The sequence below is a fragment of the Candidatus Thiodiazotropha sp. AKAK3 genome (assembly GCF_058244645.1).
In genome coordinates this window covers 57672-115342 of record NZ_JBSYOQ010000042.1, presented here as the reverse complement: position 1 = coordinate 115342, position 57671 = coordinate 57672, and the positions used below count along the sequence as shown (strand labels likewise).

The following is a 57671-nucleotide window of genomic DNA, read 5'->3' as shown; positions in this document are numbered from 1 at the left end:
TGTTTTGGATTGGTTTGGTTCCTCTTTCGGTGGCTGAAAAGGTAAAGCTGGATCCAAGTAATTGGGGACTGGAAGAGGGTAAAGAGTGTGTCTCCTGCCATAAAAAAGCTTCTGCAGGTTTAACTCATGAATGGCAGAACAGTGCCCATGCTGAGGCAGGGGTTAACTGTCTCGACTGTCATTTGGCTGACCAGGTCGATAATGATGCCATAGAACATGAAGGCGCAATTATCGCCACCATTGTTTCTCCCAAGGACTGCGGTCGCTGTCATACCAGGGAGTTTAAAGAGACAGAGGGATCTGTCCATGCAAAAGCGCTGAGCCTTATAAAAAACCGCCTGCCTGCACTTGCAGATAATTTGAGTGGTAAGGAGATGGTTGCTGCAGGCTGTGCGCAATGTCATGGCTCCAAAGTGAAGGTGCGTGGAGATGGCACACTTACTCCGGAAACCTGGCCCAATACAGGTATTGGGCGTATCAATCCGGATGGTTCTCTGGGTTCCTGTTCTGCCTGTCATGGACGTCATAGCTTTTCCAAGGCGCAGGCGAGGGATCCTAGTGCCTGTACCTGGTGCCATACCGGCCCGGAATCTCCAGATGATGAAGTCTATCGAAGCTCAAAGCATGGCATGCTCTATGAGGCCAACAGATCCAGAATGAACCTGGAGAGTGATCAGTGGGTGCTTGGCAAAGACTACAGTGCCGCACCGACCTGCGTTACCTGTCATATGGGTGCCACGCCTGGCGTCAAGGCAAGTCACGATGTAGGTATGCGTGATGCCTGGAGTCTGAATCGTCCGGTATCTGAACAACAATATCTGATTATCTTTGAGGATGGAGACAGAAGGGAACTGCCAAAATCCCAACCTGCACCGCGACGGGGTACGGAACTGAATAAGCTTGATGGCAGCATGGCAAAAGTCAAAGCTGTGGCGACACCCGAGCGGCGCAGGCAGATCATGAATAAAGTTTGTCTTGAGTGTCACAGTAAGGGCTTTGTTAAAAGCGCGATGAAGCAGTTCGATGATGTGGTGAAACTCTATAATGACAAATTCGGAAAACCCGCTCAGGCAATCATGTCTGCACTCTACGAAATGAAACTGCTGACACCGGCACCCTTTGATGAGCCGATCGAGTTCAGCTTTTGGCGACTCTGGCATGACGAAGGTACTGCAGCGCGTCATGGTGCAGCAATGATGAGTCCCAACTACGCTTCATGGGAGGGGATGCATAAGGTAGGGCAGAACTTTTATGGCGAGTTTCTGCCCCAACTACGTCAGCTCGCTGGTGAAGAGAAGGCTAATGATCTGATCAAGACTCATGTCACCAGCCTTGATCAACACAGCTGGCTGAATAATCCATCAAAACCGAATCCGATCCTCGGTTACGGTATTGGGAAGGAGAGCCATGAGTAAGCTTAAACTTCCCCTGTTCATTACTCGTCATGTCCTTTTTGCGCTATTGATTGGTGGAGTGGCAGGTATTGGTTTTATGCTGTTTTTAACCGAGTTCGATCACCTGACCAGCAGTGAGGCCTTCTGTACAACCTGTCATTCAATGGAGTTGGTTGCAGAACCCTATCGGCAATCACCGCACTACAAACCGACCTCTGGTGTACGTGCCAGTTGTGGTGACTGTCATGTTTCTGAAGGTGTGTTCGCCGCAACATGGGATCACTTTATTGGCGGCAAGGATCTCTTCAAACAGATATTCGGCCCGGAATATGATGATCCTGTGATCAATGCACTGCATCTGCCAGAAGCGGCATTTGCTGCAAGGGAGTGGTTTAAGAAGCGTGACTCCGCCACCTGTAAACGTTGCCATGTTAAAGAGGCAATATTTGGAAGTCGACCGGATACGCTCCTGATTCACCGTGAGGATGCCAAAGACAAAACCTGTATCGAGTGTCACTACAACCTGGTGCATAGAGTTGTACCTGCCAAATCAGTTTTCAAAAGAGACAAATGGAACCGGATGATTGAGCAGGAGTATGGATTACAGCCGGGTGAGGCTGACAAGTTACTCGGTGACCATTGATCTTGAGTGGACTGGAGAAAAAATGAGGGTACCCAATGGGACTACTGAAAATCGGTTGTAAGACAATGCGGGAGGGAGTATTGGTCTCCTCTATTTTTTTTATTGCGGGTATCCTGATGATTCTGGCCGGCACTAACGTTGTACCTGATCTGTTCTATATGCAGCAGGTGGTTATGTTTGCCGGACTGCTGTTGTTGCTGTTTGCACCATTGATTCTTATCGCCACTTTTTTACTCTCGGTATTGCCAGGTGCAAAAGAGAATCTGGATAAATGTGAACACTGATCTGAAATGGTTAAAAGGTAAACCTGAATCCACTGGCCAGGTTAAAGTTACACCGTTAATCTTCTACATGACTGAAGTAAGCGTAAAAAACTCTCGCCCTTAACGTGGGGTATCGCAAAAGTCATAGGCTGCGGCCCTGTCGTAACTCTCATGCCCTGCATTCACAATTCATTGTGTTTTTATTGTTTATCTTCGTACAAAAACAAACTCCCATGCACAAGGCTAACTTGCTTTTTTATATAACAAGTTATGAGTGATTAAGCGCTAATTTTTCTGAAAATATTTTTCGATAGACTTGGTCACCCTCTGTGTAACGTTGTCCGACTAGACAATCTAGGCCTATCAATAAATTACACAGCGAGTCCTTCTGGAATCACCGTGGTGCTTCAATTAACAACATTCTAATAATCAGACGAAGTGGTTTTTTATGCCGTTCCAGCACACTATGGTGGGGCAGGGCCCCACCCTACCTGTCAGGTCAAGGTGTAGGGTGGGGCCATGCCCCACCAAGTCTGCTTAAAAAGAAAAGCAACGCTATACAAATCAGCGATATCAAGCACTAAAGGCTATATGATTTAGAGAGTACAGGGAAAGTAAATATGACGAAAAACACTGAAATTCCAGTTTAATAAATCTCTCCAAATATAGGGTTTATATGACGCACCACACTAGGAGGATGGTTTCAGCCGATCTAAATGAATTCAATCTCTGAAAACTGAATACAACCGGTAAGTTGATTGCCACTCTATCTTCTATTGCGGTATCCAAACATACACATACTGGAGACAGGGCTCGACTCAAATCAATTTATCTCATTGAATATAAAGAAAGATATTAATATGGCATAACTGTTGCTCACTCAAGGAAAGTGCGGAAAAAAGATAAAGCCGCATATCTGAATAGATCGACCTGGAGGAGTAGGGTGATGACCGAGACCTTTTACCAAGTCATGCGGCGGCAGGGGATTACACGTCGTAGTTTTTTGAAATTCTGCAGTTTGACTGCCTCTGCCCTGGGGTTGGGACCCGCAGTGGTGCCACGCATTGCCGAAGCAATGGAGACCAAGCCCCGAATCCCGGTGATCTGGTTGCACGGTCTTGAGTGCACCTGTTGCTCCGAGTCGTTTATCCGTTCTGCCCATCCGCTGGCGAAGGATGTGGTGCTGTCGATGATCTCTCTCGATTATGATGACACCATCATGGCTGCGGCAGGACATGAAGCCGAAGCGATCATTGAAGAGACCATCGAAAAGTACGACGGCAACTTCATCCTGGCTGTAGAAGGCAATCCGCCTCTTGATGAAGATGGCATGTACTGCATCATTGGTGGCAAGCCTTTTGTCGAACAGCTCAAAATGGCGGCAGAGCACTGTAAAGCAATCATCTCCTGGGGCTCTTGTGCCTCCTGGGGCTGTGTTCAGGCAGCCCGTCCGAATCCTACTCGTGCAACACCGGTACATAAGGTGCCTGGTCTAGCCAATAAGCCGATTATCAAAGTGCCGGGTTGTCCACCGATTGCTGAGGTGATGACCGCCGTGGTCACCTACATTCTTACCTTCGAAAAGTTTCCGGAACTGGATCGTCAGGGACGCCCGAAAATGTTCTACAGCCAGCGTATCCATGACAAATGTTATCGACGTCCTCATTTCGACGCGGGCCAGTTTGTTGAGGCCTGGGATGACGACTCTGCTCGCAAAGGTTACTGCCTCTACAAGATGGGGTGTAAAGGTCCAACCACCTATAACGCCTGTTCAACCATCCGTTGGAATGGAGGGCTCTCATTTCCGATCCAGGCGGGTCATGGCTGTATCGGCTGCTCTGAGGATGGATTTTGGGACAAGGGCTCTTTCTACCAGCATGTGACCGACACCCATCAGTTCGGTGTCGAGGCCAATGCAGATAAGGTTGGTTTGGCTGCTGCCGGAATTGTCGGTGCAACAGCTGCTGCCCATGCTGCTGTAACTGCTATTAAAAACGCGCAAAAGAAAGGAGACCGTGATCAATGAGCACCAAGACCACGCCAAACGGTTATAACCTTGATGATTCAGGTCAGCGCGTCGTTGTCGACCCGGTAACCCGAATCGAAGGCCACATGCGTTGTGAAGTGAATGTGGATGAGGAAAATATCATCCGCAATGCAGTTTCCACCGGCACCATGTGGCGCGGACTGGAAGTGATTCTCAAGGGCCGTGATCCACGTGATGCCTGGGCCTTTACCCAGCGGATCTGTGGTGTCTGTACTGGCACCCATGCATTGACCTCGGTGCGTGCAGTGGAAGATGCACTGAAAATAGAGATACCTGAGAACGCCAACTCCATTCGCAACATCATGCAGTTGACGCTGCAGGCTCATGATCATCTGGTTCACTTCTACCATCTGCATGCTCTCGACTGGGTCAATCCAGTAAATGCACTCAAGGCAGATCCAAAGGCAACCTCAGAACTGCAACAAAAGGTTTCGCCTAAGCATGCCAAATCCTCACCAGGATATTTTCGTGATATCCAGAACCGACTGAAAAAGTTTGTTGAGAGTGGCCAGCTTGGTCCTTTCAAAAACGGCTATTGGGATAACCCGGCCTATCTGCTTCCACCTGAAGCTGATCTGATGGCCGTCACCCACTATCTCGAAGCGCTCGATTTTCAGAAGGAGATAATGAAAATACGAACCATCTTCGGAGGCAAGGATCCTCATCCCAATTGGTTGGTGGGCGGCGTACCTTGTCCAATCAATCTGGATGGTGTCGGATCGGTTGGTGCTCTGAATATGGTCAACCTGAACCAGATCTCTTCGATCATCGACAGTACCAGAGAGTTTATCAAAAACGTCTACATTCCAGATATTCTTGCTGTGGGTCAGTTTTACAAGGGTTGGCTCTACGGTGGTGGTCTGTCGAGTACGAATGTGCTTAGTTATGGTGATATCCCTGATCGCGCTAACGACTACTCTGCAGCCAACCTGATGATGCCCAGAGGTGCAATCCTCAATGGCAATCTCAAGGAGGTGCACGAAGTCGATCTGCGTAATCCGGATGAGATCCAGGAGTATGTCCCTCACTCCTGGTACAACTATCCCGATGGGGTCAAAGGTTTGCATCCCTGGGATGGTATTACCGAACCAAATTTCCAGCTGGGCCCGAATTCCAAGGGAACAAAAACCAATATCGAGCAGATTGACGAAGACGCCAAGTACTCCTGGATTAAAGCGCCGCGTTGGCGTGGCCATGCCATGGAAGTTGGTCCACTGGCACGATATATCATCGGTTATGCCAAGGGCCATGAAGAGATTACCGAACAGATTAACTTTGTACTGAAAACGCTAGATGTGCCGGTCACTGCACTATTCTCAACCCTTGGTCGGACAGCCGCACGTGGACTGGAAGCCGATTGGGCGGCAGACAAGATGCGCTACTTCATGGATAAGTTGATGGCCAATATCAAGGCGGGGGATTCATCAACCGCCAACGTCGACAATTGGGATCCTGAAACCTGGCCGAAAGAGGCAAAAGGTGTCGGTTTCAGTGAAGCGCCAAGAGGCGCCCTGGGGCATTGGATCAAGATCAAGGATACCCGCATCGACAACTATCAATGCGTGGTGCCCACCACATGGAATGGTTCACCGAGAGACAGCGAAGGCAATATCGGTGCTTTCGAAGCCTCATTGATGAACACTAAGGTGGAACGTGCAGATCAGCCGGTAGAAATACTGCGCACGCTGCATAGTTTCGACCCCTGTCTCGCCTGTTCCACCCACGTGATGAGTGAAGAGGGTAAGGAGCTGGCAAAGGTTAAGGTGCGGTAGTTACTAATCAGGCCATAGATATTAATACACTCAGCTGTCGTGTGTTTGCTCACGGCAAGGCATCAAAACGCCGCTGTAGCACTCCTACAGCAAGTTTTAGATAACGCAGTCCGTGAGCAAACACACGACGGCCTGTCATTAAATATCTATGACCTGGTTAGTATTCCGGATCTGAATTCACCATTCGTTTCAAGTTGTATTAGGAGTAGAGATGAAAAAGGCAATGATTGGTTTAAGTGGTTTGCTGGTAAGCGGGCCACTGTTGGCTCATGTTGGAGAGCACAGTGATGCAGAGTTTTTATCTGTAATTCTGCATCTGATGTCAGAACATCCACTGCCACTGTTGTTGGTTGGCGCTGTACTGGGTGGTTTGACCGTCACCAGGTTGCTCAGAAGTTGAAAAAGTACTGAAGCCAAGTTCGGTGCGGCAGGGCCGCACCCTACCTATATAAAAAAGACGTAGGGTACCGCCCAGCCGCACCAAACTGAATATCCGGCTCTTAGGGTCGGTTCGATTAGTGTTAACAGGCCCTAACATAAGATCGTTAATATCGATTCAGGAGAGACTCCAATGCAGACGACCATAAAACGCACTGCTGTCTATGTCTACGAAGCCCCCGTCAGATTATGGCATTGGGTTAATGCACTGGCGATTCTGGTTCTTGCTGTTACCGGTTATTTTATTGCTAATCCTCTGCCAACCATGCCAGGTGAAGCAAGCGACCACTTTCTTATGGGCTATATGCGTTTTGCCCATTTTGCTGCGGCCTATATATTTACGGTCGGATTTATCGGCAGAATCTATTGGGCCTTTGTCGGTAATGAACATTCGCGGGAGCTCTTTCATCTGCCATTCTATCGCCTCTCTTTCTGGAAAGAGTTAATGCACGAGATACGCTGGTACTCCTTTCTGGAAAAAGAGCCGAAGAAATATGAGGGCCATAACCCATTGGCCCATATCACTATGATTGTCATCATTACAGTGGGTGGCATTGCAATGGTCTTAACCGGCTTCTCACTCTATGCTGAACAGACCGGTCTGGGTAGTTGGCAGGATCAACTTTTTGGATGGTTGATCCCACTGGTCGGACAGAGTCAGGATGTTCGTATGTGGCACCACTGGGGAATGTGGGTCATTGTGGTTTTCGTGATCATCCATGTCTATGTCGCGATCCGTGAGGATATTGTCTCCCGTCAAAGCCTGATAAGTACCATGATCAGTGGATGGCGCATGTTCAAAGATGATCGTTCCTGAACGCATTAATTGAAACCCTCTGGCGTATTCATGGATGAAATTGATATGCCACATGATAAAGCGCGGTATCCGCGCTTTTTTTATCTCAGTTAATTTATGATGTGGTTGCTCAACTCTTTTATTGAACGTGGCTTAAGTAGATCTCTGTACAGACGAATTAGAGTTATTGAGGAGTCTTGATGCAATTATTTTGTCTCAACAATGTCTGTTATTAATATGGAAATTGATGTTGGGACTGTATGATGAGCGCATATATACCTCTAATAATCTGGCTTGTTAGTGCTGCTATTTGCATCTACATCGCAAGAAGGCGTCGTGTGAAACCCTCTTTTTTTCGTAATTTTATTGTTGTTCTGTTGGGGCCGTTTGCAATACCACTAGTGTTGCTTGCAGAATCAGAGACAACACAGCAGAACAGTAGCTGAATTGCGCAGAGAAAATCTGGGGCAGGGCGCGTACACGCTTCGGGTTACGCAGAGGGCATAAGCAATTAATAGAGGTGCCCTCAAAAGAAACAACTACTCTCCCTATTGCCGCCACTCAGAAGAACGATAGGAAAAAGTAACTATTCCCTCAGCTGACAAACTGATGACGATTGATCCCCAGTCGCTTGATGCGTGATGAGAGTGTTGTTGGTTTTAGCTGTAGTATTTCCGCAGCACCCTGCTGACCAAAAACTCTACCGTTGCTTTGCTTCAATGCAGCAATAATATTGTCGATCTCGTGCTGCCGTAGCTCCTCCTGAGTATAAATCGCAGAACTCTTTAAATTGGCAGGTCTTGGTGGGTTATTACTCTCCTTGTTGATGCTGAAGTCGAGGTGAATCCGGTGGTGTTGTGAAAGGATTACAGCGCGCTCGATAACGTTGATCAGTTCACGGATGTTACCGGGCCATGGATAGGAGAGCATGCGATCCATATCGCCTTGGGTAAACTGCAGTTCGCTCTTGCCGAACTTTGAGCAGGCGAGCTTGAGGAAGTGGCTGGCGAGGATAGGGATGTCCTCTTGTCGCTGACGCAGTGGTATAGAGACGATGGGAAAGACATTGAGTCGGAAGTAGAGATCCTCACGGAAGCGGTGTGCCTCGACTTCATCACGCAGTTCCCGGTTGGTGGCGGCGATGATGCGTACATCAACATGGCGGGTGACTGATTCACCCACCCGTTCGAACTGCTGCTCCTGCAGTACCCGCAACAGCTTGCCCTGCAGCTCCAGCGGTATCTCTCCAATCTCGTCCAGGAACAGGGTGCCGCCGTCGGCCAACTCAAAGCGGCCGGCGCGGTCGCTGATGGCACCGGAGAATGCGCCCTTGATGTGGCCGAAGAATTCACTCTCAAACAACTCATGGGGAATCGAGGCGCAATTGACCCGGATCATGGGACGGTCGTGGCGGCTGCTGTATTCGTGGATGGCGCGGGCTATCAGTTCCTTGCCGGTGCCGGACTCGCCGGTGATGAGTACTGCTGCACCGGTCGGTGCCACCAGATCGATCTGTTGGATTACCTGCTTGATGGTAGCACTTCGGCCAACGATCTCTTTATAGTTGTGCTCAATCAGATACTCCTCCTGAAGGTAGGCGTTCTCCTTCTCCAGTTTCAGTTTTAGCGCCTGCACTTGGTCGAGCGCTGCGCGCAGCTTCTCTTCCGCCTGTCTACGTTCGCTGATGTCACGAAAGATAATCACTGCGCCAACCAAGCGTCCCTCTTCAAGGATCGGGGTGCTGGTGTACTCCACCGGTATAGCTTTGCCCTCTTTGCTCCAGAAAACCTCGTTGTCCACATGACGTACCTCTCCGTCGCGAAAGGCGGCGAAGATGTGACACTCCTGTTCAGGATAGTGATCACCCCCGGGGTGACTGTAGTGAATCAGATTGTGCATGTTTCTGCCGGTCAGTTCATCGGCTTTCCAGCCAAGAATGCGCTCAGCAGCGGGGTTGATGAAACTGGTCTTACCCTCGGTATCCACACCGTAAATGCCCTCACCGGCGGCATTAAGAATCAATTGATTCTGCCGTTCGAACTCACTGAAAACAGATTCGATGCTTTTCCACCGTTCAAGTCCTTCGCGATGCAGGGAGTTAACCTCAGTTGTATGACGTAATTTTTCCAGCCGTTCGTAGTTGCGCAGGGTAAAGATCATCAGCTTGGTCTCCTCCTGCTGCTGCACACTGGCGGAGATCTCCAGCCGCAATAGCTCCCCCTCTGCTGTTTGTGCGCAGAGATCGTTGTTCCAGCTGTTTCCCTGGTGCAGAACCGCCTGAGTAAAGGAGATCATCTTTGCCAGATCGGAGAGAAATAGCTGACTGGGACGCAGTCTGAGTAAAGCCTCTTGCGGATAACCCAGCAACTGCCCGGCTGCTGGATTGGCCTGGACGATCTGATCGCTGAAGGGGTCGATCAGCACTACTGCTTCGCTAAGGTGAAAATAGATACTTTCTATCTGGGACTGCACGTGACTTACCTCGGATCTCAATACCTTTGATTTACCTACAAGAAAGATGCCAAGACTACGAAGTTTCGTAAACCAAGCTACGAAAATTCGTTAAATTACGAATATTCGTTGCATTGCGACTTACCATGATTAATCTGAAAATATCATAAAAACAATTACTTATATTTGTTGTGGCGCTATGGCACGGGGTTTGCAATTTCTCTTGTAGCAGTGCCTGTCAGTCTCTTCGCTGAAGGCGGTTGTAAAACAAATGCACCAGTCCGGTGCATACCCACCTGGTCATGCGCCGTGGGGAAACTGAGGAGTGATTATCCATGAGCTATAAGAGTCTTAACGATCCTTTCAATCCGGATGCGAGCCTGACCCACGAAAAGGGTTGCGAGTGCCAACAGTGTCAAGGTGCAACCTCGGCCGGGGCGGATCATCCTGCCCAAGAAGTCAAGGTGGCACTCGACTCGTTAGCACCGAAACAGACTCTCACCACGGATACGGCATCTGACGAAGCATCCTTCACCTCCACCGAAGAGATGATGGATCGTGCTATCGAAAGCGCAGTGGTGCGCTCCGTATTCGGTCACGACGAGATGAGCCGACGCTCTTTCCTTGGACTGATTGGTGCGGGTACCGCCAGCGCCCTGCTTGGCTCGATTTTTCCGATGGACGAAGCCAAGGCTGCGCTGAAAGAGAGTATGGGCACGGGCAAGCTGGAGAAGACCAAGCTTAATGTTGGTTTCGTGCCAATAACCTGCGCTACACCGATCATTATGGCCCATCCGATGGGCTTCTACAGCAAGTACGGTCTCGACGTGAATGTGATCAAGACCGCCGGTTGGGCTGTGGCACGGGACAAATCATTGGCCAATGAATATGACGCTGCTCATATGTTAACCCCCATGCCCCTGGCGATGAGTATGGGTGCCGGCTCCGTTGCAAAGCCCTTCATTATGCCAGCGGTTGAGAATATCAATGGTCAGGCCATCGTGCTGCATGTGGACCACAAAGATAAACGCGACCCGAAACAGTGGAAGGGCTTCAAGTTCGGTGTACCCTTCGAGTACTCGATGCATAATTTTCTGTTGCGCTACTATGTGGCGGAGCATGGTCTTGACCCTGATAAGGACATCCAGATCCGTGTCGTACCACCACCGGAAATGGTGGCCAATCTGCGCGCAGGTAACCTGGATGGATACCTCTCCCCAGATCCATTCAACCAGCGAGCGGTATGGGAGAAGGTGGGCTTTATTCATACCCTGACCAAGGATATCTGGGAGGGTCATCCCTGTTGCGCCTTTGCCTGCTCTCAGGAGTTCGCCGACACCCACCCCAATACCTACGGTGCCTTACTGCGTTCCATTATCGATGCCACCCACTACTCAGCCAATCAGGAGAATCGCAAGGAGATCGCTGCCGCCATCGCACCGAAAAACTACCTCAACCAGCCTGTGCCGGTTATCGAGCAGGTGCTAACTGGCCGTTATGCCGACGGAATGGGCGGGGTACAGAACGTACCCGATCGCATCGATTTCGACCCCTTCCCCTGGCACTCAATGGGGGTCTGGATCCTGACCCAGATGAAGCGTTGGGGTTACATTGATGGTGAGGTCAACTATAAGCAGATTGCCGAGCAGGTCTATCTTGCGGCCGACACCGCCAAGATCATGAAAGAGCTGGGTTATGAGCCGCCGACCAAAACCTATGAGAACTACACCATCATGGGCAAGGAGTTCGACTATACCCAGCCGGAAGCTTACGTCAAAAGCTTTGCCATCAGGAGGGGTGATGCATAAATCCCTGCGAATCAGGGCGGCTATCGTATCGTTGGTGCTGCTTGCGCTTTTTCTGGGTATCTGGGAGGGGCTCAATATCGCTCCCAGTGATAGCAAGCCATTGACCGAATACGAAATCCTCATGGGGGGCGCCTCGCAAGAGGCGCGGGTACCCCCGCCATCGGCTGTGATTGAGTTGGCCGTCAAGGAGCTGAGTAACCCCTTCTATGATGCGGGGCCTAACGATAAGGGGATCGGTATCCAGTTGGGGTACTCCCTCTACCGGGTATTGACCGGCTTCCTGCTGGCTGCTCTGGTGGCACTGCCAATCGGTTTTCTGGTGGGCATGTCACCGCTGATGCAGCGAGCGCTTAACCCCTTTATTCAGGTGCTGAAGCCTATCTCGCCTTTGGCCTGGATGCCATTGGCACTTTTTATAATTAAAGACTCAGAGACCTCGGCCATATTCGTTATCTTTATCTGTTCCATCTGGCCGATGCTGATCAACACCGCTTTCGGTGTTGCCAATGTGCGTCAGGATTGGATCAACGTTGCACGCACCCATGAGTTGGGCCACCTGAAGACCGCTTTCCAGGTAATACTACCGGCTGCTGCGCCGACCATCCTTACAGGCATGCGCATCTCTATCGGCATCGCTTGGTTGGTGATCGTTGCCGCCGAGATGCTGGTGGGTGGAACAGGCATCGGTTATTACGTCTGGAATGAGTGGAACAACCTTGATCTCACCAGTGTGATCTTCTCCATTTTGATGATCGGTCTGGTGGGCATGTTGCTCGATACCGCACTGGCCACTATCAACCGTCTGGTCGAGTACGAGGAGTAGTTATGAGTAACCATTTCGTTGAAGTTGAGGGACTTGCTAAACGCTATCCCTCGCCGGGAGGGGACGAAGATCTGACGGTATTCGAAAACGCCAACTTCGGTATCGATAGGGGTGAATTCGTCTGCATCATTGGACACTCCGGCTGTGGCAAATCGACCATCCTCAACATCCTGGCTGGCCTTGACGAGGCAAGTGAGGGTGGCGTGATCATGAACAGCAGGGAGGTCTCCGGCCCGAGCCTGGAGCGGGGTGTGGTGTTTCAGAACTACAGTCTGCTGCCTTGGCGTAGCACACTCAAAAACATTACTTTTGCAGTACAGGCGCGCTGGCCCAAATGGAGCAAGGAGCAAGTGATGGAGCAGAGCATGCGCTTTCTCGAACTGGTTGGGCTGAAGGGGGTGGAGCAGCGCAAGCCTTCGCAACTCTCCGGCGGCATGCGGCAACGGGTGAGTATAGCCCGTGCCTTTGCTACTCAACCGCAGTTGCTACTGATGGACGAGCCTTTTGGTGCCCTGGATGCACTGACACGCGGCATGATCCAGGAGGAGTTGATAAAAATCTGGGAAGAGACCCAGCAGACCGTTTTTATGATCACCCACGATGTGGATGAGGCGATTCTCCTATCCGACCGCATCCTGCTGATGACAAACGGTCCGAAGGCGAGAGTTGCAGAGTCAGTGAAGGTTTCGGTTCCGCGTCCACGCAATCGCACCGACATCATTCACCATCCCGCTTACTACAAGATCCGCAACCACCTGGTGGACTTCCTGGTTAATCGTTCCAAGGAGCTTTCAGGTTCCGCCGACAGAGCGGAAGTTGCCGATAGCAAACATCCTCTGGTGGTCGACCCGGCTGTAGAAGAGGCGGATCTCAGCAGCACTGAAAGATTGAAACAGGCGGCTGTTTAACAGCTGTCACAAAGAGACAATACTAAACGAGGTAAGAGAAGATGAATAAATTGGAAATGACCGAAGTGATCATGGCTGCCAAGAAGAGCTCTGGTCTGAGTTGGGAAGCCATCGCAGAGAAGGTGGGTCTGGCTCCGGTGTTTTTGACCTCTGCTTGTCTGGGTATGAATAGCTTGAAGGCGGAATTTGCAGACAAACTTTGCGATTCTTTGGGTCTGTCGCCTGAGGTCTCTGGTGTGTTGCAGGAGTTTCCTCATAAGAGCTGGGACAAAGCAATACCTACCGATCCGGTGATCTACCGTTTTTACGAGGCTATTGGTGTCTATGGAGAGACCATCAAGGAACTGATCCACGAAAAGTTTGGTGACGGTATCATGAGCGCAATCGATTTCTCCATGCATATCGACAAGGAGGAGAATCCTGTTGGTGATCGAGTGGTCATCACCATGAATGGTAAGTTTTTGCCCTATAAAAGTTGGTGAGCCGTTCGCGCCTTTGCTCTGATTAAGATTGCCACCGTTGGATGAATAGGAAAAATAGCATTTAGATAAATCCATATTGCGAGATGGGAAGGTATTGTCTCCCGTCAAAGCGTGATTAGTGCCTTGATTCAAGGATGATCGATCCTGAACAGACAAATTTAACCCTCTGGCGTATTCATGGATGAAATTGATATGCCACTTGATAAAGCGCGGTATCCGCGCTTTTTTTATATATCAGCTATTGATTAAGATGGGGGTAGGTGTGGCTGTATATTGTCTCTTTCTGGCTATTCAGTCGCACCATCTGTCTATTGATGTTTTTTCTGCCCCCCCTGATTAACAATAAAACCATTTGTAGTGTAAGTGATTATCAACTGATCACTTTTTTCCAGAATCAGCTAAAGAACCTGACAAAAGTAATACTTATGTATATGCAGTGGTAAGTAAGTGATCATAATGTCCCAAACTTGCAACACAACTATCCATTCGATTCTCTTAATGGTTTGTGATCTTCATAAAAAACCTCATAAAAACAAACATTAAGACTTAATTCGCTAGGTTGGCGCGTGGCTTGCAAACCATGCTTGATAACTTAACTCTCAACACAGAGTCTGCCAATGAGTGACCAACCTTCAGTATTGATTCTCGGTATCGGTAATCTGCTTTGGGCTGACGAGGGGTTTGGTGTGCGTGCCCTGGAGAGCCTGCAGCGTACCTTTTCATTCCCTTCCAATGTGCGGCTGTTGGATGGGGGAACCCAGGGCATCTACCTGGTGCAGCATATTCGCGAGGCAGATGTACTGGTGGTGTTCGATGCGGTGGATTACGGCCTGCCCGGCGGTACTTTAAAGCGGGTGGAAGGTGACCAGGTGCCGAAGTTTCTCGGTGCAAAAAAGGTCAGCTTGCATCAGACCGGTTTTCAAGAGGTTTTGGCGATGGCTGAGATGTTGGGTGACTATCCTCAGCAGCTGTTGCTGGTTGGTGTGCAGCCCGCTCTACTGGAGGACTTCGGTGGCAGTCTGCAGCCTGAGGTGAAAGCGCAAATCGAGCCGGCTATCGAGGTGGCGTTAGAGTACCTTGAAGGCTTTGGTGTTCATGCAACGCGCCGGGAAGTCCCTATCACTCCCGACCCTCTTTTACAGGGGGCAATATCCGATATTCAACTCTATGAAGCTGAGCGTCCCTCGGAAGTTGATGCCTGCCGGGCAGGGGATGCCAGGGTATTGGAATCGGAAGCATTTCGTCTCGCCTATCGACCAGCTGCTTTGGATGGTGAGGCGGTCAGTGTTGGAGTGGATGCCCATCTGGATAAATACAGAGAGGGTGGTTCTCAATAGTGTGTATCGGTATTCCCATGCAGGTGGTCTCTTGCGAAGGTAGTTATGCCCTCTGTGAAGGTATGGGCGAAAGCCGAAGGGTGGATACCCTGCTTGTAGGTGACCAACAGCCAGGCAGTTGGTTACTGGTGTTTCTGGATAGCGCCAGAGAAGTTTTGAGTGAGCAGCGTGCGGATCAGATACGTCAGGCCTTGCTGGCGCTTGATATGGCGTTACAGGGTGAAACAGAGGTTGGGCATATGTTTGCTGACCTGGTGGATAGGGAACCCCAACTGCCTGAACATCTCAGGTCAAAACAGTAGTGGTGCCAGGTTCGTTAAATTGAAGATGGAATGGAGTTAGCTTAACCATCGAGACCTGGTGGGGCGTGGCCCCACCCAACGTTAGAAAGTGTAGGTAGGGTGGGGCCATGCCCCACCAGAAAGAGTGAGTCATCCTCAGAAAGTGTAGGTAGGGTTGGGCCATGCCCCACCAAAATGAGTGAGTCATCCTCACACATTCATGATTTTGAATTAATTCTCGAATACCAGTGATATTCGTAACAGGTCCTAATTACAGGAGATCATCATGGCTTCAGCCTTGATCAATCAACTCATAGATCAGAGAGGTATTGCTGTTGTCGATGAGCAATCCCTTTATAGCTTCACGCAAAATCATAGGAATACGCTGTTGTTCTTTACAGAGAACCCTGTGCAATTTCCTGAGAGTAACGATGTGGCTGTTGTGTTGCCCCTGTTGATGGATGCTTTTGTTGATCGATTTCAAGTTGGCCTGGTCGATCGGTCATCTGAACATCAGCTGCATGCCCGTTATCCCTTCGATGGTTGGCCAGCCCTTGTAATGCTGCAGGATGGAGACTATGTCGGCGCTATTTCCCGGATGCAGGACTGGGATGTCTACCTATCTGAAATTGAGCGTCTTCTGAGTGCGGAACCTTCTGGGGTAAAACCTATCAGCATCCCTGTCGTGAGCGCAGATTCCTGTAGCCAATAAATCGGTACAACCATCATGAATGAAATCAATATCCCGATCACCGTCAGTGGCCCCGGTTCTCAACCGGAGGAAGAGGATGGTTCAAGCCTCGATATTCTTCAGCTGCCATCTGAGATGACCACCTTCAGCATGCCCGAGATACCTGAAGCAGATGATTTGGAAGGTTTGCAAGAGGGTATTTCCTTTCTCAAAAAACTCGATGAAGTACTGAAACTTCAAGCCAGATCCAGGAGTGTGCAAGCAGAAGTTCTGGATATTACTCATCTGGATTCTGCGAATAGTGAACTGGTCGATCAGGTGCTTGGAGAAGGTGAAGTGAGCATGCTCTTCAGTTCCCCAGATTGCACTGCACGGATCCAGGAATCGGTTATGGCAGGTCTATGGCGGGTCAGGTATTTCGACAAATCAGGTGAAGTGACGACAGACACCATCGAAGTCGCTTATGTACCCAAGCTATGTCAGCGCTATGTATTCAAAAATGCTTCACATCGTGTTGAGACTCAGCGTGATGCAATTCCCAAAGGGGTGATCAATGCACCACCACTGGTTGCAGAGATCAATGACAAGGTTGCTGAGTATCGGCCTGGCCGGGAGAGTCACGTCATCAATCTGACCCTGCTGCCACAAACCGAAGAAGATCTGCTGTTCTTGATGAACAGTCTGGGCGAAGGGCCCTTGACCATACTCTCCAGAGGTTATGGGAATTGCCGAATCAGCAGTACCAAGGTTGAAAATGTCTGGTGGGTGCAGTACTTCAACTCTCAGGATAAAAATATCCTTAATACGATTGAGATCGGCGCAACCCCCGCCGTAGCCGCAGCGGCTCATGAAGATATTCAAGACAGTGCCGAGCGTCTGGGCGAGATTCTTGAGGCCTACTTGTGAATCCTGATTTTTTCGGCGGCTCCTATGGCGGCGATGACAGCAAGCTGGATGATGCATGCCGCCTTGAGTGTAAGATCTGCTGGCATATCTATGATCCAGCTGAGGGAGATGAGTATTGGCAAATTCCGCCTGGCACACCATTTTCTCAACTGCCTGATCATTGGAGCTGTCCCAATTGTGACGGTAAGAAGCAGGAGTTTATGGTATTGAGGGAGGAAGCATGATCTGTCCCGACTATCTGATGGAAGGGTTGGAGCTGCAGTTCCGCACCATTGAAAAACAGCGTATGCAAGGGCTACCTCTACTGAATCCGGCGTTGAAGGTGAAAGCTGTAGGTTTCCGTGAATGGAACAACCATTGCCTGGGGGTAATGATCACACCCTGGTTTATGAATCTGATGCTGATACCCCATGAGGGGGATAGCTGGAAAGAGCGCCAAATCGGTGAAAAAGAGCTACATCAACTCCCTTCTGGTCCCTATGAATTTATTCTCGGTGAAGAGGAGGGCATCGGCCGATATCAAATGTGCTCACTCTTTTCCCCGGTGTTTGAATTTGCCGATCAGGTGACTGCTGTGGAGACCGCTGAGCAGGTGATGCTCGCTCTAATGGATGATAAAAATCAAGATGGCCTCTCCACTCGAGAAAGTGAGATCACACGGCGTTGGCAGGGAGAGACAGAAGAAGAGGTAGAGAAGAACCCTGAAATCGAGAGTGAGGAAGAATCACCGGGGATCAGTAAACGGTTGCAGCAACCGCTAACTCGTCGTGAGCTGTTGCGTGGTGCTATTGATCAGGATTGTGAGCAGTGAGTATCGAAGGGGAATTAAGGATAACCCTGCAGTGTCATGGTGAGCAGGTACGTCAAGTTGATATTATTTCAACCCGCCCCCTGCAACTGACTCGGATGTTTAATGGAAAGTCAGTTGATGAACTACTCACTATGATTCCAATGCTCTACAGCGTTTGTGGTACCGCACAATCTGCTGCTGCAGTTAAGGCTTGCCGTATGGCGAGCGGTCAGAGTAGCGATCCCCAAACCGATCTGCTTGAACAGATATTGGTTAATGTTGAGATGGCACGAGAACATCTTTGGCGCATCCTCAGCGACTGGTCCACTTCAGATGTAGGCAGACTGAATCATGATCTTACATCATCTCTTGCGACCTTGATGAACGATGCGAAGCTGGCCTGTTTTCCTGAAGGGGACAGCTTTAGGATAAAACCGGTTGTTGCATTTGATTCAGCAAAGATTGAATCGATTATCAGACGAATCACGACTATCTCCTCTGAGAATGTTTTTAGCCTTAATGCCACTGAGTGGTATGGAATAGAAGATATAGAGACATTTAATCACTGGCTCGATAAAACAGAGACCGATGCTGCACTACTACTTAGAAGATTGCGTGATGGAACAGTTGCCAGGTTAGGCGAAGGTGAAGCACTGCCACTGCCACAAATTGATCACCATGAGATGTCAAAACGACTTTCACAAGCTGATGCTGAAGCCTTTATAGCGGCGCCAGAGTGGGGCGGTCATGTTTATGAGACTGGCCCTTTGACACGACAGAGTGCCCATCCAATGCTACAGCAGCTGATGCAGGAGTATGGTAACGGGGTATATGCCCGCATGGTTGCCAAGCTGGTTGAACTGGCCTCTCTACCGAGTCATCTTGCACAGCAGCTGAATCTATTGGAAACAGAGAGTGACTCAGTTCAACAAAAGCATGATGTTGTGATGTCACAGCAGGGCATTGGTGAAATTGAAGCGGCGAGAGGACGTCTTTTTCATCGCGCTGTGGTGCGAGATGGCATCGTCTCAAGTTATCAGATCCTTGCTCCCACTGAGTGGAATTTTCATCCATTAGGCGTTGTGGCTCGCGGTTTGAAACGTCTTTCGATAGGGCGTGAATCTTTAATGAAACAACAAGCAGAACTGCTGATTAATGCAGTTGATCCTTGTGTCGGTTTTAGTCTGGAAATTTGCTGATGCATGAGATGTCTCTATGTGAAGGTGTGTTACAGATCGTTGAAGAGAGTGCTACGAATCAGGGTTTCAGCAAAGTGAAAACAGTCTGTCTGGAGATTGGTGCACTATCCGGTGTTGAAATTGAAGCGATGCGGTTTGGTTTTGATGTGGTGATGAAAGGCTCTCTGGCTGATGGCGCGACGTTGGAGATAATTAATATCCCAGGTGAAGCCTGGTGTATGCCTTGCGCAAAGCGGGTTGAAGTCTCAGCTCGATTCGATGCCTGTCCTGAATGTGGCAGTTTTCAACTTCAGGTTACAGGGGGTGATGAGATGCGGGTTAAGGAACTTGAGGTTGAGTAGGGCAGAGCCCAAAAAATCAGTTAAAGAATTTTCGTTAATGCAGATTAACAATTGAGGTAAACAGCGATGTGTACTGTCTGTGGATGCAGTGAAGGTGAAACAACAATTCATGAACATAAGCATGATCATAATCATGACCATCAACAGAAGCATGATCATGAACATACCCACGACTATGGTCAGGGTCCAGCCCATGCTCATGCACCGGGTATGACACAATCGCGTATGGTTCAGATCGAGCAGGATATTCTGGGTAAGAACAATCAATACGCTGCTGAGAATCGTCGTTATTTCAGTAAACATGGGATTCATACCTTAAACCTGGTATCCAGTCCTGGTTCGGGAAAAACCACTTTGCTGGCCCGTACAATTGAAGATATGAAGGCTGAGCACGCCATCTCTGTGATCGAAGGTGATCAACAGACCACCAATGATGCAGAACGTATTCGCGCTACCGGAGTCAAGGCGATACAGATCAACACTGGTAAAGGTTGCCATCTGGATGGTCACATGGTTGGACATGCGATGCAGAGTTTACAGCCGGAAGATGAAAGTCTGTTGTTTATAGAGAACGTTGGTAATCTGGTTTGTCCTGCAGCTTTTGATCTTGGTGAGGCGCACAAGGTGGCGATACTTTCAGTGACTGAAGGGGAAGACAAGCCGATCAAGTATCCCGACATGTTTCATGCTGCAGATCTGATGTTGCTTAACAAAATCGATCTGTTACCCCATCTGAACTTTGATGTTGAGCGCTGTATCGCCTATGCCCAGCAGGTCAATCCCCGTATTCGTGTGCTGCAGCTTTCTGCAACGACAGGTGAAGGGATGGAGGCATGGTATCAGTGGATTGTCGCTACACGGCAGACGGCTTTGATTGGATATCGCTCGAAAACGGCCTAGAGGTGCTGGTGCGGCAGGGCCGCACCCTACCTATAAAAAAAGACGTGGGCTGCGGCCCTGCCGCACCAACAACTGCTGGAGTAAACGAAAATGTGTCTGGCCATACCGGCAAAAGTTGTCGCCATCAATGAGCTTGGGGATAACGCAACCGTAGCGCTGGGTGAAGTCAAGAAGGAGGTCTCCCTGGCGTTGGTTGATGATGTAAGAGTGGATGATTTTTTACTCATCCATGTAGGTTATGCACTCAATAAAGTCAGCGAGGAAGAGGCGCAGAGAACTCTGGAACTCTTTGCCCAGGCCGGGGTGACACCATGAAATATGTAGATGAGTTTCGACAGCACAAACTGGCAAAACAGTTGGCGGCAGCGATCAGACAAGAGGTTGATGTTGACAGAAACTACAATTTGATGGAGTTCTGTGGTGGTCATACCCATGCGATTTTCCGTTATGGGGTAGAGGATCTGATGCCGGACAATGTGCGCTTTGTGCATGGGCCAGGCTGTCCTGTCTGTGTGCTTCCGGTGGGACGTATTGATAGTGCGATTCATCTGGTTGAAGCTGAGGATGTCATTCTTTGCACTTACGGCGACCTGCTGCGTGTACCGGCAAGCGGACGTAACAGTCTGATCAAAGTCAAAGCCGCAGGCGGTGATGTAAGAATGGTCTATTCAACCCAGGATGCGTTGAAGATCGCTCGGGAAAATCCCCATCGGGAAGTGGTTTTTCTGGCGATCGGTTTTGAGACTACCACCCCTCCCAGTGCTGTCGCACTGCAGCAGGCGAAACAGCAGGGGCTGAAAAATTTCAGTCTGTTTTGTAATCATGTGCTGACCCCGGCAGCAATACAAAATATTCTTGAGTCGCCTGAAGTACGAGAGATTGGTTCTGTCTCTATTCACGGTTTCTTTGGTCCCTCTCATGTCAGTTCAGTCATCGGCAGTCGTCCCTATGAGTTTTTTGCCGAAGAGTTTCAACGGCCGGTTGTGATTGCCGGATTCGAACCCCTGGATGTTATGCAGTCTGCATTGATGTTGATTCGTCAACTGAATGAGGGGCGTTTTGAAGTAGAGAATGAATATACCCGGGTAGTGACCCGTGACGGTAATCGAAAGGCACAAAAGCTGGTTGCCGATGTATTCGAACTTCGTCGCAGTTTTGAGTGGCGTGGTTTGGGCATGGTGCCCTACAGTGCCTTACGCATTAAATCGGACTACCAGGAGTTTGATGCTGAGCAACGTTTTAAGATTCCGGTGAGCCAGGCCAAAGAGGTCAAAGGGTGTGAATGTCCCGCCATCCTGCGTGGCGCTAAACGACCTACCGACTGCAAGCTGTTTGGTGTGGTCTGTACACCGGATAACCCTATGGGGTCCTGTATGGTCTCATCTGAAGGGGCTTGCGCGGCTTATTGGAGTTATGGGCGTTTTCGTCTACCGGAGACAAAAAGCGCATGAACAGATCATTGACTGAGGTGATCCTATGAACGCGGTTGTAAAACCTTTTCCGCTACGACTCGATACCCGTAATGCTAAGGTCGACATGACCCATGGCAGTGGTGGACGAGCAATGGCGCAGTTGATAGAAGAGCTGTTTTTAAAACACTTCGACAACGAACTACTGCGGCAGGCCAATGATCAGGCCAGTTTTGAAGTGGACGCCGGACGAATGGTGATGAGTGTGGATGGACATGTTATCTCGCCACTCTTTTTCCCCGGCGGCGATATCGGCTCCCTTGCGGTTCATGGCACCATCAATGATGTGGCTATGTCCGGTGCCCGACCCAGTTATCTCTCTGCAGGCTTTATTCTGGAGGAGGGGTTTCCTCTTGCAGATCTGGAGCGCATCGTAATCAGTATGGCCCAGGCTGCCAGTGATGCGGGTGTGCCGATAGTAACCGGTGATACCAAGGTGGTGGAAAAAGGTAAGGGGGATGGTGTCTTCATCACAACCACAGGTATCGGAGTTGTGCCGAAAGGGGTCGCTATTTCCGGCGACCGCGCTCAGGTTGGTGATGTGATCCTGGTTAACGGCACTATGGGTGACCATGGTGTGACCATCATGTCGAGCCGGGAGAACCTGACCTTTGAGACAACGTTAACCTCTGACTCAGCTGCCTTGCACCACTTGGTAGAGAAGATGGTGGATAGAGCGCCCGACATTCACTGTCTGCGTGATCCCACCCGGGGTGGTCTGGCGACGACATTGAATGAATTGGCTCGTCAATCTCAAGTCGGTATGCATCTGCTTGAAGCGGATATTCCAGTCAAACCGGCAGTGGCTTCCGCCTGTGAGCTGCTTGGTCTGGATCCGCTTTATGTGGCCAATGAGGGTAAGTTGATCTGTATCTGTTCCGCAGAAGATGCAGAGCAGTTATTGCCGGTTATGCGACAGCATCCATTGGGACGAGAGAGCGCCATCATTGGGCGGGTAACCGAAGATCCTCACCACTTTGTGCAGATGGAGACGCTGTTTGGTGGCAGCCGGGTGGTTGACTGGCTCTCCGGTGAACAGCTGCCAAGAATCTGCTGATCAGGTCATATCAATGCGTATACTGTTTTTGACACACGCTTTTAACAGCCTCACCCAGAGGTTGTTTATAGAGCTTGAAGCTCAAGGCCATCAGCTGTCGGTCGAATTTGATATCAACGATACAGTTGCGCAAGAGGCAGTTTCTCTTTTTACACCCGATTTGATTATTGCCCCTTTCCTGAAGCGGGCCATAGCGGAATCGATCTGGCGTAACCAGACCTGTCTTGTGGTGCATCCCGGTATACCCGGTGATCGGGGGCCATCATCCCTGGATTGGGCGATTCTTCAAGGGCAATCCCGTTGGGGGGTGACTGTTTTACAGGCCAATGGCGAAATGGATGGTGGTGATATCTGGGCCAGTTGTGAGTTTGAAATGCGCCAGGCCAGCAAGGGCAGTCTCTACAGAAATGAAGTAACAGAAGCCGCGGTGCAAGCTGTGCTGCTTGCGGTTGATCGTTTTCAGGGCGGTGAATATAAACCGCAGTCCCAGAAGCATCTTGACCCTTTAACCAGTGGAGATTGGCAGCCGCTCATGCCTCAGGCAGAACGCGCTATCGACTGGAACTCGGATACTACCGATCAGGTTATCAAAAAGATCCACTCCGCTGATGGTATGCCAGGGGTTAAACAGGAACTCTTTGGCCAGACATTCTATCTCTACGATGTCAGGGCAGAGTCCAGACTATCCGGCAAACCTGGTGAGCTCATTGCCAGATGCGGTGCAGGGATCTGTATTGCCACACTTGATGGCGCTGTCTGGATTGGTCATCTCAAAGCCTGTGACGGCGAGCATCACTTTAAACTGCCTGCCAGCCTCTTGCTGGCTGATGAGGTGAGCAATCTGCCTGAAATCGAAGCGGATGAAGAGAGTGGCTACCGTGAAATCTGGTATCAAGAGGCTGACCGGGTCGGCTATCTACACTTTCCATTTTATAACGGTGCTATGAGTACCAAGCAGTGTCAGGATTTACTCGATGCATACCGTCTTGCAAAGCAGTGTGATACCCAGGCGATTGTACTTTTAGGAGGCCCCGATTACTGGTCGAACGGCATGCACCTCAACTGCATTGAAGCGGCTGACAGTCCCGCTGATGCCTCTTGGGAAAACATCAATGCCATTGATGATCTTGCGCTGGAAATCGTTACCACTGAAAGCCATCTGACAATTGCCGCTCTGCAAGGCAATGCAGGCGCCGGAGGTGTTTTTCTGGCCAGGGCTGCGGATGAGGTATGGGCCAGAAAAGGCGTGATCCTGAATCCCCATTACAAGGATATGGGAAACCTCTATGGCTCAGAGTATTGGAGTTATCTGCTACCCCGCTATGTCGGGGAAGAGCATGCTGTAACCATCGTCAACAATCGTCTGCCGTTGGGTGTACCCCAGGCTGCTGAATTGCAGTTGGTCGATCGGGTCGTTGATAGCAGCAGTCAGTTATTCATTTCTCAGGTCAAACGTCTTGCGGTATCGATGATAGGTGCACCAGCGTTTGCAAAGCGTCTACATTATAAGAATGTTCGCCGCAGTGCGGATGAGCGTCAAAAACCCCTGTCTAGTTACAGGGAAGAGGAACTGGAACAGATGAAACGCAATTTCTACGGCTTTGATCCAAGCTACCATATTGCCCGGTACAACTTTGTACACAAGGTTGCCAAGTCCCGCACACCACTGACGATCGCTCGACATCGTCGTAGTGACACAATCTGGAAATATGCATCATGAGCCCACGTCCTACTGTTTTGATAGTTGATGATGAAGTCCGCAGTTTGGAGACGCTTGAGAGAATCTTAGAGGATGACTTCGATATTCAGACTGCTCAGAATGTCGAACAGGCCAGACTCATTCTGCAGAGCAAATGGGTGCAGCTTATCCTCTGCGATCAGCGTATGCCCGATATGACTGGTGTGGAGTTTCTAAAACAGGTTCGTGAACAGTGGCCCGATGTGATTCGGATGATCATCTCAGGTTATACCGATTCTGAAGATATCATCAGCGCAGTAAATGAAGCGGGTATCTACCAGTTCATTACCAAACCCTGGCATCCGGACAGTCTGATTCTACTGTTGAAGAATGCAGCTGAACTATTCGAGTTACAGCGCAAGAATGAGGTTCTCAGTGTCGAGTTGAAGATGTCCCCCAGTCGTCTGCAATCGTTGATGGATAAAAAAAGCAAGCGACTGCGTGAGGATTACAGTTGCGATGATCAGATTGTACGCAGCCCCCAAAGCTGCATGAATCAGGTCTGCGAAAAGATACGAAGAGTCTCACCCTATGACATCTCTGTGTTACTGACCGGTGAATCCGGAACAGGTAAAGAGTTGGCAGCCCGGGCGCTGCACTACAACAGTAATCGTTGGCAACAACCCTTCGTGGTTGAGAATTGCGGCGCACTGCCCGACGAACTGCTGGAGAGTGAGTTGTTTGGATATAAACGAGGCGCCTTTACCGGAGCGGTGGAAGATCGTGCCGGACTGTTTGAACGAGCCAATGGTGGCACGGTGTTTCTTGACGAAGTGGGGGAAGTTTCACCCGCATTTCAAGTGAAGTTACTTCGAGTGTTGCAAGAGGGTGAGATACGCCCGCTGGGCAGCAGTCAGACCCGGCAGGTTGATGTACGCATCATTGCTGCCACCAACCGGGACTTGGAACAAGAGGTGAGAGAGGGACGATTTCGTGAGGATCTCTACTACCGACTGGCCTCAGTAACGATACAGTTGCCGGCACTGCGCGAACGCAAGATAGATATTCCATTGATCGCCAACACTATCCTTGAGGCCTCAATCAAACAGTTGGGCAAAGAAGTTGAGGGCTTTACTACTGAAACCCTGGCCTGTATGCAGGCCTACCATTGGCCCGGTAATGTACGGGAACTGCAGAACGAAATCCGCCATATGTTAGTGATGGGGGAGAGTGATTTACTTGGCGCTGATCTACTCTCGCCAAGGGTTTTGAGAGCCGCGCCTGAAGAGTATGAAGCCGATATGCTGATGATGGGTGAGCTGCAAGGGTCACTCAAGGAGCGTGTTGAATCACTAGAGGCTCGTATTCTCAAAGAGTGTCTGATTCGTAATCGTTGGAATAAGAGCCAGGCAGCGAAAGAGATGGGGCTCTCACGTGTCGGTCTGCGCAGCAAACTGGAGCGTTATGGTTTGGAGAAGATCGAACAGCTTAGAGATGATGAAGATATGGTGGTCTGAGCCATTAGAGAAATAATTGGTTCGACAGGTACATTACCAATATGACGTAGGGTGCGGCCCTGCCGCACCAAACCCATAACATCGACAGTAAAACCATAAGATGCATACCTTATCAATACACTCAAATGACCCGGAATCAATGACCCATTAACATGGAGCAGTTATGACAGAGACCAAGCTATCTCAAACTACTAGCCTGATCGACAAGGTGGGTATGGAAACACCAATGGAATTCACCGAATCCACTGAGCATGCCTGGATCGATGTGATTCAGAAGATGGATAAGGTCTATGCCGATCTGGTGCATTATCAAGTGGAGCTGGAACAGAAGAACGCGGAGCTGGAAGAGACACAACAGTTTATCCGCAGCGTACTTGAGTCGATGACAGAGGTACTGATTGTTTGTGATGTGCAGGGTCGTATCCTGCAAGTGAATCAGGCATTGGAGGATCTGACCGGTAAACCTGAAAGCGAATGGTTGCATCGATCTTTTGTCGAACTTTTCGGTTCTGAGTCGCAATCACTGGTAGGTGGGTTCGCAGAAAAATTAGGCAGTGATGCGATTGTCGATTGTGAAGTGAGTCTGCAAACCCTCGAAGGGGGCACCATGCCTCTGGCGATGAACTGCTCCTCCCGTTACGACGTTAAAGGACGCCTAATGGGTATGGTATTGATAGGCCGGCCCGTTGGAGAACTGAGACGAGCCTATGAGAAACTCAACAAGGCGCATGGCGATCTGAAACAGACCCAGGAGCAGTTGGTTCATTCTGAGAAGATGGCTTCACTCGGTCGCCTGGTGGCTGGTGTTGCTCATGAGTTGAACAATCCAATCAGTGTTGTGTTCGGAAATATGCATGCTTTGAAACGCTACGCTGAAAGGATCAACGGCTATCTGACTGAAGTAGGGGGTCACCTGCAACCTGAACTTCATCAACAACTTCGTGAAAATCATCGTATCGATCGCATTGAATCGGATATGGGGCCATTGATCGAAGGCACCATGGAGGGGGCTGAACGCATCAGTAACATTGTACTTGATCTGCGACGCTACTCCGGAGTGCAAAAAGAGAGTGAGGAATCCTTCGACCTGCATCAAGTGATTAAAACAGCCATCCACTGGGTTGTGAAAGCGGCGCGGGAGCAGTTGGAAGTCATATTTGATTTAAGGGGAGAATTTCTGATTACCGGACGTCAGGGGCAGGTTCACCAGATTCTCATCAACCTTTTGCAGAATGCTATCGATGTCATGGAGGGACAACAAAAACCAAGACTGACCATCCACTGTGTTAAAGAAAATGAGAACGTCCTGGTCAGTGTTAAAGATGAAGGCGCAGGTATTCCAAAGCAGGATCTGAAAAAGATATTCGACCCATTCTTTACCACTAAAGAGGTAGGCAAGGGAACCGGTCTTGGACTCTACATCAGCTACGGCTTGGCAAGAGATATGGGGGGGGACCTGAAGGCAGGTAATCACCCTGAGGGTGGCGCCATCTTTACCCTTCAACTTCCACGCAACGGAGCTGGCGATGGCTGAAACTGAGCACCAGCCTCTGAATCTGCTATGGCTGCAATCCGGCGGCTGTGGCGGTTGCACACTCTCTCTGCTCTGTGCCGAGGCTCCGGATATTTTTACCACACTGCAGAGTGCGGGAATCAATCTGCTCTGGCACCCTTCAATCAGTGAAGCTTCAGGCAGTGAACTGATAGAGCTGTTGCAGAATATTCTGCATGGAGAGGTGCCTCTTGATCTGCTCTGTCTCGAGGGTTCGGTGGTGTGTGGACCTAATGGTAGCGGTAAATTTCATCGACTGGCCGGTACTGGTCAACCGATGATGCAATGGATTGAAAAACTTGCCAAGGTGGCGCGGCATGTGGTCGCTGTTGGTAGTTGTGCCGCCTATGGGGGCATCACCGCAGCAGGCGGTAATCCCAGTGAATCCTGCGGTCTCCAGTATGATGAGAGTATTGAAGGGGGCTTGTTGGGTAAGCAGTTCGCTGACCAGGAGGGGCTGCCTGTTATCAATATTGCTGGTTGTCCAGTACACCCCAACTGGGTCAGCGAAACTCTGCTACAGATCGCCTGTGGTGAGCTGAAGCATGAGCACCTTGATCGCTATGGTCGTCCTCGAAGCTATGCAGATCATCTGGTTCATCATGGTTGCCCACGCAATGAGTACTATGAATATAAGGCCAGTGCCGAAAAGTCCTCTGACCTGGGTTGTATGATGGAGCACATGGGGTGCTTGGGCACTCAGGCCCATGCCGACTGCAATACCCGTCTGTGGAATGGAGAAGGGTCCTGCTTAAGGGGAGGATACGCCTGCATCAACTGTACTGCGCCAGGCTTTGAAGAGCCGGGACACCCCTTCACAGAGACACCAAAGATTGCCGGTATACCGGTTGGCTTGCCTACCGATATGCCCAAGGCCTGGTTCGTTGCTCTGGCCTCATTAGCCAAGGCCGCTACGCCTAAACGCCTCAAAGAGAATGCAGTGGCAGACCATATTCGAGTACCTCCAAGCCGTAAATTGAGTGATAAATCATGAGTCGACGCATTGTTGGTCCCTTCAATCGGGTGGAAGGGGATCTGGAGGTCAAGTTGGAGATAGAAAACGAGCAGGTCACCTCTGCTCAAGTCTCCTCATCCCTCTATCGAGGCTTCGAGCAGATCTTACAAGGTAAAGACCCAGGTGATGCACTGGTCTATACACCAAGGATCTGCGGTATCTGCTCCGTATCCCAATCGGTTGCAGCTGCCCGTGCCCTGTCTGAGTTGTCAGGTGTTGCCATGCCATCAAACGGCGACCTATCAATCAACCTGATTCTGGCGAATGAGAATGTGGCGGATCATCTGACCCATTTCTATCTCTTTTTCATGCCCGATTTTGCCCGTGAGACCTACAGTAACGAAGCCTGGTATCCCGGAATCGCAGAACGGTTCCGCGCACAAACCGGTACAGCAGCCCCTGAGATGCTGGCAGCCCGCGCTCAGTTTATGCACCTGATGGGATTGATGGCTGGCAAGTGGCCCCATAGTCTGGCGATACAGCCCGGTGGTGTCAGCCGCTCGATTGAGATGCAAGAGAAAGCCAGGCTGCAGGCGATACTGTTCGGTTTTCGCCGTTTCCTGGAGAGCCGGCTTTTTGGTGATACTCTGGAGAGAATCGACGCCCTGGCTTCTGCCGAGGCGCTTCAGGAATGGATAGCTGATCACCCCCTTGACCACAGCGATTTCAGATCTTTTCTTGAAGTGGCAGCGCAACTCAAACTGGATCAACTTGGAAGAGGCAGCGACCGCTTTATGAGTTACGGGGCCTACCAGTTGCTGGGTCAGTATAGCTTTCGCCAAGGTGTCTGGGATCAGGGAGCGGCTGCTCTGGATACTTCACTGATTACCGAGGATATCAGCCACAGCTGGATGAAATACCAGGCTGCCCCCAAGCATCCCTTCGAGGGTATTACACTACCCGATGCGGATGTTGCAGAGGCCTATAGCTGGTGTAAGGCGCCTCGTCTGGATGGCAAAGTTATAGAGGTCGGTGCCTTGGCCCGACAGCAGATTGATGGCCATCCACTGATTCGGGATCTGGTATCTCAAAGCGGTGGAAATGTAAGAAACCGAGTAATCGCCAGGCTGTTGGAGATTGCACGGGCGGTGATGTTAATGGAGTCCTGGGTCAGGGAGATCCACCCCAAGGAGCCCTTCTGTAATCACGCCTCAATGCCCAAGGAAGCGCAAGGGGCTGGCTTGGTGGAGGCAGCCCGAGGGAGTCTGGGGCACTGGATAAAGATCAGACACGGACGCATTCTCAACTATCAGATAGTTGCGCCAACCACCTGGAATTTTTCACCTCGTGATGCCGCTGGGCAACCCGGCGCCCTCGAATTGGCTCTACAAGGTGCTCCTCTCAGAGCAGGGGAGAAAGATCCAGTCTCAGTACAACATATTGTCCGCTCCTTCGATCCCTGCATGGTTTGTACAGTCCATTAAAGATATCTTTGTCGAAACATATCGACTATTCTCAACCCGACATATTGAATTGCCGGGTTAATGGTTAACTTCCAATAGCTTTTGGTGGGCCCTACCCAATTCAGGGTATAAAGCTGTTATTAAACATCGCCTTTAAATAGAGCTATTCGTGGTTCTAACTCTATTAACTCTTAGGGAGTTCTGAGCAAGCTTTGTAGCGACACCTTGCCGATAAAATATGCTCTCTTCGTTTCTGAGCTTAATGGACTATAGACAAGGCATTAACTAGAATTGGAAATATAGGGATCATTAGCTTGTTTTATTCATTTGATCAGGTACCGGTTTATACCATTCTTTGCTAACGCGACCATGGAAATTACCTGAAAGTTTAAATCTGCTAGATTACTCGCAGATCTATTTAATCTGTATTTAAGGGATTACCTTCATGGCCGGTAGCAATAAACCCAAAAGTGGCACTCAGGCCGCTTCCCGCAAAAAAAAGCAGCCGAAAAGATCAGCTAGTAAAAAAACAACTGAAAAACATATAGATACACCTATTGTTGGAATCGCTGCTTCAGCTGGTGGGCTGAAGGCTTTCAAATCTCTGCTCTCCAAGCTGCCTGGCGATTCAGGAATAAGTTTTGTACTGATTCAGCATCTCTCTCCCAACCATAAATCGATACTGTCAGAACTGCTTAGCAAGGATTGTCATCTACCCGTTGTAGAGATTACCGATGGTATGACCATTGCCCCTGATCATGTCTATGTCATACCGCCAAATGAGCAATTGACTCTGTTACATAACACTCTGATTTTCCTGCCTAATGTCGATAATAAACGACACTATAATCCCGCTGATGTTTTTTTTCAGAGTCTGGCCGAGGATCGAGGTGCAGCAGCCGTTGGGGTTGTGCTTTCAGGAACAGCCTCAGATGGCACTCTGGGTTGCCGCGCCATCAAGGAGGTCGGTGGCATAACCTTCGCTCAGGATAACGAGAGTGCAGAGTATGACGGCATGCCGGCAAATGCAGTAGCAGCCGGCTGTATCGATTTTGTTTTAGCACCGGCAGAGATTGCCAAGGAGTTGGTTCGGATTGCTAAACACGCTTCACTGCGCCCCAGTGTAGCTGTAGACCATGATGAGGAGGTTCTCACCGCCACGCCTGAACAGCTGAATAAAATTTTCATACTACTACGGGCACGTACCGGTAACGATTTTTCCTACTACAAGGCGACAACCATTAAACGGCGTATAAATCGTCGCATGCTGCTACACAAAATCGATCGGATCTCCCAATATATTGTCTTGCTGCAGAAAGAGCCGCAAGAGATAGATGCTCTGTTCCAGGATATCCTGATTAATGTGACAGCCTTTTTTCGCGACCCTGAAAGTTTTGAGGGTTTACAAGCTAGCGTCTTTCCAAAGCTGCTGGACAAGCGGCCAAAAGATGCATCAATCCGGATCTGGGTGCCAGGATGCTCGACAGGTCAGGAAGTCTACTCAATTGCGATTTCACTGATTGAATATCTTGGTGGTCGGGTCACTAGTTTTCCGATCCAGATATTCGGCAGCGATATCGACCAAAGCGCCATCGAGAAAGCACGTAGTGGAATCTACCCCGAAAATATAGAGGATGAGATCTCCCGTGTGCGCCTGAACCGCTACTTTCACAAGGTCTCAGGAGGTTATCAAGTCAACAAACAGTTACGGGATATGTGTGTGTTTGCGGTGCATAATGTGATTAAGGATCCACCTTTTTCACGTCTCGACCTGATCAGTTGTCGGAATCTTCTGATCTATCTAGGTAGCACACTGCAGAAGAAGGTGTTGCAGGTGTTTCACTATGCTTTGCAACCCAATGGATTCTTACTGCTTGGCTCTTCTGAAACCATAGGCAGTCTGGCTGACCTGTATGCCCTGAAAGATAAAAAAGCCAAGATATACCAGAAGAAATCAGTTGCTGCACATCTCAAAAACGATATGGTTTTTCGATCGAATCATAATCCTGTGACTATTGAGATCCCTCAGATCACCCACGATAGTGGACAGGTCTACGATCTTGAGAGAGAGGCTGACCGTCTACTGCTGGATAAATATGTTCCTCCCGGGATTATTGTCAATCCTGACCAAATGGTTGTCAGATTTCTCGGACGTACCTGGCCCTATATCGAACCCTCAAATGGGGCAGCCTCCCTTAATCTATATAAGATTGCCCATCCGGATCTGGTTGTCGAATTGCGTGCTGCTATCCACAATATCACCAAAGAGGGCGGCAGAGTGCGTAAGGAAAATGTTCGATTAAAGGTCGATGGTGAACCGCTGCGCGTGGATATTCAGGTGTTGTCGCTGGGCGGGGCGATCCAGGGTGAGGATAATCTGCTGGTGATGTTCGAACCACACCCGGCACCAACGATAGAGCAGTCAGTCGCTGGAGAATTAACACCTGGAGATAGTGAAAACTTCGAAGCTCTGTCAGCACGTAACGCCGAGTTGGAACGAGAAGTAACGACTACTCGTGAATACATGCAGTCAATTGTTGAAGAACAAGAGGGTACCAATGAGGAGTTGCGTTCTGCAAATGAAGAGATCCAGTCCACCAATGAGGAGTTGCAGAGCACAAACGAGGAGATGGAGACCGCTAAAGAGGAGTTGCAATCCGCCAACGAGGAGTTGTCCACCGTCAACGAGGAGTTGGAGACTCGCAATCAGGAGCTGGCCCGCTCCAATGATGACCTGACCAATCTGTTATCGAGTGTCAATCTACCGATCCTGATGCTTGGGCCAGATCTACGCATACGCCAGTTTACCCAAGCGGCGGAGAAACTGCTTAACCTTATCGATACCGATGTGGGCAGGCCTATCGGTAATATCAAACCAAATATTGAGATTGGCGATTTAGAGTCGGAAGTCTTGCACGTGATCGATACGATGGTCACAAAGTCAATAGAGATAGAAGATGATCAGGGCCACTGGTACTCGGTCCGCATACGCCCATATAGGACACTGGACAATCATATTGATGGCGCAGTGATCACTTTTATCGATATCGATGCGATAAAGGATATCGACCGCATCAAAAAATCGCTGCAAGAGGAGATGCGTTTGGCCGCAGTTGTAAGGGATTCGAGTGACGCCATAACTGTGCAGGATCTGGATGGCAATATTCAAGCCTGGAATCCTGCAGCCGAGCGTCTCTACGGCTACACTGAACAGGAAGCTCTAAGCTTGAATGTAAAACAGATCGTCCCGAATAGTGGTCAGGCAGATCTGGCGAAGCTGCTGCAAGCCATTCAAGAGGGAAAAAATATAGATCCAATAGAGCTGGAACGAGTAACGAAAGCTGGCGATATATTGAAGGTCTGGCTGGTAGCCAGTGCCCTGCTGGATGGACATGGGAAACCCTTTGCCCTCTCTACAGCAGAACGTGTGATGGCTAACTGAACTAAGGAGAGTATCATGAGCCGATACAGCAGCCTCAGTCGCATAGAGCTTGAAAAAATGCTCAGTCAATCTGAGGATCTGCTGCATCTGGAAAAGGATACAGACTCTGAACATCTGCTGCATGATCTACAACTCCATAAAATTGAACTTGAGATCCAAAATCGGGATTTGATCGAATCGCAGCAGGAGTTGGAAATCATACGTGATCAATATGCTGAACTCTATGATTTCGCTCCTGTGGGTTATTTGACCCTTGATAACCACGGGATTATAAAAAATCTTAATTTAACAGCTGCTGCGATGTTGGGTGCTGAACGTTCACGATTGTTGAATAGACCCCTCTCAACACAAATGGCTGCGGGAATGAGTCGTCTGCTGTTTGATCATATACGTGATGCATTCGCTGAAGATCGTCTGATTTCAAATGACTTTACACTGAAAATCTCAAAAGAGAGTAATAACCGCTATGTCAGAGCGGATAGTATCATCCATACAAGTTTAGACGGTGAAATCTGTTGCCTGATGAATCTGACAGATACCACAGAGCGCCGCAAGACAGAAATGGCGGTAATTGATGAGCGTACATTTCTGCAGCATGTTATTGATGGTGTCGATGATCCCATCATGGTGATCGGTCTCGACTATAAAGTGTTAAGAATGAATCTTGCGGCAAAACAAGTTGCCAGTACATTGAAACTCGATTCGCAGAATCTCTGCTGTTATCAGCTTTCCCACAACAATGAGAAACCTTGTTCGGGTAATGATTACCCTTGTCCGCTACAGATTGTACTGCAAACCCGATCACCCAGTAAGGTTGTTCACAGTCATGTTTCAGAAATGGGGGTAAATCGAAGATTTGAGATCTCGATCAGTCCACTGTTTGATGATAATGGTGAGATTATTGGGGTTATTGAATCATCTCATGACATAACAGAACACCTGGAATTACTCGATGAGCTGAAGAAACGAGAACTGAGTTATGCGCATCTGGCACAACATGATCCACTGACAGGACTGCCCAATCGTCTGCTGTTCGCAGACCGTCTGAGTCAGGCGATCCACGTTGCTCACCGAAGCAAAACAACAATTGCAATACTGTTTGTCGATCTGGATCGATTCAAAGAGGTCAATGACAGCTTCGATCACGCCTGTGGAGATGAAGTACTGAAAGAGGTTGCAAAACGGTTTCAGGCTCTGTTTCGGGAAGATGATACCATTGCAAGAATGGGGGGGGATGAATTTACTGTAATACTCACACACATCAAAAATGAATCAAATGGCGCGCTGGTCGCGAAAAAGTTGCTCAATACTTTCAGAAAACCATTTACTATAAATGGTCATAAACTGTTTCTCGGCGCAAGTATTGGTATCAGCCTCTATCCTGAACATGGGGATAGCGTCGATGATCTGGTTCGTAATGCAGATTCTGCGATGTACCGGGCTAAGGAAGAGGGCAGAAATACCTTCCAGTACTATTCGGAAGAGTTGACCAGCAAAGCATTTGAACGTGTTTTTCTGGCATCCAGCCTTCATGGTGCTATGAAAAATAACGAGTTGATACTCTATTATCAGCCCCAGTTTGAGCTGGTATCCAAGAAAATTTGTGGTATTGAAGCACTCATAAGATGGCAAAACCCAGAACTTGGATTAGTAACACCCAATAAATTCATTCCTTTGGCAGAGGAGTCGGGAATTATTAATAAAATGGGTAAATGGATATTGAGAGAAGCCTGCCAACAAATGAAAGCCTGGCAGGATTCAGGCTTGATGGATAGTGAGGTGACGATCAGTGTCAACTTGTCAGGGAAGCAGTTCGATCATAACAACCTGGTTCTTGATGTCGAGCATATCCTGAATGACACAGCTCTCGCGCCTGGTTGTTTAGAGGTGGAGATTACAGAGACCATCATGATGCGCTCCACCGAGGTCACCAGCCAAACCCTGTCCAGTCTTCGAGCGCTTGGAGTCAAGGTTGCAATCGATGATTTCGGTACTGGCTATTCGTCGTTAAATTATCTTAAACGACTACCAATCACACGACTTAAAATCGATAAAACGTTTGTTTCTGAAATTCCGGGTGATTTGAATGATGTCGCAATTTCCAAAGCGATCATTTCTATGGGGAGGAATTTATTACTTGATGTACTGGCTGAAGGTGTGGAAACCGAGGAGCAACATCAATTCCTGATTGAGCAGGGTTGTCGTGTTGGGCAGGGCTTTCTTTTCGCACGACCAATGCCTTCAGATGACCTGGAAAAATACCTGAAGAATATAGCTCAGTCCGCTGCAGGCTCATAAAATCAACTTAAGTTAATCCTTGGGCTATTATTTTTAAACGCAAACATTCCCGTTCAATTAACCACGACCACTATTGCGATAGTTGATTAATCTCACTTGATTACACATATCGAGTAAGTGTTGAGAGATACAAAGCACTATACAGCTGAGGATGAGGGGCAGAGGAAAACAGAAATCATCAGTGTGGTAAGTAAAAGCAGGGTGAGTAGCTCTCCTCTCTCCTTAGCTGGAGTGGGCCGGAGAAGGGGGCTCATCAATGCCATCATCGACATCAATAATCAGCATAACAAAGATTGTTTGGCGCACACCCTCTCCCCAACCCCTCTCCCATCAAGGGAGAGGGGCTCTTACACCTCTTCTTCTGGAATAAAGGCGCGATCGTGAAGCATACACCATCACACCCGAAGAAAGAGAGCAGTTGCAGAGAGGGAATATGCCTCCACTACCCAATAGCTGTGACGCTTTGCAGGATCAGAGGTTTCTATTCGGAAGTTTTTACAGCGCCAGCAGGAGATCCCTTGATGTGATTAAAAAGAGAAGATGTGGCTGATCATGTTCCTTTGCTGCAACCCTCTGCCAGTGGATGAAGTTTGCTGCACGGATACCGGATCTCTGAAAAAAACTTCTTTATGCGCCGCCAGGCTCACCAGTAAATTCTACCAGCAGGTCTTCATCAGTAACCACAGTCTGGCAGGCGAGACGAAAGGTTGGGGGTATGTCTTTTACATTCGCACGCTCTTCCTCATGCTTTGGTAGCTTGCCGATTGACTTCAGAACTGTTCTCTCTTTATCTGTCAGCATTGCCCCTTTGATGTGATCTCCATCAAGATGGGTAATCTTTACCAGGCATGAGCCACACTCTCCATCCTGACACTCGAATGGAATTTTAATGTTGTTTTCCTTTGCTACTGCGAGCAAGGTATCGCGTTTACCTGCAATAGCAGAGACTTTCTTGTTTTTTCCCATAATGGGAGAGGAGAAATATATTGTGGCCATTGTGTGCTCCACCTGTGTTGATGACTTAAAAAAAGGATAGTTACTTTGTCCATAGTCAGACATTCAGTCTGCTAGCGGCATACGCTAACTGTTTGGACATGGCGCATCATACGTAAAATAAATGCCTCATGGATAGCACTATTTTTTTTGCACCAAGATAAAGCTTAAGCGGTGTTGAGTTATAGTAATTATAAATATTTCATGCACCAGTAAGATGCGTTTTATCTATATAAATAGTCTGTAAAATAATATTTGCACCATTATGAGGCTTGTGTCCTTTTTTTGATTCAATAGCTTTAATCTTTGCGCACTAATTTGTATCTTATCTGGAAAGCGTGTCACTCTGTTTTTACAATAAAATAGCTTTGGAGTCATCAATGGCCTGGTTATGGTTGTTAGCTGCGGGATTATTTGAAATATTTTTCGCCGTTTTTTTAAAACTGTCGGATGGCTTTACCAAGCCTGGCTATACGATATTGTTTGCTCTGTCTGCATTGCTCTCTTTTTATGCTTTAACAAAGGCAATGCAAATCATTCCAATTGGGACAGCTTACGCGGTGTGGACAGGAATTGGTGCTGTTGGGGTGGTTGTGCTTGGAGCCATACTTTTTTCTGAGCCACTGACGGGGATGAGGCTCTTTTTTATATCAACATTGATCGGTTCGATTATTGGCTTAAAGTTTGTCTCTTGAGGGTGTCGGGAGGATGATTGAATCAGGACTATCAATAACTGCACTTCAACCTTTTCCCATTGATAGGTATAAGCGAATTTCCTGCAAAGTCATTAAAACCAGTGCTCGTGCCCATCGGGCTCGTATTGTAGGGTGGGGTCCAGCCCCACCAATAGCAGTTAAGTGAGCGCCATGGGTCTTAGATTCACAAAATGTTGGAATATCTTGATTCACCTTCTGATTCAGCGCTCTGTTTGATTTCATCGAGTTTTCTGAAAACTTCCATGCTGTTCTCTTCCATCGTTTTAAGCGCGTTCATCAGTGCGCTGTAATCTCGTTCACTCTGAAGGAGTTTGAAAATATCATGTGTCGTTTTATGAACAATCTCATGGGGTTGTTCCAGCGCTTTGTAATAGGGTGAGGATGAGAAAAACTCATCACCTTCGCCTTCGTAGTACCACTTACCGAGTCTGCAGTTGTGGTGATCGACAAATTCAAATGCAGCTTCGCCGTGATTGATTGAGAGATAGGTGTTTACCTTCCACAACATATGGTCCAGCTTTGCCAGCCCCATAAAAACACTGTCAGTTGTTGCCGATATATCACCAAAGTAGCCTTTAACCTCTTCATTGATGTTTTTGAGGTTCTCTTCGAACCCTTTTACCTTGCCCTGGACATCGTCAATACACTCGATCAGTCGGGTTGAGTCACCACCAACAGATTCCACGTTTTGTTGCATGGATTGGATTACATCGTTGGTGTCACTGATTGCTGATTGTGTCTTGTCTGCAAGACCTCGTACTTCATCAGCAACTACGGCAAAACCTCGTCCCTGCTCTCCAGCTCGCGCTGCTTCAATAGCTGCATTCAAAGCGAGGAGATTGGTCTGCTCTGCAATGCCCCTTATAAATGCCAGAATTGAGCTGATTTCAGTGGCGCGGGAAGACATGTTTTTTACAGAGCCTTCTGCATGAGTAGAGAGTCTGGAGAGGTCATCCAATGCCTCTGTGATATGAGATATATCAGTTGTCAGACCTGTAAAATGTGAGCGCACATTCGTAGCACAGCTTAAGGTGTGTTTTGCTGATACGACTGAATCGGCCAGGTCGGATTGAATAATACCCAAGCCAGCTTTCATCTGCGAGTTTTCGAAGGTCATCAACTCATTGAGTTGAGACTCCCCGGATGAGTGCTGTTGAAGTGAGGTTAGGGTTTCAGACTGCCTGTCCAGTTGTTCCTCAAGTGCTGCAGCTTTCTCCCTCAGTTTATTATTTTCCGACTCAAGCTCTACAATGTGAGCCTTATCCTTCCTATTGAACCATCCCATACTGGTATCTCCATGCCGATCCATTTAGAGTTAGATATAGATAGCGTCAGTTTTCTTGATAGCTTTAGCAGGGATATTTGGCTGCGCCTGGCCAGATCTTCAGACTACGATGGCCAGACCCAGTTTAGAATATTCGGTTCAGCCCGTTCAGGGCAGCCACACGATAAGCTTCTGCCATAGTTGGGTAGTTGAATGTGGTTTCTGCGAAATAGAGCAGACTGTTGGCTTCCCCGGGTTGAGCCATGATGGCCTGCCCTATGTGAACAATCTCGGAAGCCTGTTCGCCAAAACAGTGGATGCCAAGGATTTCCAGGGTTTCACGATGAAACAACAGCTTCAGCATACCCACATCATGACCGGTAATCTGCGCCCGCGCGATGGTGCGGAAACTGGCCTGGCCTACCTCATAAGGGATCTTGCTGGCAGTGAGTTCCCGTTCGGTCCGGCCAAGAGAACTGATCTCAGGCAGGGTATAGATTCCAGTTGGAAAGTCATCGATGAGTTGCCAGTCTGCGCTACCGGTAGCTATCTGGGCACCAACAAAACGACCCTGATCGTAACTGGCACTGGCCAGGGCAGGGGGGCCCACCACATCACCCACAGCATAGATATGGGGTAGTGAGGTGGCATAGGTTTTATCGATTTCGATCTGGCCACGATGGTTTACAGTGACTCCTATCTCTTCCAGTCCCATCTGTTCAGTATTACCACTGCGTCCGTTGGCCCAGAGTAGAACATCGGTCTTGAATTTTTTACCCGACTTACAGTGCAGAACGACCCCGTCATCCATTGGTTCAACCTGCTCGTACTCCTCGTCGTGGCGAATCACGGTTCCCTGGTTACGCAGGTGGTAACTCAGTGCATCGGTGATTTCATCATCCAGAAAAGATAGTAGGCGGTCGCGGGTGTTGACCAGATTAACTTTGACATCGAGATTGCAGAAGATCGAAGCGTATTCACAACCGATCACACCAGCACCATAGATGGTGATGGAGTCGGGTGTACTGTCGAGACGTAGTACCGAATCACTATCCAATACTCTGGGATGGTTGAAATCGATATCCTTGGGATGGTAAGGGCGCGACCCGGTTGCAATCACAAAGTGATCCCCTGTGACCTCTTCACTCACCCCCCGATCCTGCATGATCTCCAGTCGGTGAGTATCGATGAATCTTGCTCTGCCATGAATGACATCGATTCTATTTCGGGCATAGTGTCGCAGGCGACTGCGCACCTGTTCGCTGATCACCTTGCCGGTAGCTTGAAGCAGATCGGAATATTCGACCTGAATCTGATCCTGAGTATGTTGGAAGAGGGGATTCTTCCGATAGTCGCGCAGCAACTGAATGTTGTGTCGAAGTGCCTTGGAAGGGATCGTGCCCCAATGGGTGCATCCTCCGCCCACTTTGTCATGTGCTTCGATTACCGCTACCCGCTTGCCGCTCTTTACCAGCTTCATGGCAGCCCCTTCACCACCGGGACCACTGCCAATCACTACTACATCAAAATGCTTTGCACTCATTGCTACTCCGCCATTGGTTCAGCTTGTCTAGGCAACAGTCTATCAGTAATTTCGCGGTGCAGCATTCACTGCGAAATCAAATCAACCAGAGACATTGATGCCAGAACCCCATAAGTCAGTGGACATTCGATCTCTCTGTTATCTGACCCTAGTGAGATTTGAGAGATGTAAAAGCATTACTCAGTAGAGAATAAAAAGCAGAACAATTACAAATCATCAGAGTGGTAAGGGGAGGGTGAGTATGCAACTGGGATCTTACTCCCCTCTCCCCATGCGGGAGAGGGGGGATCATAAACACCGTCATCTGCCTAATTGATGCTGATCGTTAATCTGCTTTGATTCACGGCAAAATTCCATAAATCCATCAAGTTCCATTGCAGGTGCGATCAGATCACCTTGGACAATATTGCATTCATAGTTTTTAAGACGATCTAATGTCTGCTGCTCCTCAATACCCTCAGCAACAATTTTGATGCCCAGTTTTCTTGCCATGCTGATCGTTCCTTCAACGATGATTGCATCAGTCTCCTGAGTGGTGATGTCTTTGATCAGCATTCGGTCAATCTTAATTACATCAATAGGCAGATTCTTAATATACGCAAGAGATGATTGGCCTGTACCGAAATCATCGATGGCCAGGGTGAAGCCCGCCTGGCGCAACTGATCCAGCTTATTTACCGTTTCATCGAGATCCTGCATCAGCGCATGCTCCGTTACTTCAAAAGTCAGGCGTTTGGCATCAATGGCATGATTATTAATAGTTGACATGATATTCGCCACGAACTCTCGCTCAGTAAACTGAAGCGGGCTGACATTTATGGAAACCTTAAACGCATCATCCACCAATCCTGACTCTTCCAGGGCATTGATATGCTGGCAGACCAGTTCCACTACCTGTTTGCCTAGCTCGATAATTAGCCCACTCTGTTCGGCATATTCTATGAAATTGTCTGGTGCGACCAGGCCGTCCTGTGGATGGTGCCAGCGAACCAGCGCCTCTGCGCCAATCATATTACCATCCATCGTGACCATTGGCTGATAGTGGAGAACCAGGTCGTTATTTTTAAGGGCAGTGCGTAGCCCCTGTTCAAGACTCATTAACAGATTTGCCTTCTCTTGCATCTCCGGACTGTAGAGACTGATGCTGTTGCGGCCAACATACTTTGCCTGATACATGGCAAAATCAGCACGCTTTAACAGGTCATTTGGATTGTCAGCATGAATAGGAAAAAGCGCGATACCGATACTCGCTGACATATGAATCTCTTTACCACCAAGCTGGAATGGATGTCTGAGGGCCTGTTGGATTGTTTGGGCTTTCTCTTCGGCTAGATTGATAGCCCCAGGTTCTTGGTCTGCAACCTCGGGCATCAGCAATACAAATTCATCACCACCAAGACGTGTTGCTGTGTCCTCTTCACTAAGGCAGTGATTGAGTCTGCCAGCGAACTGTTTTAGCAGTTCATCACCTTGTTGGTGTCCCATTGAATCATTTAGGGTTTTGAAGTTATCAAGATCGAGAAAAATCAGCGCACCGATATGAGAGTGATGGACTGAACGGGCGATATCTTTGGTCAATCGTTCGATCAGCAGGCGTCGATTGGGTAGGTCGGTCAAGGCATCATGATAGGCTAAGTGTTCTATTATCTTACGTGAATGCTGTTGCCTGATGCCCATTGCAAGCGCTTCATATAAATTCCGATGAATACGAATTGCCCCAACACTCATTACGATCAGGTAGACGCAAGTCATAATGCCCAGGCCGATATTTGCTGGTCCACCAAATGAGAGCAAGCGAGCCAGTAGAGGGACGATAACCAGAAGAATATAACCCAGTGAAGCAGGAAGTAGCGTGGCTTGTGAGACAACGCCACCAGCAGCCATACCAATCAAGGCAGCAATTATTATGGTTTGGTGAAACTGCTGATCCATTGGTACCAGCAGAAATGCAGCTGATCCCCAGATAACACCTGAGGCCAGGGTGCCCGATATGGCACGCTGTCGCCAGATCTTCAACGAACCATCTTCAGGTTTTTGAGCGTGATAGATGCGGTAAGTGTAGTAGCGATAGAGAGTGAGAATCAGCATCGCGAGATACCAGGTAACCAGTATCTCGGAACGGATCACAGACCACTGGGCGATCAAGATTATGGTGGCATTAATCATGATTGCGATCAGTGCGGAAGGCAGGCCAGTGTAAGACAACTCAACCTGCCTTTGACTGATACGGGCTTTAAAGTCGGGTGGATCGCCGGGTGATGATTCTGTGTATTGCATGGGTTTGATTGGCGGTATAAACCAGATTACGTTTCTATTTTTTTTAGATACTACGATAATGTCAGAAATCAACAGATTAAGGAACCTCTAAACGCTCAGTCCCTATTCAAAGGTCTTTGAATAGGGACTGAGAATCTGACTTTGCAGCTCCATGGAATAGATATAACTATATACTCTTTTCAATTATCAGCTGAGGTTTTCAGGGCACCATTCTCAAGGGTATTTTTCTCAGCAGTTGTATCTATAAATATTTGGGCATTTCTGGATAGAGAGAATCTCTATTCCCATGGTGGAAACTCTCCTTCTTCTGAGAGAGTGTTCATGTGATCGCTTAACGCTTGCATGAATGCTTTGCGATCCCCTTGCCAGTACAGTGCTTCCCCTACAAAGACATCACAAAAAAAGGGCACCAGAACGAAGTCACCTTTGGGAAGAGCCATTCCCAGTCCATGAAGGTAGACAGGTATGACAGGCACATCGGGGCGACGTTGTGCAATATGAGCAATACCAGTTTTGAAGCGCCCCAGTTGTTCAGGTTCTCCTCGACTGCCTTCAGGAAAGAGTATCAGTATATCGTCACTATCAAGTGCAGTAATAACTTCTGCCAATGGATCATCGTGACTTGTCTTGATCGATCGTCGAAGCGGAATGATGCCAATTATTTTTAGGGCAAACCAGGCAAGCCATCTGTTCTTTAAAAAGTAGTCCATTGCCGCTACAGGACGAACTTTTGCTAATAGTCGCAGAGGTAGTAGTGACATCAATACAATGGTATCGAGATGACTGTTGTGATTAGCGATGATGATTGCCGGTCCCTCTTTTGGCAAGTGAACTTTTCTGCGAACATTAAGGCCGAGAATGACTAAAACCAGCGGTTTAACAATCAGAATAAAAAAAAGAAGCTGCAACAGTCTGTTCATGAGAACTCAGTAGTGCAGATAGTAGATGAAGTGGAAGAAGAGGGGGGCAGTAAAAGTCAGGCTGTCGACTCTATCCATAATGCCGCCATGTCCGGGAATTAGTGCACCACTGTCTTTTACACCAATATCGCGCTTGATGGCAGAGATAACCACATCACCAAGAAAACCGCTGATACCAATCAGCAGGCCGGCGCCTAAAGCCTCTAGAGAGTTCAGTGGTGTCAAGTAGGGCGCAATCAGCCATGCTGCGAATACAGAGGTCAAGACCCCACCGAGCAGTCCCTCGATGGTCTTCTTGGGGCTGACCTTGGGGACCACAGGATGTCTTCCAAACAGTTTGCCCCAAGTGAATTGGGCAACATCATTGAACTGGGTGAGGAAGACCAGAAAAAAGAGTAGTCCGGCACCACCCGCCAGGTTGTTCTCAGATGGCAGAGCCAATAGAAAGGCGGCATGGCTGAGACTGAATACTGTGGTCATCAATCCCCAATGAAGCGTGCCAGCTGCTTTAAGAAAACCATCTGTCTTGCCTGCGAGTACCATGCGGGCAGGTATCAGCAGAAACATATAGACCGGTATAAAGATGATAAACATGCCATACCAGCCGACTGATACCCAGAAGAATTGTAGCGGGATAGCAACAAAGCCCCAGAATATAACCCGACGGTCTGCCTGGCGTGTAGGGACCAACGATAGAAACTCTTTAAACGCCAGAAATGAGATGAATGCCAGGAAGAGAATGGAGATAGTGGTTGAAACAGCGATAGCGAATGTAAAAATCGCCACCATGATCCACCAGGATTTTATTCGCTCACCGAGTTCTTGGTAATCTGATCCAGTTTGACTTCTAAGTACCTTGACCAGGATGGTTGAGAATATCAACAAGCCATAGACACCAGCCAAGGCCCAGATCACTGGAGAGGAGAGGTTGCTCACAGGCTATCTCCCTGGGGTGACTCTTTTAAAGCACTACGAGCACGATTTACCAGGGTGACAATGGAGAGAGCCAGCATGGCCCAAAGCAGCCAGTCAGACCAAGCGCCGGCTTCGATTCCAATACCCAGCAACAGAGACAACAGACCGAATCCAAAGGCTCTGTCACTCTTACCGAATGGGCCATCATATCGTCTTGATGCGCCAATCTGGATAGCGACCACCCCCATCATCTCAACCATTACCGAGACAAGAACAAGCACAATCAAGGGTAGAGCATTGATCCCGGAGAGCAAGGCAATAGGCAGGTAGAGTGCACAGTCAGATATTACATCCCCCATCTCATTCAGCACAGCGCCGAGTCGGCTCTGCATCTGATGCTCCCGTGCGAGCATGCCATCGATGGCATTGAGAGCCATGCGTAGAAACAACCATAGTGGCATCAACAGCAGTAATAATCGGTTTTCTGGATTGATTGCGATGGCAGCACCAAGCGCTATTGAGAGCAACATCGCGGTGATGGTGACCATGTTGGCAGTGATGCCGAATTTGACCAGGGAACTGTTTAGAGGACGCAGCAAACTCTGAAAACGGGGTTTCAAGTCATAGATGCTGGGCATAAAAGTTCCTTAATTTGTTATGAATATTCGTCCATGAGAACGCAACTTACTAATCAGACCCTAAGTATTACGACACTCAGTCGTTGTGTGTTGGCTTACGGCAAGGTATAAAACCGCCGCTGTAGCCCTGAGTGTCTGAATACTTAGGGTCTGATTAGTAGAGCATGGTAGCTTATTTAAAACAGTGGAAGCAACGACAGTTGAGGGATTGTGTATATAATTCACATGGCCATTCAATGTCTTCGTTAGTGGTAGCTTTAAAGAGATGATCTGGTCTCAGATTGGTTAAAAGATCCCTGGGAATTATTTATTTCTCACTTGATCTCATGTTTCTGTAACTACTGATAGAACCAGTTTCAATGTTTAAGCAATTGATTCCATAGGTCACAAGATTAAGATCAAAAAACCTTACACATCGCGTAGGCTGGGGCCATGCCCCACCAAAAGCCAGGATGGGCGTAGGGTGCCGGCCCTGCCGCACCATTTCAAATACCATGTCAGATGCTATCCATTCAAGTGTTATGCATTAAAGCTAGCCCCCTCTCTTGAGAGTCTGAAGCTAGAGTCATTCGGTTTTCAATATGCCGCTGGCGACCTGACAGCAGCCCGTAGCCTGGATGAAGTGCAACGGAATCCGGGAGAACAGTGCACCAATCATCCCGGATTCCGCTTCACTCCATCCAGGCTACCTTGCTGTTCGATCTTGGTAATTATGTTGAGGGTGGGGCCCAGCAGCCCAACACTACGTAGATTATAGGATCGGTCGCATATCCCCTAGACCTCAATGACCCGTTTCTGAATCATTGCTGTCAGATCTCAAGCTTATGGGGCAAGCAATTGATAGAGATGCCCTTAATAATAACTGTGCAATTCAAGCCGGGCCTGTGCATATTTATGGTGCGTTCGGCGGCTGGTTTGCACCATCGTGTTTCGATAGACGATGACTTTATTGGATGCATAGAGAGCGTTGATTTTCTAATCTATTGAATTATAAAGAATTAAATGGATTGGCCTGGGTATTGCTTTGTTAGTCATGTCCGTGCCCTTGATTTTCAGGACATACAATTTATTTTAAATAGAACGCTAGGGTTCCGATCAAGTTCAGCAATTCACTAGAGTTGATGAACTTTGATGACTGGTCCGAGAGCATTCGACCTCCCCCTCTCACTACAGGGTAAAGGTTACACGGCGGGATAAAAGCCCGGGAGACAAGCTTGGTCTGAAATGCCAAGGGTGCTCCGTGTCGATCTGATGTAACTGAGAGGTTCTTAATGAAACGTATTGCCGCTTTAATTCTCGCACTTTCTCTTAGCCCTATGGCGCATGCAGCAGACCCATTTAAGGTGTGCTGGTCGATCTATGTTGGCTGGATGCCCTGGGCCTATGGTGCTGACCAGGGCATTGTTAAAAAATGGGGTGATAAGTACGGTATTGATATCGAAGTTGTACAGATCAATGACTATATCGAGTCAATCAATCAATACACAGCAGGTGGATTTGATGCCTGCACCATGACCAATATGGATGCCTTGACCATACCTGCGGCTGGTGGCGTAGATAGCACTGCACTTGTTGTCGGTGATTTCTCGAATGGTAATGATGGTATCGTTCTGAAAGGGAAAAGTGCTTTGGCTGATATCAAGGGTCAGAGCGTTAATCTGGTTGAGCTGAGTGTCTCTCACTATCTGCTGGCCCGCGCACTTGAGAGTGTGAAATTAAGTGAGAGGGATCTAACCGTTATAAATACCTCCGATGCAGATATGGTAGCGATTTATGGTACTGATGATGTCACTGCAGTATCAACCTGGAACCCGCTTTTAAGTGAAATCGTGAGTATGCCCAACAGCACCAAAGTCTTCGATTCCTCAATGATCCCTGGTGAAATCATCGATCTGCTTGTAATTAATACAGAGACTCTTAAGGCGAACCCAAAATTGGGTAAAGCCCTTGTAGGAGCTTGGTATGAGATTATGGGAGTTATGAGTGGTTCCGACTCTGCAGCCACTGCTGCAAAAACTCATATGGCCGCAGCTTCCGGTACTGATCTGGCTGGATATGATGCACAGCTGGCAAGTACAGAGATGTTCTACACACCAAAAGCGGCACTGGCACTGACCAATAGTCAAGACTTGGTGACAACCATGACCCACGTCGCTAAGTTCTCATTTGATCATGGGTTGCTCGGTGATGGTGCTCCCGATGCGGGCTTTATCGGTATTGAAATGCCTGCCGGTACATATGGGGATAAAGGAAATATAAAATTCCGCTTCGATCCTACCTATATGAGTATGGCTGCTGAAGGCAAGCTTTAAAGTTCGAATGGCATCTGCTCTATCCATAGCTGACCGTTGTGTCAGCTTTGTAGGGCAGGTGCATCGAACAAAGCCAAACTCTCTGAATTAAAAAAGCAATTGCTATCCCTACAGAACAACTGCGCTTTTGTTTAGGCTGTTGTGAACAACACCGGGAATCTTCATGAAGAAATTCATTAACCAGCATCCAAACAAAACACTCAAGTTGTTTTTAGGATTAGCACCCTTTGTTCTACTGATCATCTTCTATGTGGTTGGCTCAGATGCAAGACTGGAGCTCAATCCAAATGACAAATTGTTACCAAGCATGAGCCAGATTGCTGATGGTTTGGAGCGAATGGCATTTGAGCCCAGTAAGCGATCAGGCGAATATCTGTTCTGGAAAGATACAACAAGTAGCCTGACTCGTCTGGGTCTTGGGCTGCTTATTGCGGCATCACTTGGGTTGCTTATTGGCTTGGTAACCGGTGCACTACCGATGCTCACAGCCTCTCTTTCACCGTTATTGACAGTTATTTCCCTGATTCCTCCATTGGCCATATTACCCATTCTATTTATTGTCTTTGGCTTGGGTGAGGTATCGAAGGTGGTTTTAATCGCGATAGGCATCACACCATTTATCGCCAGGGACATACAGAGAAGAACCGAAGAGATTCCAATAGAGCAACTGGTCAAAGCTCAGTCATTGGGGGCGAATACATCACAGATTATGATTCGTGTTCTGCTGCCCCAGATCATGCCTAAACTATTGGATGCAGTTCGACTCTCTTTAGGCGCAGGCTGGCTTTTTTTGATTGCGGCAGAAGCTGTGGCGGCAACGGATGGGCTCGGTTATCGAATCTTTCTCGTTCGGCGCTATATGGCAATGGATGTGATTTTACCCTATGTCGCCTGGATTACGGTGCTGGCATTTTTGATCGATATGTCATTGCGGAAAACGAGTCAAAAACTATTTCCTTGGTATATACAAGGGGGTAAGTCATGAGTACAAGCGAGAGTGCTGATTCACCAATGATTCAGGTAAAGAATCTCTGGAAGCAGTATGGGGACAATATTGTTTTAGAACGACTCAATATCTCTGTGAATGAAGGGGAGTTTGTTACCCTGGTAGGAGCTTCCGGCTGTGGTAAGAGTACCTTCCTGAACATGTTGCTGGGTACAGAGCAACCAACCAAAGGCGAGATTCTGCTGGATGGAAAACCTATACCGGCAGAGGCAGGTCCGGATCGAGGTATTGTTTTTCAACAATACTCCGTCTTCCCGCATATGACAGTGCTCGAAAACGTCATGGCCACCCGTGGCTTTCAACGTAAAGGCATAACCGGGTACCTGTTTGGTTCCAGCAAGGCTGCAGCGCGTAAAGAAGCTGAATCGATCATTGAACAGGTGGGGCTAAACCACGCACTGGGTAAATATCCTCATGAGTTATCCGGTGGTATGAGGCAGCGATTGGCGATTGCCCAGGCATTGCTGGGAAAGCCACGTATTCTCCTTTTGGACGAGTCCTTTGGCGCGCTTGATCCTGGCATCAGGGCGGATATGCAAGAGTTGGTTTTAGACCTCTGGCGCGAACATAAGCTGACCGTTTTCATGGTCACCCATGATCTGAAAGAGGGTTTCTATCTTGGAACCCGCCTATGGGTGTTCGATAAACTAAGACATGATCCACAGGCACCAAATCGATATGGCGCAGGTATCACTTACGATCTACCTGTCGGGCATATGGATAAGTCGCTGTATGAAAAAATTGATGACGATATCAGACCAGTGCCTGCCCAACTGGAGATAAAAGCGGACTAAGAAATGAACGAGATAATCAGTTCTATTGACTATCAAACAGAAATTCCAACGGCTGCCCACTGGTCACTTCGCGTGCGTCGCGGCAGCATAATGCGAATAACTGACCTGAAAGGTGGTGCAAATGTTGGAATGCTATTTTATAACCCTGAAAATCTGCTTGAACGATACAATGCCCCAGATACCTTGAAGTGTCAGCACACTTTCAAGTTAACCAAAGGGAATTGCCTCTACTCAGATATGGGACGTATCTTTGCATCTATTGTGAATGACACGCTTGGTTGGCATGAAACCGTATCTGGTAATTCCCATGCCAGTCACGTTGAGTCTAAATGGGGCGCCAGGGATTACCAGAATGACCGCAACGATTGGCATCAGAATGGCCATGATGCATTTTTAGTGGAACTGGCCAAATATGGCCTGAATGCTGCTGATCTCGCTGCCAACATCAACTGGTTCAGTAAGGTGAGAGTAGATGGTGAAGGCTCACTTGAATTAGTGCCAGACCACAGTCAGGCTGGTGATCAGGTTACACTTCGTTTTGAGATGGACACCCTTGTTCTACTCCATACCTGTCCCCATCCGATGAACATTTCAAAAGCCTATCCGGAGAGTAATGTTCAGATCGAGCTGGGTGTCGCTCAACCGCTAACCGATGATGACTACTGCAAGCTTTTCAGACCTGAAAATGCCAGAGGCTTTCAGAACAACAAGCTCTATCACATCGGGCTGGGAGTATAGCTCATGATCAAAGAATCAAAATTACAGCCTGAGCAGGCAATAGAGAGAGCCGTTGTCAGAGCGGGTGACTACTACATAAGTCTCCTGAAAGCAGGTGAAACCATCCGCATTCTCGATCTTGAAGGAAACCAGGCAGCAGATACTCTGTTCTATTGCTCGGATAACCCTGCAGAGCGTTACAGTGCCATGGATACAATCAGAGAGCAGGGCAATGTCTATCTCACTACCGGTTCCAAGCTGCGTTCGAATGAGAATAGTGTCATGTTGGAAGTGGTGGCTGATACCTGTGGCCGGCACGATACCCTGGGTGGCGCCTGCGCGACAGAGAGTAATACTGTCAGATACGATCTTGAAAAACGTTGTATGCATGCCTGCCGTGACAGCTGGATGCTGGCGATTGCTGAACATCCAGAGTATGGAATCAGTAAACGTGATATCACGCATAACATCAATTTCTTTATGAATGTACCAGTTACCCCAGAGGGTGGACTGACCTTTGAAGATGGTATCTCTGCGCCTGGTAAATATGTTGAACTTCGCGCTGAAATGGATGTGGTTGTGCTGCTGTCGAACTGTCCACAGCTGAATAACCCTTGTAATGGATATAACCCAACGCCTATCGAGTGTCTGGTCTGGGCTGCTGACTAGTATGAGTAACATCAAGTTTTAAAACTGACTCTCTTTTTTAAATTTATTATTCGACACATCAGTGGACGACCTCTGATGATTTTATTACCGGGACGACCCGGCCAAGGTAAGCATGTTTTGCAAACTTCTCATTGCGAACCGTGGGGCCATTGCTACACGAATTATCCGTACACTGAAAACACTGAACATCTCATCAGTGGCTGTATACGCTGAGAGCGATGCAGACAGCCTTCATGTTCGCCACGCTGATGAAGCCTACTGTTTGGGGGAAGGGGGGGCGTCTGACACCTACCTCGATATCGATAAAATCATCGCCATCGCAAAAAAGAGTGGCGCTGAAGCGATTCACCCTGGGTATGGTTTTCTGAGTGAGAATGCTTCATTTGTCAGGCGTTGCGAAGCTGAGGGTATTGTATTTATCGGCCCAACACCAGAGCAGATGGAGACCTTTGGGCTTAAACATAAAGCCAGAGCACTGGCCGAAAAAGCGGCTGTTCCTCTGACTCCGGGAACAGACCTTCTAAAGGATCTCGATGAGGCGCTCCAAGCTGCTGAACAGATTGGCTATCCGGTTATGCTCAAGAGTACCGCTGGTGGTGGCGGTATTGGTATGCAACTGTGCCACGCTCAAGATGAGGTGATTGCTGCTTTTGATTCGGTGAAACGACTTGGTGCCAATAACTTTGCCGATGACGGCGTCTTCATCGAGAAATTCATCGCCAGGGCAAGGCATATAGAGGTTCAGGTGTTTGGTGATGGCAAGGGCGGCGCGTTGGCTATAGGTGAACGAGATTGTTCAAGTCAACGGCGTCATCAGAAGGTTGTCGAGGAGTGTCCTGCACCAAATCTTGCCGAGTCAACACGAAAACAACTCCATAAAACTGCTGAATCATTGTTATCCAGTGTAGCCTATCGGAATGCAGGCACAGTGGAGTTTATCTACGATGCTGCAACAGAAGATTTCTACTTTCTTGAAGTCAATACCCGCCTGCAGGTAGAGCATGGCGTTACTGAAGAGGTTTACCATGTCGACCTGGTAGAGTGGATGATTAAATTGGCTGCAGGTGAGTCTATTGAGCTTGATAGTAAAAGAGAGACCTTATCAGCAGATGGACATGCGGTTCAGGTCAGAATCTATGCAGAAGATCCCTATCGGGAATTTCAACCTTGCCCAGGATTGTTGACTGATGTCTATTTTCCACAGGATGGGGATATCAGAATAGATCACTGGATTGAATCAGGTATCGAAGTCCCACCCTATTTCGACCCGATGTTGGCTAAAGTTATCATCCATTCAGATAATCGCGACAAAGCCTTTGCTAAATTAAACTCAACCCTGAAGTCTATCCGCCTATATGGTAGTGAAACTAATCTCGACTATCTGACAGCACTAAGTTGTGATCCGCTCTTGTTGGCTGGTGAAGTGACTACACGATATCTCAACGATTTCAGCTATACACCGACTCGTATAGAGGTGGTGCAGGGTGGGACACAAACCACCATACAGGATTATCCGGCGCGTCAGGGCTACTGGGATGTTGGCGTGCCACCATCCGGGCCATTCGATAACTACTCTTTTCAATTGGCAAACCGGCTTGTAGGTAACGATGAAGAGGCCGCAGGCTTGGAAATCACTATGCAGGGCCCGACCTTAAAGTTCAGCAGTGATAGACAAATTGCTCTGACCGGTGCAGATATCGAAGCTGAGGTTGAAGGGCAAGCCATCGAGATGTGGTCTGTTGTTACTCTACTTGCAGGACAAACACTTAAAATAGGACGCATCAAAAATCAGGGTGCAAGAAGTTACCTGGCAATTCAGGGAGGAGTTGTATGCCCTGAATACCTGGCTTCAAAATCAACTTTTACACTGGGTCAGTTTGGCGGTCACAATGGTCGTGGGTTGCGAGCAGGGGATGTTCTTAAATTACCTGATTCCAAGACACTGACGTCAGTAGACACTCTAGACGAAGAAGTCAGACCAAAAATAGTTCATAACTGGGAGCTTCGTGTGGTCTACGGTCCGCATGGTGCGCCAGACTTTTTCACAGAAGCGGATATTGAATCCTTTTTTTTACATCAGTGGGAAGTGCACTACAACTCCAGCCGTACAGGCATTCGTTTGATCGGGCCAAAACCAGAGTGGGCCCGTAAGGATGGTGGAGAGGCCGGGTTACATCCATCCAATATTCATGATAACGCCTATGCATTCGGAACCGTAGATTTCACAGGAGACATGCCGGTGATACTCGGCCCAGATGGTCCATCTCTCGGTGGCTTTGTCTGTCCTGCGACGGTTATTCAGGCTGATCTCTGGAAGTTGGGACAGTTGCGGGCAGGTGATAAGGTCAGGTTTGTTTCAGTAAGTCTGGAAACAGCAGTTGCCCTTGAGCAGCAGCAGATATCATCTATTAAACAATTACAGCCTCAACCAAACGAATACGAATCAGCAGAGATCAAAACCCCCATTCTGGATCGGCTGGATAGAGCAGATTATGGTGTTGATGTGGTCTACAGAGCATCAGGCGATCACTTCATGTTAGTGGAATATGGTAATCAGGTATTGGATATTGCACTGCGTTTTCGTGCTCATGCCTTGATGCAGTGGTTGCAAAAAAACCGATTGGAGGGACTGCAAGAACTGACTCCGGGTATACGCTCCCTTCAGGTTCACTACGATAGTCAGGTTCTCAGTTACAAAGCACTCCTGAGACATCTCAAGGCAGGTGAGAAGGCACTCATTAGCCAGATAGATGAACTCCAAGTGCCTTCAAGAGTAGTTCACATACCCCTCTCCTGGGATGACCAGGCTTGCCAATTGGCGATCGAAAAGTATGAGCAATCGGTTCGAAAAAATGCACCCTGGTGTCCAAGTAATCTTGAGTTCATACGACGCATCAATGGGTTGAAAGGGATAGATGAGGTTAAACAGATCGTATTCGATGCTTCCTACCTGGTTATGGGTTTGGGAGATGTCTACCTGGGTGCACCCGTTGCCACCCCTATTGATCCCCGGCATCGATTGGTAACAACAAAATATAATCCTGCTCGCACCTGGACGGCTGAAAATTCAGTCGGTATCGGTGGCTCATATCTCTGTGTCTATGGCATGGAGGGGCCGGGAGGATATCAGTTTGTGGGCAGGACGTTACAGATGTGGAATCGATATCGCCAGACAGAGGTATTCAATAAACCCTGGTTGTTGAGGTTCTTCGATCAGATTAAATTTTATGAGGTGACTCATGATCAACTGACCCGAATACGCAAGGATTTTCCTCAAGGGAGATATCCAATAAAAATTGAGGAGAGCAGTTTTAGCCTGTCGGAGTATGAAGATTTTCTCAAAGAGCACGACACAGAGATCGACTCCTTTCGCACGCAAAGAGAGCAAGCCTTCAATAGTGAATTGAAGAACTGGCATGCAAATGGGCAATTCAATTATGAGACGATTGAAGATGATGAACAGCTCACCGAAAGGGACTGGCCAGAAGAGAGTCTGGTGATAGATAGTCCCATCACCGGAAGTGTCTGGCAGACAGAGGTAGAGGTTGGTCAGCAAGTCAAAGCAGGAGAGTGCCTGATGATTTTGGAATCAATGAAGATGGAGATTCCTGTATATGCTTCGGTGGAGAGTAGAGTTACCCATCTACTTCTGGAAAATGGGCAGCGAGTTGGCGCAGGGCAGGCGCTTGTTGTACTAGAAGAGGTCTGAAGCAGGATGAGTACACAATTTCCATACAATATGACCATCGCTTCATTACGTTCAGCCTACGCAGAGGGTTCATTGACACCTCAGCAGGTGTTGTCTGATATACGTAAGCGAGCAGAGAAATACACAGATCATAATATCTGGATTCATCTTCTGAGTGAGGAAGAGCAGAGTAAATACCTGCTTGGGTTGCAACAGATGAACCCTGATGAGTCACCTCTTTGGGGCATTCCATTCGCAATCAAAGATAATATTGACCTGGAGTCTGTACCTACCACAGCGGCCTGTGAGGCATTTGCCTATACACCTGAAGCGTCAGCAACAGTCATTGATCGATTAATAGAGGCTGGTGCTGTACCTGTGGGAAAAACAAATCTGGATCAGTTTGCAACCGGTTTAAACGGCACTCGTTCCCCCTGGGGAGCGTGTAAAAATGCCTTTAATCCAGAGTATATCAGCGGTGGTTCCAGTTCTGGGTCAGCTGTTGCAGTTGCATTGGGTTTGGCCAGTTTCAGTCTGGGTACAGATACCGCAGGTTCAGGGCGGGTTCCTGCATGTTTCAATAACCTTATCGGTCTCAAACCAACAAGGGGGTTACTCTCAGCCAATGGTTTGGTTCCTGCTTGTAAAAGTCTGGACTGTATAACAATCTTTGCCTATGACACTGTTGATGCGAATCTGGTGCTCTCAATGGCAGAAGGTTATGACCCTGAAGATGCCTACAGTCGCAGCAACCCCTTTCACAACCAGAAACGCAGCTTTGGAGAGAGGAGAGGGAGTATAAAAGTAGGGGTCATACCTGACAAGCAGTTGAACTTCTTCAATGATCCTGTTTACCAACAGGCATACCAAACAACCCTTGAGCAGCTTGCAAAGCATGGGGTTGAGATTGTGGAAATAGATTACCAGCCCTTTGATGAAGCGGCAAAGTTACTCTATGAAGGACCATGGGTGGCAGAGCGGTATATCGCTACACAGCCCCTTATTGATGAGAGTCCAGAGTCGATCTTCCCTGTGGTTAGGGAGATTATTGCCCCAGGCAGATCACTCAAGGCAACAGATCTGTTTAAGGCTCAATATCGTCTGAATGCATTAAAAAAGATCTGTGATAAGCAATTGGCAGGTGTTGATTGCCTGCTTACCCCCACAGCAGGTACCTGTTTTACAATAGAGCAGATGTTGGATGAACCCATCCTGCGGAACAGTCAGCTTGGTTACTACACCAATTTCATGAATCTATTGGATTTATCATCTATTGCCGTTCCAACTCAGATAACATCTGATGGTATACCCTTTGGTATTACTTTGGTAGGGTCTGCATTCGCTGACCGGGCACTACTATCGATTGCCAATCGGTTGCATAAAAGTTGTGGTTTGAAGGTTGGCGCGTCAGAGTTTGATATTGACTCTTCTAAGATAGATGAAGTGGGTTGCACAGATAGCATTGATGTTGTGGTTTGTGGTGCTCATCTGCATGGTCTTCCTCTTAATTGGCAACTGACCGAGCGTGGTTCAACCCTGAAATCAAAAACCAAAACTGCACCTGTTTACAGGATGTATGCGTTGGCAGGTGGACCACCAAAACGTCCTGGATTGATATTGGATGAGCAACATGGTGAGGCTATTGAGGTTGAAGTCTGGTCCATGCCGTCCAGCCAGTTTGGCAGCTTTGTGGATGGGGTTCCTGCACCTCTTGGTATTGGCAAGGTGAGATTGTCAGACGGATCAGTTGCCAGTGGCTTTATATGTGAGCCTTATGCAATCTCAGAAGCAGAAGAGATAACCGAGCTTAGAGGCTGGAAGGCTTATTTGAAAAAGTAACAGAGGGCATAAAGTATACTACTCTTCTCTAGCGCTCTTTCAGTGTTTACGGAGAACGGTATCTTGTTTTGCAGAATGTTGCATGAAGGGATCTGTTATTTAGGTGTATCTTCATAAATAGCATATTCCCAATATGCTTTGCCTGGCTTCAATGGGCCAAACCAACCTTTTTTTCGCAACTCTTTAGCGATGAAGTGATTTATAAATCCATGACCTACAAGCAGAACATTTTGATGTTCTTCTGCCAACTTGATCAGCTTTACAGCCGCCTGCCTTGCACGAAGCTTTAGGTTCGCCAGGGATTCTCCATTCCTTGAAAAGCCAAATAGCCAAAGCACTCTTAATATAACAACCCAAACACCGATTGGTAGTGTAATACGGCCGCTATTGAAGTGTGGTATGGCTGTTTCACAGAAAAGGGGTTCTTCTACGCATTCTTCGCCATAGCCAAGACTCTTAGCAGATTCAATTGAGCGTAACAGATGGCTACACACAACGAAGTGATTCCCCTTGACGGCAGAAATTGCCTCTTTTGGAGGAGTGCCTACTATTCCCGATAGATCGTATGACTTGGCGATCTCTCTTAACGCCTTGGCTGGGACATTTCCTCTAAGCTCAAACGCCGGCTTTCCATGTCTTATAAGCGTAATGCGCATCACTATTTTACTACGTAGGGTTAAACTTTAAGAGCTACCATAATTACTACTAAACCTTCACCCCAAGATAGCTACTGATTTCATAGAAATCAGGCTTGCCCTCTTCATTTCCGAAGTAACAGATATCTTCTCTGAGATCGGTTTCGATGTTAACAATTCCCAGGACAAAATCTCGCTTATGCTCTTTTGCAAGTCCATAGAGGAGGTTTAAAGGTTCTTTTAGCTCTCTGCCTTTGGATATTTTGAGGTTAATCCCAAGACGCTGATCTGGAAGGTCAATATCTTGCTCGCCTACCTGATTTATCAGCTCGGCATGAGCTTTCGATTGACTGAGCCAATCACTAATAGAAGATGAAATAGCATCAGCTATTTCTTCCAGGTCGGAACCATCAATGTATATGTATAGATTCATGGGTTTTCGATTAATATTATGCTCTGTGTGTAATCAGTTACTACTCTTTTGATTCGAAGATTAATATATCATATAGACGAAGCAATTCTATATGTCCTATTAACTTCGATGAATGTTATGTTAACGAGATAATCGTTGTTGGTTTCTCTTGCCGATTGAGAGTTCAGACATGAAAAGCATAACGGAGCAGAGGGTTAGGGGCAGAAAAATTACAAATCAACAGAGTGACAAAAGGAGAGGTGAGTGTGCAGCATGGAGGTCATTATATGCAGCAGGAACATCTTACTCCCCTCGCCCCTTGCGGGAGAGGGGCCGGGGGAGAGGGGGAATATCCATCATTTGCATCATACCCTTGATGCTCACCCTCTCCCGTCTGTATAGACCGGAGTCGAGGGAAAGGGGCTTGAATGCTTGCTTCTAGGTGATTGAGAGTTAATGGAGCAGTATTGATGCCTCATGAAAATTTTTCAAAATTCAACTGTAATTACAGATTGTTTGTTTCATGATTTCATTTGTCACAAAGGCCGGTGGTCGAGAAGTAAATCAGATCAAACATCGCTAACAATCTGCCAGTGCTTCAAACTCTTTTCTTCTGTTTTCAAACCAGGCAG

The 57671-nt window shown here is 48.2% G+C and carries 49 protein-coding genes and 1 riboswitch (2 of these 50 cut by a window edge); of the genes, 38 read left to right on the top strand and 11 right to left on the bottom strand.

Annotation, left to right across the window (positions count from 1 at the left end; genetic code table 11):
* The 7 genes from AC4IE7_RS08250 to cybH form a co-directional block, all read left to right on the top strand.
* Positions 1-1415, top strand: partial view of a multiheme c-type cytochrome gene (locus tag AC4IE7_RS08250; RefSeq protein WP_490776344.1) — the 3' portion only. Its footprint begins 55 nt before the window's first position; the window shows 1415 of its 1470 coding nt (coding positions 56-1470); its start codon lies off the left edge, out of view; its stop codon occupies positions 1413-1415.
* Positions 1408-2037 (top strand): cytochrome c3 family protein, encoded by a 630-nt coding sequence (locus AC4IE7_RS08245; protein WP_490776343.1) that lies wholly within the window; start codon positions 1408-1410, stop codon positions 2035-2037. Before AC4IE7_RS08250 ends, AC4IE7_RS08245 begins: the two co-directional genes overlap by 8 nt.
* Positions 2038-2072: 35 nt before the next feature.
* Positions 2073-2321 (top strand): hypothetical protein, encoded by a 249-nt coding sequence (locus AC4IE7_RS08240; RefSeq protein WP_490776342.1) that lies wholly within the window; start codon positions 2073-2075, stop codon positions 2319-2321.
* Between the two features lie 925 nt (positions 2322-3246).
* Positions 3247-4326 carry a hydrogenase small subunit gene (locus AC4IE7_RS08235; protein WP_490776341.1) on the top strand — a complete coding sequence of 360 codons (1080 nt, stop codon included), beginning with the start codon at positions 3247-3249 and terminating at the stop codon, positions 4324-4326.
* Positions 4323-6119 carry a nickel-dependent hydrogenase large subunit gene (locus AC4IE7_RS08230; protein ID WP_490776340.1) on the top strand — a complete coding sequence of 599 codons (1797 nt, stop codon included), beginning with the start codon at positions 4323-4325 and terminating at the stop codon, positions 6117-6119. Before AC4IE7_RS08235 ends, AC4IE7_RS08230 begins: the two co-directional genes overlap by 4 nt.
* 211 nt (positions 6120-6330) lie before the next feature.
* Positions 6331-6519 carry a hypothetical protein gene (locus tag AC4IE7_RS08225; protein WP_490776339.1) on the top strand — a complete coding sequence of 63 codons (189 nt, stop codon included), beginning with the start codon at positions 6331-6333 and terminating at the stop codon, positions 6517-6519.
* Between the two features lie 171 nt (positions 6520-6690).
* Positions 6691-7374: a Ni/Fe-hydrogenase, b-type cytochrome subunit gene (gene cybH, locus AC4IE7_RS08220; protein WP_490776338.1), complete on the top strand. Its 684-nt coding sequence runs from the start codon at positions 6691-6693 to the stop codon at positions 7372-7374.
* 573 nt (positions 7375-7947) lie between these two features.
* On the opposite strand, the gene AC4IE7_RS08215 is transcribed toward cybH, so the two are convergent.
* On the bottom strand, positions 7948-9825 hold the full coding sequence (locus AC4IE7_RS08215) for a sigma 54-interacting transcriptional regulator (protein ID WP_490776337.1): 1878 nt from the start codon (positions 9823-9825) through the stop codon (positions 7948-7950).
* Positions 9826-10139: 314 nt separating this feature from the next.
* Between AC4IE7_RS08215 and AC4IE7_RS08210 the strand changes: the two genes are divergently transcribed.
* The 23 genes from AC4IE7_RS08210 (at position 10140) to AC4IE7_RS08100 (ending at position 35701) form a co-directional block, all read left to right on the top strand.
* Entirely contained in the window at positions 10140-11612 is a 1473-nt protein-coding gene (locus tag AC4IE7_RS08210) for a CmpA/NrtA family ABC transporter substrate-binding protein (protein WP_490776336.1), read from the top strand.
* Positions 11605-12435, top strand: coding sequence for a nitrate ABC transporter permease (gene ntrB, locus AC4IE7_RS08205; protein WP_490776335.1), 831 nt, complete (start codon positions 11605-11607; stop codon positions 12433-12435). Before AC4IE7_RS08210 ends, ntrB begins: the two co-directional genes overlap by 8 nt.
* A gap of 2 nt (positions 12436-12437) precedes the next feature.
* Positions 12438-13343, top strand: coding sequence for an ABC transporter ATP-binding protein (locus AC4IE7_RS08200; protein WP_490776334.1), 906 nt, complete (start codon positions 12438-12440; stop codon positions 13341-13343).
* Between the two features lie 41 nt (positions 13344-13384).
* Positions 13385-13825: a cyanase gene (gene cynS, locus AC4IE7_RS08195; RefSeq protein ID WP_490776333.1), complete on the top strand. Its 441-nt coding sequence runs from the start codon at positions 13385-13387 to the stop codon at positions 13823-13825.
* Positions 13826-14442: 617 nt separating this feature from the next.
* Positions 14443-15162 (top strand): HyaD/HybD family hydrogenase maturation endopeptidase, encoded by a 720-nt coding sequence (locus tag AC4IE7_RS08190; RefSeq protein WP_490776332.1) that lies wholly within the window; start codon positions 14443-14445, stop codon positions 15160-15162.
* A complete protein-coding gene (locus AC4IE7_RS08185; RefSeq protein ID WP_490776331.1) occupies positions 15162-15464 on the top strand; it encodes a HypC/HybG/HupF family hydrogenase formation chaperone in 303 nt (100 codons plus the stop codon). Before AC4IE7_RS08190 ends, AC4IE7_RS08185 begins: the two co-directional genes overlap by 1 nt.
* A gap of 265 nt (positions 15465-15729) precedes the next feature.
* Positions 15730-16155 carry a hypothetical protein gene (locus AC4IE7_RS08180; protein ID WP_490776330.1) on the top strand — a complete coding sequence of 142 codons (426 nt, stop codon included), beginning with the start codon at positions 15730-15732 and terminating at the stop codon, positions 16153-16155.
* A 15-nt stretch (positions 16156-16170) separates the two neighbouring features.
* On the top strand, positions 16171-17040 hold the full coding sequence (locus tag AC4IE7_RS08175) for a hydrogenase expression/formation protein (RefSeq protein WP_490776329.1): 870 nt from the start codon (positions 16171-16173) through the stop codon (positions 17038-17040).
* The gene (locus AC4IE7_RS08170; protein ID WP_490776328.1) at positions 17037-17264 is read left to right on the top strand and encodes a rubredoxin; all 228 of its coding nucleotides are present in this window, start codon (positions 17037-17039) and stop codon (positions 17262-17264) included. The genes AC4IE7_RS08175 and AC4IE7_RS08170 overlap by 4 nt, the downstream gene beginning before the upstream one ends.
* Positions 17261-17851: a [NiFe]-hydrogenase assembly chaperone HybE gene (gene hybE / locus AC4IE7_RS08165; RefSeq protein ID WP_490776327.1), complete on the top strand. Its 591-nt coding sequence runs from the start codon at positions 17261-17263 to the stop codon at positions 17849-17851. Before AC4IE7_RS08170 ends, hybE begins: the two co-directional genes overlap by 4 nt.
* Complete coding sequence (locus AC4IE7_RS08160; protein ID WP_490776326.1) at positions 17848-19029, top strand: nickel-dependent hydrogenase large subunit; 1182 nt, start codon at positions 17848-17850, stop codon at positions 19027-19029. The genes hybE and AC4IE7_RS08160 overlap by 4 nt, the downstream gene beginning before the upstream one ends.
* On the top strand, positions 19029-19370 hold the full coding sequence (hypA, locus tag AC4IE7_RS08155; protein ID WP_490776325.1) for a hydrogenase maturation nickel metallochaperone HypA: 342 nt from the start codon (positions 19029-19031) through the stop codon (positions 19368-19370). The genes AC4IE7_RS08160 and hypA overlap by 1 nt, the downstream gene beginning before the upstream one ends.
* A gap of 66 nt (positions 19371-19436) precedes the next feature.
* Positions 19437-20270: a hydrogenase nickel incorporation protein HypB gene (gene hypB, locus AC4IE7_RS08150; RefSeq protein WP_490776324.1), complete on the top strand. Its 834-nt coding sequence runs from the start codon at positions 19437-19439 to the stop codon at positions 20268-20270.
* A gap of 90 nt (positions 20271-20360) precedes the next feature.
* On the top strand, positions 20361-20585 hold the full coding sequence (locus tag AC4IE7_RS08145; protein ID WP_490776323.1) for a HypC/HybG/HupF family hydrogenase formation chaperone: 225 nt from the start codon (positions 20361-20363) through the stop codon (positions 20583-20585).
* A complete protein-coding gene (hypD, locus tag AC4IE7_RS08140) occupies positions 20582-21721 on the top strand; it encodes a hydrogenase formation protein HypD (RefSeq protein ID WP_490776322.1) in 1140 nt (379 codons plus the stop codon). The genes AC4IE7_RS08145 and hypD overlap by 4 nt, the downstream gene beginning before the upstream one ends.
* 25 nt (positions 21722-21746) lie before the next feature.
* Entirely contained in the window at positions 21747-22796 is a 1050-nt protein-coding gene (gene hypE / locus AC4IE7_RS08135; RefSeq protein WP_490776321.1) for a hydrogenase expression/formation protein HypE, read from the top strand.
* A gap of 13 nt (positions 22797-22809) precedes the next feature.
* Positions 22810-24516: a hydrogenase maturation protein gene (locus AC4IE7_RS08130; protein ID WP_490776320.1), complete on the top strand. Its 1707-nt coding sequence runs from the start codon at positions 22810-22812 to the stop codon at positions 24514-24516.
* Positions 24513-25991, top strand: coding sequence for a sigma-54-dependent transcriptional regulator (locus AC4IE7_RS08125; RefSeq protein ID WP_490776319.1), 1479 nt, complete (start codon positions 24513-24515; stop codon positions 25989-25991). Before AC4IE7_RS08130 ends, AC4IE7_RS08125 begins: the two co-directional genes overlap by 4 nt.
* Positions 25992-26154: 163 nt before the next feature.
* Entirely contained in the window at positions 26155-27525 is a 1371-nt protein-coding gene (locus tag AC4IE7_RS08120) for a PAS domain-containing sensor histidine kinase (protein WP_490776318.1), read from the top strand.
* Entirely contained in the window at positions 27518-28537 is a 1020-nt protein-coding gene (locus AC4IE7_RS08115; protein WP_490776317.1) for an NADH-quinone oxidoreductase subunit B family protein, read from the top strand. The genes AC4IE7_RS08120 and AC4IE7_RS08115 overlap by 8 nt, the downstream gene beginning before the upstream one ends.
* Positions 28534-29982, top strand: coding sequence for a nickel-dependent hydrogenase large subunit (locus AC4IE7_RS08110; RefSeq protein WP_490776316.1), 1449 nt, complete (start codon positions 28534-28536; stop codon positions 29980-29982). Before AC4IE7_RS08115 ends, AC4IE7_RS08110 begins: the two co-directional genes overlap by 4 nt.
* A gap of 424 nt (positions 29983-30406) precedes the next feature.
* Positions 30407-33403: a chemotaxis protein CheB gene (locus AC4IE7_RS08105; protein ID WP_490776315.1), complete on the top strand. Its 2997-nt coding sequence runs from the start codon at positions 30407-30409 to the stop codon at positions 33401-33403.
* Positions 33404-33418: 15 nt separating this feature from the next.
* Positions 33419-35701 (top strand): sensor domain-containing protein, encoded by a 2283-nt coding sequence (locus AC4IE7_RS08100; protein WP_490776314.1) that lies wholly within the window; start codon positions 33419-33421, stop codon positions 35699-35701.
* A 627-nt stretch (positions 35702-36328) separates the two neighbouring features.
* Here the strand turns inward: AC4IE7_RS08100 and AC4IE7_RS08095 are convergent.
* On the bottom strand, positions 36329-36697 hold the full coding sequence (locus AC4IE7_RS08095) for a 2Fe-2S iron-sulfur cluster-binding protein (protein WP_490776313.1): 369 nt from the start codon (positions 36695-36697) through the stop codon (positions 36329-36331).
* 377 nt (positions 36698-37074) lie between these two features.
* Here AC4IE7_RS08095 and AC4IE7_RS08090 point away from each other — a divergent pair, with 377 nt between their 5' ends.
* On the top strand, positions 37075-37389 hold the full coding sequence (locus tag AC4IE7_RS08090; RefSeq protein WP_490776312.1) for a DMT family transporter: 315 nt from the start codon (positions 37075-37077) through the stop codon (positions 37387-37389).
* A 184-nt stretch (positions 37390-37573) separates the two neighbouring features.
* On the opposite strand, the gene AC4IE7_RS08085 is transcribed toward AC4IE7_RS08090, so the two are convergent.
* The 6 genes from AC4IE7_RS08085 to AC4IE7_RS08060 form a co-directional block, all read right to left on the bottom strand.
* Positions 37574-38695, bottom strand: a complete 1122-nt coding sequence (locus tag AC4IE7_RS08085) for a methyl-accepting chemotaxis protein (protein ID WP_490776311.1) — start codon at positions 38693-38695, stop codon at positions 37574-37576.
* 124 nt (positions 38696-38819) lie between these two features.
* Entirely contained in the window at positions 38820-40217 is a 1398-nt protein-coding gene (gene sthA, locus AC4IE7_RS08080) for a Si-specific NAD(P)(+) transhydrogenase (RefSeq protein ID WP_490776310.1), read from the bottom strand.
* A 300-nt stretch (positions 40218-40517) separates the two neighbouring features.
* Complete coding sequence (locus tag AC4IE7_RS08075) at positions 40518-42494, bottom strand: putative bifunctional diguanylate cyclase/phosphodiesterase (protein WP_490776309.1); 1977 nt, start codon at positions 42492-42494, stop codon at positions 40518-40520.
* Positions 42495-42772: 278 nt separating this feature from the next.
* Positions 42773-43414: a lysophospholipid acyltransferase family protein gene (locus tag AC4IE7_RS08070; protein ID WP_490776308.1), complete on the bottom strand. Its 642-nt coding sequence runs from the start codon at positions 43412-43414 to the stop codon at positions 42773-42775.
* 6 nt (positions 43415-43420) lie between these two features.
* Entirely contained in the window at positions 43421-44350 is a 930-nt protein-coding gene (locus AC4IE7_RS08065; RefSeq protein ID WP_490776307.1) for a phosphatidate cytidylyltransferase, read from the bottom strand.
* Positions 44347-44967, bottom strand: a complete 621-nt coding sequence (locus tag AC4IE7_RS08060) for a CDP-alcohol phosphatidyltransferase family protein (RefSeq protein ID WP_490776306.1) — start codon at positions 44965-44967, stop codon at positions 44347-44349. The genes AC4IE7_RS08065 and AC4IE7_RS08060 overlap by 4 nt, the downstream gene beginning before the upstream one ends.
* Positions 44968-46039: 1072 nt before the next feature.
* A riboswitch (guanidine-I (ykkC/yxkD leader) is annotated at positions 46040-46177 on the top strand.
* 61 nt (positions 46178-46238) lie between these two features.
* Here AC4IE7_RS08060 and AC4IE7_RS08055 point away from each other — a divergent pair.
* The 7 genes from AC4IE7_RS08055 to atzF all read left to right on the top strand — a co-directional run bounded on the left by AC4IE7_RS08055 (position 46239) and on the right by atzF (position 55992).
* Positions 46239-47279, top strand: a complete 1041-nt coding sequence (locus AC4IE7_RS08055) for a putative urea ABC transporter substrate-binding protein (protein WP_490776305.1) — start codon at positions 46239-46241, stop codon at positions 47277-47279.
* A gap of 163 nt (positions 47280-47442) precedes the next feature.
* Positions 47443-48264 carry an ABC transporter permease gene (locus AC4IE7_RS08050; RefSeq protein WP_490776304.1) on the top strand — a complete coding sequence of 274 codons (822 nt, stop codon included), beginning with the start codon at positions 47443-47445 and terminating at the stop codon, positions 48262-48264.
* Positions 48261-49079 (top strand): ABC transporter ATP-binding protein, encoded by an 819-nt coding sequence (locus AC4IE7_RS08045; RefSeq protein ID WP_490776303.1) that lies wholly within the window; start codon positions 48261-48263, stop codon positions 49077-49079. Before AC4IE7_RS08050 ends, AC4IE7_RS08045 begins: the two co-directional genes overlap by 4 nt.
* Positions 49080-49082: 3 nt before the next feature.
* The gene (locus AC4IE7_RS08040) at positions 49083-49817 is read left to right on the top strand and encodes an urea amidolyase associated protein UAAP1 (RefSeq protein ID WP_490776302.1); all 735 of its coding nucleotides are present in this window, start codon (positions 49083-49085) and stop codon (positions 49815-49817) included.
* 3 nt (positions 49818-49820) lie between these two features.
* Positions 49821-50465: an urea amidolyase associated protein UAAP2 gene (locus AC4IE7_RS08035; protein WP_490776301.1), complete on the top strand. Its 645-nt coding sequence runs from the start codon at positions 49821-49823 to the stop codon at positions 50463-50465.
* Between the two features lie 112 nt (positions 50466-50577).
* The gene (gene uca / locus AC4IE7_RS08030) at positions 50578-54174 is read left to right on the top strand and encodes an urea carboxylase (RefSeq protein ID WP_490776300.1); all 3597 of its coding nucleotides are present in this window, start codon (positions 50578-50580) and stop codon (positions 54172-54174) included.
* Positions 54175-54180: 6 nt separating this feature from the next.
* Positions 54181-55992, top strand: coding sequence for an allophanate hydrolase (gene atzF / locus AC4IE7_RS08025; RefSeq protein WP_490776299.1), 1812 nt, complete (start codon positions 54181-54183; stop codon positions 55990-55992).
* Positions 55993-56087: 95 nt separating this feature from the next.
* Here atzF and AC4IE7_RS08020 read toward each other — a convergent pair whose 3' ends face one another.
* The 3 genes from AC4IE7_RS08020 to AC4IE7_RS08010 form a co-directional block, all read right to left on the bottom strand.
* Positions 56088-56648 (bottom strand): histidine phosphatase family protein, encoded by a 561-nt coding sequence (locus AC4IE7_RS08020; protein ID WP_490776298.1) that lies wholly within the window; start codon positions 56646-56648, stop codon positions 56088-56090.
* 49 nt (positions 56649-56697) lie between these two features.
* Positions 56698-57060, bottom strand: coding sequence for a hypothetical protein (locus AC4IE7_RS08015; RefSeq protein WP_490776297.1), 363 nt, complete (start codon positions 57058-57060; stop codon positions 56698-56700).
* Positions 57061-57618: 558 nt separating this feature from the next.
* Positions 57619-57671: the 3' portion of a hypothetical protein gene (locus AC4IE7_RS08010; RefSeq protein WP_490776296.1), read on the bottom strand. Its footprint extends 184 nt past the window's final position; 53 of the gene's 237 nt are visible here — the last part of the coding sequence; the start codon falls outside the window, past its right edge; the stop codon is at positions 57619-57621.

Coding starts and splice junctions, on each gene's coding strand:
- AC4IE7_RS08015 (WP_490776297.1), bottom strand. CDS start 57,060: ATGAATCTATACATATACATTGATGGTTCCGACCTGGAAGAAATAGCT.
- AC4IE7_RS08235 (WP_490776341.1), top strand. CDS start 3,247: ATGACCGAGACCTTTTACCAAGTCATGCGGCGGCAGGGGATTACACGT.
- atzF (WP_490776299.1), top strand. CDS start 54,181: ATGAGTACACAATTTCCATACAATATGACCATCGCTTCATTACGTTCA.
- hybE (WP_490776327.1), top strand. CDS start 17,261: ATGATCTGTCCCGACTATCTGATGGAAGGGTTGGAGCTGCAGTTCCGC.
- AC4IE7_RS08130 (WP_490776320.1), top strand. CDS start 22,810: ATGCGTATACTGTTTTTGACACACGCTTTTAACAGCCTCACCCAGAGG.
- AC4IE7_RS08230 (WP_490776340.1), top strand. CDS start 4,323: ATGAGCACCAAGACCACGCCAAACGGTTATAACCTTGATGATTCAGGT.
- AC4IE7_RS08035 (WP_490776301.1), top strand. CDS start 49,821: ATGATCAAAGAATCAAAATTACAGCCTGAGCAGGCAATAGAGAGAGCC.
- AC4IE7_RS08070 (WP_490776308.1), bottom strand. CDS start 43,414: ATGAACAGACTGTTGCAGCTTCTTTTTTTTATTCTGATTGTTAAACCG.
- AC4IE7_RS08125 (WP_490776319.1), top strand. CDS start 24,513: ATGAGCCCACGTCCTACTGTTTTGATAGTTGATGATGAAGTCCGCAGT.
- AC4IE7_RS08045 (WP_490776303.1), top strand. CDS start 48,261: ATGAGTACAAGCGAGAGTGCTGATTCACCAATGATTCAGGTAAAGAAT.
- AC4IE7_RS08100 (WP_490776314.1), top strand. CDS start 33,419: ATGAGCCGATACAGCAGCCTCAGTCGCATAGAGCTTGAAAAAATGCTC.
- AC4IE7_RS08240 (WP_490776342.1), top strand. CDS start 2,073: ATGGGACTACTGAAAATCGGTTGTAAGACAATGCGGGAGGGAGTATTG.
- uca (WP_490776300.1), top strand. CDS start 50,578: ATGTTTTGCAAACTTCTCATTGCGAACCGTGGGGCCATTGCTACACGA.
- hypD (WP_490776322.1), top strand. CDS start 20,582: ATGAAATATGTAGATGAGTTTCGACAGCACAAACTGGCAAAACAGTTG.
- AC4IE7_RS08145 (WP_490776323.1), top strand. CDS start 20,361: ATGTGTCTGGCCATACCGGCAAAAGTTGTCGCCATCAATGAGCTTGGG.
- AC4IE7_RS08200 (WP_490776334.1), top strand. CDS start 12,438: ATGAGTAACCATTTCGTTGAAGTTGAGGGACTTGCTAAACGCTATCCC.
- cybH (WP_490776338.1), top strand. CDS start 6,691: ATGCAGACGACCATAAAACGCACTGCTGTCTATGTCTACGAAGCCCCC.
- AC4IE7_RS08090 (WP_490776312.1), top strand. CDS start 37,075: ATGGCCTGGTTATGGTTGTTAGCTGCGGGATTATTTGAAATATTTTTC.
- AC4IE7_RS08075 (WP_490776309.1), bottom strand. CDS start 42,494: ATGCAATACACAGAATCATCACCCGGCGATCCACCCGACTTTAAAGCC.
- AC4IE7_RS08245 (WP_490776343.1), top strand. CDS start 1,408: ATGAGTAAGCTTAAACTTCCCCTGTTCATTACTCGTCATGTCCTTTTT.
- AC4IE7_RS08095 (WP_490776313.1), bottom strand. CDS start 36,697: ATGGCCACAATATATTTCTCCTCTCCCATTATGGGAAAAAACAAGAAA.
- AC4IE7_RS08020 (WP_490776298.1), bottom strand. CDS start 56,648: ATGCGCATTACGCTTATAAGACATGGAAAGCCGGCGTTTGAGCTTAGA.
- AC4IE7_RS08050 (WP_490776304.1), top strand. CDS start 47,443: ATGAAGAAATTCATTAACCAGCATCCAAACAAAACACTCAAGTTGTTT.
- hypA (WP_490776325.1), top strand. CDS start 19,029: ATGCATGAGATGTCTCTATGTGAAGGTGTGTTACAGATCGTTGAAGAG.
- hypE (WP_490776321.1), top strand. CDS start 21,747: ATGAACGCGGTTGTAAAACCTTTTCCGCTACGACTCGATACCCGTAAT.
- hypB (WP_490776324.1), top strand. CDS start 19,437: ATGTGTACTGTCTGTGGATGCAGTGAAGGTGAAACAACAATTCATGAA.
- AC4IE7_RS08110 (WP_490776316.1), top strand. CDS start 28,534: ATGAGTCGACGCATTGTTGGTCCCTTCAATCGGGTGGAAGGGGATCTG.
- AC4IE7_RS08115 (WP_490776317.1), top strand. CDS start 27,518: ATGGCTGAAACTGAGCACCAGCCTCTGAATCTGCTATGGCTGCAATCC.
- AC4IE7_RS08105 (WP_490776315.1), top strand. CDS start 30,407: ATGGCCGGTAGCAATAAACCCAAAAGTGGCACTCAGGCCGCTTCCCGC.
- AC4IE7_RS08175 (WP_490776329.1), top strand. CDS start 16,171: ATGAATGAAATCAATATCCCGATCACCGTCAGTGGCCCCGGTTCTCAA.
- AC4IE7_RS08120 (WP_490776318.1), top strand. CDS start 26,155: ATGACAGAGACCAAGCTATCTCAAACTACTAGCCTGATCGACAAGGTG.
- AC4IE7_RS08210 (WP_490776336.1), top strand. CDS start 10,140: ATGAGCTATAAGAGTCTTAACGATCCTTTCAATCCGGATGCGAGCCTG.
- AC4IE7_RS08180 (WP_490776330.1), top strand. CDS start 15,730: ATGGCTTCAGCCTTGATCAATCAACTCATAGATCAGAGAGGTATTGCT.
- AC4IE7_RS08060 (WP_490776306.1), bottom strand. CDS start 44,967: ATGCCCAGCATCTATGACTTGAAACCCCGTTTTCAGAGTTTGCTGCGT.
- sthA (WP_490776310.1), bottom strand. CDS start 40,217: ATGAGTGCAAAGCATTTTGATGTAGTAGTGATTGGCAGTGGTCCCGGT.
- AC4IE7_RS08085 (WP_490776311.1), bottom strand. CDS start 38,695: ATGGGATGGTTCAATAGGAAGGATAAGGCTCACATTGTAGAGCTTGAG.
- ntrB (WP_490776335.1), top strand. CDS start 11,605: ATGCATAAATCCCTGCGAATCAGGGCGGCTATCGTATCGTTGGTGCTG.
- AC4IE7_RS08225 (WP_490776339.1), top strand. CDS start 6,331: ATGAAAAAGGCAATGATTGGTTTAAGTGGTTTGCTGGTAAGCGGGCCA.
- cynS (WP_490776333.1), top strand. CDS start 13,385: ATGAATAAATTGGAAATGACCGAAGTGATCATGGCTGCCAAGAAGAGC.
- AC4IE7_RS08055 (WP_490776305.1), top strand. CDS start 46,239: ATGAAACGTATTGCCGCTTTAATTCTCGCACTTTCTCTTAGCCCTATG.
- AC4IE7_RS08190 (WP_490776332.1), top strand. CDS start 14,443: ATGAGTGACCAACCTTCAGTATTGATTCTCGGTATCGGTAATCTGCTT.
- AC4IE7_RS08040 (WP_490776302.1), top strand. CDS start 49,083: ATGAACGAGATAATCAGTTCTATTGACTATCAAACAGAAATTCCAACG.